The sequence below is a fragment of the Kitasatospora sp. NPDC001540 genome (assembly GCF_042894345.1).
In the GTDB taxonomy this organism is placed as follows: Bacteria; Actinomycetota; Actinomycetes; order Streptomycetales; family Streptomycetaceae; genus Kitasatospora; species Kitasatospora phosalacinea_C.
Map to the genome: position 1 here is coordinate 1 of NZ_JBIAVO010000036.1, position 56,458 is coordinate 56,458.

At 74.8% G+C, this 56,458-nt stretch carries 46 protein-coding genes, 3 tRNA genes and 1 pseudogene; 20 read left to right on the forward strand and 30 right to left on the reverse strand.

The features are described 5' to 3' along the window. Positions 1-161: 161 nt before the first annotated feature. Entirely contained in the window at positions 162-2,615 is a 2,454-nt protein-coding gene (locus ACFY00_RS30910) for a transglycosylase domain-containing protein (RefSeq protein ID WP_388035514.1), read from the reverse strand. A 350-nt stretch (positions 2,616-2,965) separates the two neighbouring features. Then, the gene (gene htpG, locus ACFY00_RS30915; protein WP_388035517.1) at positions 2,966-4,810 is read right to left on the reverse strand and encodes a molecular chaperone HtpG; all 1,845 of its coding nucleotides are present in this window, start codon (positions 4,808-4,810) and stop codon (positions 2,966-2,968) included. Between the two features lie 224 nt (positions 4,811-5,034). Between htpG and ACFY00_RS30920 the strand changes: the two genes are divergently transcribed. After that, on the forward strand, positions 5,035-5,469 hold the full coding sequence (locus ACFY00_RS30920; RefSeq protein ID WP_388035519.1) for a hypothetical protein: 435 nt from the start codon (positions 5,035-5,037) through the stop codon (positions 5,467-5,469). Between the two features lie 42 nt (positions 5,470-5,511). Here ACFY00_RS30920 and ACFY00_RS30925 read toward each other — a convergent pair whose 3' ends face one another. Both ACFY00_RS30925 and ACFY00_RS30930 read right to left on the reverse strand, forming a co-directional pair. After that, positions 5,512-6,234: a ribonuclease H gene (locus tag ACFY00_RS30925; RefSeq protein WP_388035521.1), complete on the reverse strand. Its 723-nt coding sequence runs from the start codon at positions 6,232-6,234 to the stop codon at positions 5,512-5,514. 90 nt (positions 6,235-6,324) lie between these two features. Further along, positions 6,325-7,749 carry an MFS transporter gene (locus ACFY00_RS30930; RefSeq protein WP_388035523.1) on the reverse strand — a complete coding sequence of 475 codons (1,425 nt, stop codon included), beginning with the start codon at positions 7,747-7,749 and terminating at the stop codon, positions 6,325-6,327. A 157-nt stretch (positions 7,750-7,906) separates the two neighbouring features. On the opposite strand from ACFY00_RS30930, the gene ACFY00_RS30935 reads away from it, so the two are divergent. Continuing rightward, positions 7,907-8,833, forward strand: a complete 927-nt coding sequence (locus ACFY00_RS30935) for a helix-turn-helix domain-containing protein (RefSeq protein WP_388035526.1) — start codon at positions 7,907-7,909, stop codon at positions 8,831-8,833. Positions 8,834-8,931: 98 nt separating this feature from the next. On the opposite strand, the gene ACFY00_RS30940 is transcribed toward ACFY00_RS30935, so the two are convergent. Beyond that, on the reverse strand, positions 8,932-9,339 hold the full coding sequence (locus tag ACFY00_RS30940) for a cold-shock protein (protein WP_388035528.1): 408 nt from the start codon (positions 9,337-9,339) through the stop codon (positions 8,932-8,934). A 487-nt stretch (positions 9,340-9,826) separates the two neighbouring features. Here ACFY00_RS30940 and ACFY00_RS30945 point away from each other — a divergent pair, with 487 nt between their 5' ends. The 7 genes from ACFY00_RS30945 (at position 9,827) to ACFY00_RS30975 (ending at position 19,762) form a co-directional block, all read left to right on the forward strand. Beyond that, positions 9,827-12,427 carry a cytochrome P450 gene (locus tag ACFY00_RS30945; RefSeq protein ID WP_388035531.1) on the forward strand — a complete coding sequence of 867 codons (2,601 nt, stop codon included), beginning with the start codon at positions 9,827-9,829 and terminating at the stop codon, positions 12,425-12,427. Continuing rightward, a complete protein-coding gene (locus tag ACFY00_RS30950) occupies positions 12,424-13,524 on the forward strand; it encodes a polyprenyl synthetase family protein (protein ID WP_388035534.1) in 1,101 nt (366 codons plus the stop codon). Before ACFY00_RS30945 ends, ACFY00_RS30950 begins: the two co-directional genes overlap by 4 nt. An 82-nt stretch (positions 13,525-13,606) precedes the next feature. Then, complete coding sequence (locus ACFY00_RS30955; RefSeq protein ID WP_388035536.1) at positions 13,607-15,220, forward strand: ABC transporter substrate-binding protein; 1,614 nt, start codon at positions 13,607-13,609, stop codon at positions 15,218-15,220. Between the two features lie 203 nt (positions 15,221-15,423). Continuing rightward, positions 15,424-16,308, forward strand: a complete 885-nt coding sequence (locus tag ACFY00_RS30960; RefSeq protein WP_388035538.1) for an IclR family transcriptional regulator — start codon at positions 15,424-15,426, stop codon at positions 16,306-16,308. Between the two features lie 7 nt (positions 16,309-16,315). Next, a complete protein-coding gene (locus tag ACFY00_RS30965; RefSeq protein WP_388035541.1) occupies positions 16,316-17,278 on the forward strand; it encodes an ABC transporter permease in 963 nt (320 codons plus the stop codon). Beyond that, positions 17,275-18,105 (forward strand): ABC transporter permease, encoded by an 831-nt coding sequence (locus ACFY00_RS30970; protein ID WP_388035542.1) that lies wholly within the window; start codon positions 17,275-17,277, stop codon positions 18,103-18,105. The genes ACFY00_RS30965 and ACFY00_RS30970 overlap by 4 nt, the downstream gene beginning before the upstream one ends. Positions 18,106-18,118: 13 nt before the next feature. Further along, positions 18,119-19,762, forward strand: a complete 1,644-nt coding sequence (locus ACFY00_RS30975; RefSeq protein WP_388035544.1) for a dipeptide ABC transporter ATP-binding protein — start codon at positions 18,119-18,121, stop codon at positions 19,760-19,762. A 48-nt stretch (positions 19,763-19,810) separates the two neighbouring features. On the opposite strand, the gene ACFY00_RS30980 is transcribed toward ACFY00_RS30975, so the two are convergent. The 5 genes from ACFY00_RS30980 to ispH are packed head-to-tail and all read right to left on the reverse strand — an operon-like array spanning position 19,811 to position 25,056. Further along, positions 19,811-20,746, reverse strand: coding sequence for a 4-(cytidine 5'-diphospho)-2-C-methyl-D-erythritol kinase (locus ACFY00_RS30980; RefSeq protein ID WP_388035547.1), 936 nt, complete (start codon positions 20,744-20,746; stop codon positions 19,811-19,813). Positions 20,747-20,748: 2 nt separating this feature from the next. Continuing rightward, positions 20,749-21,057, reverse strand: a complete 309-nt coding sequence (gene fdxA / locus ACFY00_RS30985) for a ferredoxin (protein ID WP_388035549.1) — start codon at positions 21,055-21,057, stop codon at positions 20,749-20,751. Next, complete coding sequence (gene ispG, locus ACFY00_RS30990; protein ID WP_388035552.1) at positions 21,054-22,253, reverse strand: flavodoxin-dependent (E)-4-hydroxy-3-methylbut-2-enyl-diphosphate synthase; 1,200 nt, start codon at positions 22,251-22,253, stop codon at positions 21,054-21,056. Before ispG ends, fdxA begins: the two co-directional genes overlap by 4 nt. After that, the gene (locus tag ACFY00_RS30995; RefSeq protein ID WP_388035555.1) at positions 22,250-24,097 is read right to left on the reverse strand and encodes a 1-deoxy-D-xylulose-5-phosphate synthase; all 1,848 of its coding nucleotides are present in this window, start codon (positions 24,095-24,097) and stop codon (positions 22,250-22,252) included. Before ACFY00_RS30995 ends, ispG begins: the two co-directional genes overlap by 4 nt. Continuing rightward, entirely contained in the window at positions 24,094-25,056 is a 963-nt protein-coding gene (gene ispH / locus ACFY00_RS31000) for a 4-hydroxy-3-methylbut-2-enyl diphosphate reductase (RefSeq protein ID WP_285738337.1), read from the reverse strand. The genes ACFY00_RS30995 and ispH overlap by 4 nt, the downstream gene beginning before the upstream one ends. Positions 25,057-25,295: 239 nt before the next feature. Between ispH and ACFY00_RS31005 the strand changes: the two genes are divergently transcribed. Beyond that, entirely contained in the window at positions 25,296-26,450 is a 1,155-nt protein-coding gene (locus tag ACFY00_RS31005; protein ID WP_388035558.1) for an NtaA/DmoA family FMN-dependent monooxygenase, read from the forward strand. 85 nt (positions 26,451-26,535) lie between these two features. On the opposite strand, the gene ACFY00_RS31010 is transcribed toward ACFY00_RS31005, so the two are convergent. The 3 genes from ACFY00_RS31010 to ACFY00_RS31020 all read right to left on the reverse strand — a co-directional run bounded on the left by ACFY00_RS31010 (position 26,536) and on the right by ACFY00_RS31020 (position 30,754). Beyond that, the gene (locus ACFY00_RS31010) at positions 26,536-27,810 is read right to left on the reverse strand and encodes a cytochrome P450 (protein WP_388035561.1); all 1,275 of its coding nucleotides are present in this window, start codon (positions 27,808-27,810) and stop codon (positions 26,536-26,538) included. A gap of 127 nt (positions 27,811-27,937) precedes the next feature. Beyond that, a complete protein-coding gene (locus ACFY00_RS31015; protein WP_388035563.1) occupies positions 27,938-29,407 on the reverse strand; it encodes an MFS transporter in 1,470 nt (489 codons plus the stop codon). Positions 29,408-29,503: 96 nt separating this feature from the next. Then, on the reverse strand, positions 29,504-30,754 hold the full coding sequence (locus tag ACFY00_RS31020) for a cytochrome P450 (protein WP_388035566.1): 1,251 nt from the start codon (positions 30,752-30,754) through the stop codon (positions 29,504-29,506). A 403-nt stretch (positions 30,755-31,157) separates the two neighbouring features. Between ACFY00_RS31020 and ACFY00_RS31025 the strand changes: the two genes are divergently transcribed. The 5 genes from ACFY00_RS31025 (at position 31,158) to ACFY00_RS31045 (ending at position 32,516) form a co-directional block, all read left to right on the forward strand. Then, positions 31,158-31,478, forward strand: a complete 321-nt coding sequence (locus ACFY00_RS31025; protein WP_388035568.1) for a helix-turn-helix transcriptional regulator — start codon at positions 31,158-31,160, stop codon at positions 31,476-31,478. Positions 31,479-31,562: 84 nt separating this feature from the next. Beyond that, positions 31,563-32,021 carry a hypothetical protein gene (locus ACFY00_RS31030; RefSeq protein ID WP_388035570.1) on the forward strand — a complete coding sequence of 153 codons (459 nt, stop codon included), beginning with the start codon at positions 31,563-31,565 and terminating at the stop codon, positions 32,019-32,021. A 243-nt stretch (positions 32,022-32,264) separates the two neighbouring features. Continuing rightward, a tRNA-Gln gene (locus tag ACFY00_RS31035) sits at positions 32,265-32,337 on the forward strand. A 10-nt stretch (positions 32,338-32,347) separates the two neighbouring features. Continuing rightward, positions 32,348-32,432, forward strand: a tRNA-Ser gene (locus tag ACFY00_RS31040). Between the two features lie 4 nt (positions 32,433-32,436). Further along, positions 32,437-32,516: transfer RNA gene (locus tag ACFY00_RS31045), tRNA-Tyr, on the forward strand. A gap of 28 nt (positions 32,517-32,544) precedes the next feature. On the opposite strand, the gene ACFY00_RS31050 is transcribed toward ACFY00_RS31045, so the two are convergent. The 15 genes and pseudogenes from ACFY00_RS31050 to ACFY00_RS31120 form a co-directional block, all read right to left on the reverse strand. Further along, complete coding sequence (locus ACFY00_RS31050) at positions 32,545-33,180, reverse strand: hypothetical protein (RefSeq protein WP_388035573.1); 636 nt, start codon at positions 33,178-33,180, stop codon at positions 32,545-32,547. A 45-nt stretch (positions 33,181-33,225) separates the two neighbouring features. After that, positions 33,226-33,582: a hypothetical protein gene (locus tag ACFY00_RS31055; RefSeq protein WP_388035575.1), complete on the reverse strand. Its 357-nt coding sequence runs from the start codon at positions 33,580-33,582 to the stop codon at positions 33,226-33,228. A gap of 28 nt (positions 33,583-33,610) precedes the next feature. Continuing rightward, entirely contained in the window at positions 33,611-34,525 is a 915-nt protein-coding gene (locus tag ACFY00_RS31060; RefSeq protein ID WP_388035577.1) for a carbohydrate kinase, read from the reverse strand. Between the two features lie 526 nt (positions 34,526-35,051). Then, a pseudogene (locus tag ACFY00_RS31065) lies at positions 35,052-36,646 on the reverse strand (glycoside hydrolase family 32 protein); the annotation flags it as partial. Positions 36,647-36,684: 38 nt separating this feature from the next. Next, on the reverse strand, positions 36,685-37,686 hold the full coding sequence (locus ACFY00_RS31070) for a glycosyl hydrolase family 32 (protein WP_388035580.1): 1,002 nt from the start codon (positions 37,684-37,686) through the stop codon (positions 36,685-36,687). Between the two features lie 81 nt (positions 37,687-37,767). After that, complete coding sequence (locus tag ACFY00_RS31075; RefSeq protein WP_388035582.1) at positions 37,768-38,691, reverse strand: carbohydrate ABC transporter permease; 924 nt, start codon at positions 38,689-38,691, stop codon at positions 37,768-37,770. Between the two features lie 3 nt (positions 38,692-38,694). Next, complete coding sequence (locus ACFY00_RS31080; RefSeq protein WP_388035585.1) at positions 38,695-39,696, reverse strand: carbohydrate ABC transporter permease; 1,002 nt, start codon at positions 39,694-39,696, stop codon at positions 38,695-38,697. Positions 39,697-39,760: 64 nt separating this feature from the next. Further along, on the reverse strand, positions 39,761-41,038 hold the full coding sequence (locus tag ACFY00_RS31085; RefSeq protein WP_388035587.1) for an extracellular solute-binding protein: 1,278 nt from the start codon (positions 41,036-41,038) through the stop codon (positions 39,761-39,763). Between the two features lie 153 nt (positions 41,039-41,191). After that, the gene (locus ACFY00_RS31090) at positions 41,192-42,211 is read right to left on the reverse strand and encodes a LacI family DNA-binding transcriptional regulator (protein WP_388035589.1); all 1,020 of its coding nucleotides are present in this window, start codon (positions 42,209-42,211) and stop codon (positions 41,192-41,194) included. A 159-nt stretch (positions 42,212-42,370) separates the two neighbouring features. Then, the gene (locus ACFY00_RS31095; protein ID WP_388035591.1) at positions 42,371-43,192 is read right to left on the reverse strand and encodes an ABC transporter permease; all 822 of its coding nucleotides are present in this window, start codon (positions 43,190-43,192) and stop codon (positions 42,371-42,373) included. Continuing rightward, a complete protein-coding gene (locus ACFY00_RS31100) occupies positions 43,192-44,793 on the reverse strand; it encodes a hypothetical protein (RefSeq protein ID WP_388035593.1) in 1,602 nt (533 codons plus the stop codon). The genes ACFY00_RS31095 and ACFY00_RS31100 overlap by 1 nt, the downstream gene beginning before the upstream one ends. 17 nt (positions 44,794-44,810) lie before the next feature. Then, positions 44,811-45,665: an ATP-binding cassette domain-containing protein gene (locus ACFY00_RS31105; protein WP_388035650.1), complete on the reverse strand. Its 855-nt coding sequence runs from the start codon at positions 45,663-45,665 to the stop codon at positions 44,811-44,813. Positions 45,666-45,925: 260 nt separating this feature from the next. After that, positions 45,926-46,546 (reverse strand): dihydrofolate reductase family protein, encoded by a 621-nt coding sequence (locus ACFY00_RS31110; RefSeq protein ID WP_388035595.1) that lies wholly within the window; start codon positions 46,544-46,546, stop codon positions 45,926-45,928. A 110-nt stretch (positions 46,547-46,656) separates the two neighbouring features. Then, positions 46,657-47,394, reverse strand: a complete 738-nt coding sequence (locus ACFY00_RS31115; protein WP_388035598.1) for a response regulator — start codon at positions 47,392-47,394, stop codon at positions 46,657-46,659. Then, a complete protein-coding gene (locus ACFY00_RS31120; RefSeq protein ID WP_388035601.1) occupies positions 47,391-48,641 on the reverse strand; it encodes a sensor histidine kinase in 1,251 nt (416 codons plus the stop codon). Before ACFY00_RS31120 ends, ACFY00_RS31115 begins: the two co-directional genes overlap by 4 nt. Positions 48,642-48,934: 293 nt before the next feature. Here ACFY00_RS31120 and ACFY00_RS31125 point away from each other — a divergent pair, with 293 nt between their 5' ends. The 5 genes from ACFY00_RS31125 to ACFY00_RS31145 all read left to right on the forward strand — a co-directional run bounded on the left by ACFY00_RS31125 (position 48,935) and on the right by ACFY00_RS31145 (position 54,533). Next, positions 48,935-49,213: a DUF3311 domain-containing protein gene (locus ACFY00_RS31125; RefSeq protein ID WP_388035604.1), complete on the forward strand. Its 279-nt coding sequence runs from the start codon at positions 48,935-48,937 to the stop codon at positions 49,211-49,213. 20 nt (positions 49,214-49,233) lie between these two features. Further along, positions 49,234-50,829 carry a monocarboxylate uptake permease MctP gene (gene mctP, locus ACFY00_RS31130; RefSeq protein WP_388035653.1) on the forward strand — a complete coding sequence of 532 codons (1,596 nt, stop codon included), beginning with the start codon at positions 49,234-49,236 and terminating at the stop codon, positions 50,827-50,829. 177 nt (positions 50,830-51,006) lie between these two features. Further along, positions 51,007-52,095: a branched-chain amino acid aminotransferase gene (locus tag ACFY00_RS31135; protein ID WP_388035607.1), complete on the forward strand. Its 1,089-nt coding sequence runs from the start codon at positions 51,007-51,009 to the stop codon at positions 52,093-52,095. Positions 52,096-52,811: 716 nt separating this feature from the next. Further along, a complete protein-coding gene (locus ACFY00_RS31140) occupies positions 52,812-53,768 on the forward strand; it encodes a GlxA family transcriptional regulator (RefSeq protein ID WP_388035608.1) in 957 nt (318 codons plus the stop codon). 171 nt (positions 53,769-53,939) lie between these two features. After that, the gene (locus tag ACFY00_RS31145) at positions 53,940-54,533 is read left to right on the forward strand and encodes an MBL fold metallo-hydrolase (protein ID WP_388035611.1); all 594 of its coding nucleotides are present in this window, start codon (positions 53,940-53,942) and stop codon (positions 54,531-54,533) included. A gap of 53 nt (positions 54,534-54,586) precedes the next feature. On the opposite strand, the gene ACFY00_RS31150 is transcribed toward ACFY00_RS31145, so the two are convergent. Both ACFY00_RS31150 and ACFY00_RS31155 read right to left on the reverse strand, forming a co-directional pair. Continuing rightward, complete coding sequence (locus ACFY00_RS31150; protein ID WP_388035613.1) at positions 54,587-55,474, reverse strand: LysR family transcriptional regulator; 888 nt, start codon at positions 55,472-55,474, stop codon at positions 54,587-54,589. A 187-nt stretch (positions 55,475-55,661) separates the two neighbouring features. After that, a complete protein-coding gene (locus ACFY00_RS31155; protein ID WP_388035615.1) occupies positions 55,662-56,321 on the reverse strand; it encodes a hemerythrin domain-containing protein in 660 nt (219 codons plus the stop codon). Positions 56,322-56,458: the final 137 nt, after the last annotated feature.

Here is a 56,458-nt window from a genome sequence, read left to right on the forward strand (position 1 = left end):
TGCTCGGCCCGGAACTCCTCCAGCACCACGTGCGCGTTGGTCCCGCTGATCCCGAACGAGGACACCCCCGCCCGGCGCACCCGCTCCCCGGCGGGGGGCGGCGCCCCCCCCCCCCCCCCCCCCCCCCCCCCCCCCCCCCCCCCCCCGTCGCCGTCGGCGGGTCAGTGCGCGGAGGCCTTCGCGTAGGCGGCCCATATCCCGGCCGGGATCGCCGAGTCGGGGGCGCTCTGCGCGGCGCCGCCGACGCCGGTCAGCGGGAGCAGCTGCAGGGTCTTCAGGTCGAGCCGGAAGACGGTGACCGCGGTGGCCACGTCGCCCCGGTAGCCGACGTACCAGCCCGCCTGGTGCTCCTGGGTGGTGCCGGGCTTCCCGGCGGAGTCGGGGGCGGACGGGCGGACGTCCTTGGCGGCGCCGTCCTTGACCGCGCCGCGCAGCGCGGCGTCCACCTGGGCGGCCACCTCGGGGCTGACGGCCTGGACGGCCTTGGGCTTCTCCACCGGGATGTCGACGGCGTTGCGGCTGACGCTGGTCACCGAGTACGGGTCGGTGCGCCTGCCCTTGGCGTCGAAGGCGGTGTACGCGTCGGCGAGCCGGATCGCGCTCGGGGTGGAGTTGCCGAGCGTGTAGGCGGGGGTCAGGTCGCCCATGCTCTCGGGCAGCAGCCCGAGGCCGATCGCGGTCTGGCGGACGTTGCCCAGGCCGACGTCCATGCCGAGCTGCTGCACGGGTCCGTTGACGGACTGCTCGATCGCCGTCCGCAGCGAGACGTTGCCCCAGTTCTTGCCGCCGTCGTTGGTGGTCTTGGCCTTCTTGCCGTCCCGCCCCCAGTAGGGCCCCTCGGGGGTCCGCAGTTCGACCCCGTTGTCGCCGTTGTACGTGGTGGTGGGCTGGACGGGCGTCCGGGGGGCGTCGCGTTCGCGCTGGACGCCCTGGGCCAGGCCCGCCGCGTACACGAACGGGGCGAAGGCCGAACCGGCGGGCACGTTGACCGTGTTGGCGTTGTTGAAGCCCTGCTTCAGGTAGTCGGGACCGCCGTAGACCGCCAGGATCCGGCCGTCGGCGGCCACCGAGGCGGCACCGAGGTGGACGTTCTGGTCGGCGGGGCGGTGATCGGGGTCGAGCTTCTTCTCGGCGGCCTGGACGGCCTCGGTGAGGGCGTCCTCGCGCGGCTTCTCGAAGGTGGTGTAGATCTGGTAGCCGCCGAGGTCGAACTGGGCCGGGGAGATGTCGGCGTGGCTCTGCGCGTAGCCCTTGGCGAGGTCCACCAGGTAGCCGGTCTGGCCGTTCAGGCCGACCAGCGGCGGCACCGGCTGCGGCTCCGGGAACTCGGTGTACTTGGCCCGCTCGGACGCCGAGAGCTTGCCGATCTTCACCATCCGGTCCAGGATCCACGACCAGCGCTCCACCGCCCGGGCGTGGTTCTCCGGCCCGCTCGCCGGGTCGTAGAGCGAGGCGCCCTTGAGCAGCGAGGCCAGGAACGCGCCCTCGCTGACGTTCAGCTCGGAGACGTCCTTGCCGTAGTACGCCTGCGCGGCCCGCTCGATGCCGTAGCTGCCGCGGCCGAACCAGCTGATGTTCAGGTAGCCGCTGAGGATCTCCTGCTTGCTGACCTGCTGGTCCAGCTTGAGCGCGATGAACATCTCGTCGAGCTTGCGGGAGAAGTCCTGGCGCTGGTTGAGGTAGGCGTTCTTCACGTACTGCTGGGTGATGGTCGAACCGCCCTGGGTGTCGCCGCCCGAACCCATCCGGTAGACCGCGCGGGCGATGCCCTGGAAGGAGATGCCCGGGTCGGAGTAGAAGGTCTCGTTCTCGGCGGCCAGCACCGCCCACTGCACCTGGGTGGGCACCTGCTCCAGCGGCACGTCCTGCCGGTTGACCAGGCCGGTGCGGGCCATCTCGCTGCCGTCCGCCCAGTAGAAGACGTTGTTCTGCTGGGTGGCGAACGCGTTGAGGTCGGTGGGGATGTCGGTGGTCGCGTACATCGTGCCCGCGGCCACGAAGAGCAGCCCGAAGCCGCCGCCCACCAGCAGCAGCCACTGCCGCCAGGACGGCAGCCAGCGCAGCGCGCCGCTGCGGGCGCTGCGCGGGTAGTCGATCCGGTGCCGCCAGTCCGGCACCCAGCGGCGCCAGCCCTCGCGGTCGGCCCGCGGGTAGTTCAGCCGCCGCGTCGACCACTGCAGCCACCCCGGCGCCTCGCGCTGCCGCCGCCGGGAGCCGCCTGCGGCGGGGGTGGGGGTGGAGGTGGGGGCGGGGGCGGTGGGGGCGTCGGGGGTGGCGGATTCGTCGGGGGCGCCGTAGCCGCCGGGCGGGCCGTAGGTGCCGGAGGGGCGGTAGGTGCCGGGAGCGCCGTAGTGGCCGGCGGTGCCGTAGTGACCGGGGGTGCCGTAGTGACCGGGGGTGCCGTAGTGACCGGGGGTGCCGTAGGCGCCGGGGCCGCCGGGGGTGCCGTAGGTGCCAGGGCCGCCGGGGGTGCCGTAGGCGCCGGAGTCGGGGCCGGCGCTCCAGCCCGCAGCGCCGGCAGCGCCCGCAGCGCCCGTGCCGCGGCCTGCGTCGCGGCCCGGAACCGGTTCCGGTGGCTCTCCCCCGGCCGTGTGTTCCGGCTGGCCAGACACCATCAGTACTCCGATCCCTCGCGGGGCTTTCCCTGTCCACTGCTCAGACGCCCCAACCTCATCACACGTTTCATCGGGCCCCTAGTGATCGGCGTCACTCGGAGGGCGCCGTTCCGGGCCCGGTTCGTCATGTCCACCGGCTCGGCGGGAGGGCAACCCGCCGCATGAAGTGGGCAGTTCACCGGGCGGTTCTTGACCGGGTGCCCCGGGCCGGGGGGCGGGAGGGCCGGGAAGGAGGAATCAGATCGTGATGATGGCGGTCGAAGTGCCCAGCACTCGGACGGCCGGGCGCTCCGCGCACCGAGCGGCCCCGCCCCGGAACGAGCGGGGGCGGGGCCGCGGCCGGAGCGGGGTCAGACCGTCCGGGCCAGCCGGTCGGCCAGCAGCTTGGCGAAGCGGGCCGGGTCGGCGAGGTCGCCGCCCTCGGCCAACAGGGCGGTGCCGTAGAGGAGTTCGGCGGTCTCGGTGAGGGCCGGGTCGTCGGCGCGCTCCTCGTGGGCGGTGCGCAGGGCGCCGACCAGCGGGTGCTCGGGGTTGAGCTCCAGGATGCGCCGGGCGGGCGGGACGTCCTGGCCCATCGCCCGGTACATCTTCTCCAGGGTCGGGGTGAGGCCGTCCGCGTCGCTGACCAGGCAGGCGGGCGAGTTGGTGAGGCGGCTGGTCAGGCGGACGTCCTTGACCTCGGCGAGCGTCTCCTTGAGCCAGCCCAGCAGCGGCGCGTACGAGCCGGTGCGCTCCTCGGAGACCTCCTCGGCGGGCAGGTCGACGGCGCCGCGGGCCACCGAGCTGAACTCCTTGCCCTCGTACTCGGGGACGCCCTCGACCCAGATCTCGTCCACCGGGTCGGTGAGCAGCAGGACCTCGTAGCCCTGGGCCCGGAACGCCTCCAGGTGCGGGGAGTTCTCGACCTGGGCGCGGCTCTCGCCGGTCATGTAGTAGATCTTGTCCTGGCCGTCCTTCATCCGGGCCAGGTAGTCGGCCAGCGAGGTCGGCTCCTCGCCCGCGGTGCTGGCGAAGGAGGCGATGTCGAGGATGGCCTTGCGGTCCTCGGCCGGGTCGAGCAGGCCCTCCTTGACGGCGGGGCCGAACTCGCGCCAGAAGGTGCGGTACTTGTCGGCGTCGCCGGTCATCATCTCCTTGATCGTGGCCATCACCTTCTTGGCGAGGCGGCGGCGGATCAGCTGGATGTGCCGGTCCTGCTGGAGGATCTCGCGGGAGATGTTCAGCGACAGGTCGGCGGCGTCGACCACGCCCTTGACGAAGCGCAGGTGGTCGGGGAGCAGCTCGCGGCTGTCCTCCAGGATGAACACCCGCTTCACGTACAGCTGGACGCCGTGGCGGCCGTCGCGCTGGAACAGGTCGTGCGGGCGGCGGGCCGGGATGAACAGCAGCGCCTCGTACTCGAAGGTGCCCTCGGCCCGCAGGCTGATGGTCTCCAGCGGGTCGGCCCAGTCGTGCGAGACGTGCCGGTAGAACTCGCGGTACTCCTCCTCGGCGACCTCGGCGCGCGGGCGGGCCCACAGCGCCTTCATCGAGTTGAGGGTCTGCTCCTCGGCGCCCGGCGCCGCGGTGGCGCGGATCGGGAAGGCGATGAAGTCGGAGTAGCGCTTGACGATCCGCCGGACGGTCGCCAGGTCGGTGTAGTCGTGCAGGCCGTCCTCGCCGTCCTCGGGGCGCAGGTGGACGGTGACCGAGGTGCCCTCGGGCGCGTCCGCGACCTCCTCGACGGTGTAGGTGCCCTCGCCGGCCGACTCCCAGCGGGTGCCGGTGGGCTCGCCGGCCTTGCGGGTCAGCAGGGTGACCCTGTCCGCGACCATGAAGGTGGAGTAGAAGCCGACGCCGAACTGGCCGATCAGCTCGGCGGGTTCCTTACTCTCGCGCAGGCGGCGCAGCGTCTCGGCGGTGCCGGAGCGGGCGATGGTGCCGATCAGGCCGACGACCTCGTCGCGGCTCATGCCGATGCCGTTGTCGCGGACGGTCAGGGTGCGGGCGTCCGGGTCGACGGCGAGGGCGATGTGCAGGTCGTCGGCGCGCAGCCGCTCGTCGGTCAGTCCGGCCAGGCGCCGCTTGTCCAGGGCGTCCGATGCGTTGGAGATCAGCTCGCGCAGGAAGACGTCCTTGTTCGAGTAGATCGAGTGGACCATCAGCTGCAGCAACTGCCGCGCCTCGGCCTGGAACTCCAGCGTCTCGGTGGTCATGGGGTCCTTCCTCGCTCAGGTTCGCTCGGGTTCGCTCGGGTGACGTCACGGGTACGGGAGCAGGCGCTCGGTGGCAATGTGACACACCGGCGGCGGCCCGGACAAACCCGTGGACGGTGGGTCCAGGCCCACCCGGTCGTACGGGCAGGCCCATGTCGGGGCGGCCGCGCGCTCCGTAGCGTCGAAGGCACCACGACACCGCGAGACACGGGGAGCCCGGGACCATGAACGCCACCACCACCACCGCCGCCACCACCGACGCCGACCGCCGCACCGAGGAGGCGCTCGACACCGTCCGGACCTGCCTCACGCTGTTCGGGGCGGTCGGGGCGATCGTCCTGGCGACCGTCGCCGTGATGGCCGCCACCGGGCACCCGACCAGCGCGTTCATGTGGGTGCGCGGCGCGGTCCTGTTCCTGGCGACCTTCCTGCTGCACCGCTACCTCGGGCGCGTCCGGGCCGGGGACGCCGGGGCGTTCGACCGGCTGCGCACGCTCTCGACCGTCGCCCCGGTCGCCGTGGTCGGCGTCGACCTCGTCCCCGGGCTGTGCCCGGCCTGGTACGCCGTCCTGCAGGGCCTGTCCGCGCTCGCGCTGGTCGGGGTCGCCGTCCTCACCCGCGGGGCCGCGCTGCGGGCCGCCTTCCCCGCCGCACGGTGACGGCCGCCGGGGCCGGGGCCCCGGCGGCCGTGGGGCGCGCCCTCAGGCGTGGACGGGCGCGCAGTCGGGGTGGCCCCAGCCGCTGCCCACCTTGGTGATCGTCTCGCCCTTGCCGTAGGAGCGCCCGCACGGGCACCGGCCGGGGAACTTGGCGGCCAGCGTCCGGCCGCCGCCGCCCGTCGAACCGCGCTTCGCCGCACCGCCGTTGCCGCCGGACGCGGCGGCGGAGGACGCGGCCGGGGCGGCCCGGCGGGCGCGCGGGGCGGGGGCGGTGACCGGGTCGGGCACCGGCAGGTCGGCGGCGGTGCCCGCGGCGGACTGCTGGGTGCGGGCCGCGTCGCTGGCGGCCTTGTCGGCGATGGCGTTCAGCCGGTCGCCGTCCACCTGGTGGGCGGGCACGTAGACGAACTCGACGTCGCGGCCGGTGAGCAGCGCGTCGATCCGCTGGATCAGCTCCTGGTTGGCGACGGGCTTGCCCGCCGCGGTCTTCCAGCCGTTGCGCTTCCAGCCGTGCAGCCACTTGGTGACCGCGTCCCGGGTGTAGGTGCTGTCCAGGCGCACCTCCAGCGGGGCCGCCGGGTCGGTGGCCTCCAGCAGGCGCAGCAGGGCGGTCAGCTCCCCGACGTTGTTGGTGTTGCGCCCCAGTGCGCCGGACTCCCAGCGCTGCGGCGCGCCGTTCCCGTCCGCGACCACGTAGGCCCACCCGGCGGGCCCCGGGTTGCCCTTGGCCGCTCCGTCGCAGGCGGCGATGACTCGTTCAACCATCCCTCGATCATGCCAGCCCGCGCCCACGTCCCCGTCCCGCCCGCCCCTCCCGCTGCGGGAGGGGCGGGCGGGACGGTGCAGCCCAGCCGGTCAGGAGGCGCGGCGGCGGAGGAGGCCGGTGCCCAGGACGCCGACCAGCACCAGGGCCGCGTTCACCAGCACGGCGAGCGTGACGCCGTCCAGGACCGCCGCGGCGGACGGGTGGGCGCCCGCCCGGGCCGCGACGACCGCGCTCATCACCGGGGTGCCCACGGTGATGCCGATCTGCTGGGTCATCGTCGCCAGGCCGGTGGCCAGACCCTGCTCGCGGTCGGGCAGGCCGGAGGTGGCGGTGACCATGAAGCCGACGATCACGTACATGTTGCCGACGCCGCCGACGAAGGTCGCCGCGAGCAGCAGCCCCAGCGAGGAGTGGCCCGGGCCCAGCAGCAGCAGCGCGGCCGTGGCGGCGGCCTGCACCAGGCCGCCGGCCACCAGGGCGGCGCGGGTGCCGGTGGCGGCGATCAGGCGGGCCGCGGTGGCGCCGCCCAGGACGGTGCCCAGGCCCAGGACGCCGAAGGACAGGCCCGCGGCCAGCGCGGAGAAGCCCAGCACCTCCTGCAGGTAGAGGGTCAGCAGGAAGACCAGCGAGGTCTCGGTCAGGAAGGCGATCAGCCCGGCCGCGTTGCCCCACACCACGCTGCGCCGCCGCAGGATCGCCACCGGCACCAGCGGCGCCGCGGCCCGCCGCTCCACCGCCAGGAACACCAGCAGCAGCGCCGCGCCCAGGGCCAGGCCGCCCAGCGCGAGCGGGTCGCCCCAGCCCGCCGCACCGGCCCGGGTCAGGCCGTACACCAGGGACAGCAGGCCCAGCGTGACGGAGAACGCGCCCGGCACGTCCAGCTTCGGGCGGGCGTCCGGACGGCTCTCCCGGATCACGCCCGGGGCGACCAGCAGCACCGCGAAGGCCACCGGCACGTTCACGAAGAACGCCCAGCGCCAGGACAGCAGGTCGGTCAGCACCCCGCCGAGCACCGCTCCGGTGGTGAACCCGGCCGACATCAGCGCCCCGTTCAGGCCCAGCGCCCGGTCGCGCAGCGGGCCCTCCGGGAACGAGGTGGTCAGCAGCGACAGCCCCGCCGGGGTGACCGCCGCCGTGGCCAGGCCCTGCGCCACCCGGGCCGCGACCAGCACCGCCGGTCCGGTCGCCAGTCCGCCCACCAGCGAGGACGCCCCGAGCACCGCCAGGCCCAGCAGGAACAGCCGCCGCCGCCCGAACAGGTCGGCGACCCGCCCGAACAGCAGGGTGAACCCGGCCGCGGACAGCGCGAACGCCGTCCCGATCCACTGCAGTTGGCCCAGCGGGAGGCCCAGGCCCCGGCCGATCGCCGGGAGGGCCACGTTCAGGATCGAGAAGTCCACCGCCAGCATGAACTGGGCGACCAGCAGGACCAGCAGGACGATGCGCTGACGCTTCGTCAATCTCGTTGTGCTGTTTGAGCGTTGGCGTTCTCCGGGCATTGTCTCCGTCGCCATGGCGGGCCTCCCTCTCGATGCTGCTCCGCGGTTGTGCGGTGACGAGGAGGAGACTGCACCGACCCGGGGGACCCACCCAGACCCCTGCGGAAGGTAGCACCGGCAGGGATACCCTGCCCCGGCCGCGCGGCCGCCCCGCACCGGCACACTGGACGGCATGGAGACCTCGACCGACCTCGGCGCGTTCCTGCGCAACCGCCGCGCCCGGCTGCGCCCCGAGGACGCCGGGCTGACCCCGTACCCGGGCCGCCGGCGGGTGCCCGGGCTGCGCCGCGAGGAGCTCGCCCTGCTCGCCGGGGTCAGCGTCACCTACTACACCCGGCTCGAACAGGGCCACAGCGCCAACGCCTCCGACGGCGTCCTGGACGCGCTCGCCCGCGCCCTGCGGCTCTCCCCCGACGAGCGCGCCCACCTCTACGACCTGGCCCGGCCCTCCCGCGTCCGGCGCGCCCCGCAGCACCGGCCCGCGAGGGTCCGGCCCGCGACCAAACACCTGATCGACGCGATGCCGCTGGTGCCCGCCGTCGTCCTGGACCGCGGCAACGACGTCCTCGCCTGGAACGCCCTCGGCCACGCCCTGCTCGCCGGGCACCTCGACCCGACCTCACCCGACCGGCCCGCCGACCGCCCCAACCTGACCAGGCTGCTCTTCCTCGACCCGCACACCCGCGAACTCCACAGCCGCTGGGACGAGGACGCCCGCACCGCCGTCGCCGCCCTCCGGCTCGCCGTCGGCCGCCACCCCGAGGACCACCGCCTGGCCCGACTCGTCGGCGAACTCGCCATCCAGAGCCCCGAGTTCGCCGCCCTCTGGGCCCGCCACCCGGTCCGCGACTGCACCGTCGGCACCAAGTCCTTCCACCACCCCCTGGTCGGCCCGCTGGAGCTCGACTTCGAGAGCCTCCCCCTCTCCGACGGCACCACCCACCGCCTCCTCCTCCACACCCCCGCCCCCGCCACCCCGTCCGCCGCCGCCCTCGCCCTCCTCGCCACCACCCTCACCGCTCCGACGGGGGAACCCGGACGGGTACGGGCGGCGGGGGCGGGGACGGCGGCAGGGCGCGAGGACGGCGACGGCGGCTGAGGGCGGACCGGAGAGCGGGGCCCCGCACGTGGAACCGCCCCCGACACCCGGCCCCGGGGAGGCCGGGGCGGGAGCGGGGGCGGGGTGCGCGGGCTGGGTCAGCCGATCCAGCCGTGGCTCTTGGCGAGCTGGAGCATGGCGGCGCGGACCTGGAGGATCTGGGTGCCGGTCAGGGACGGGGCGGCCTCCAGGAGGGCCTCGGTGACGTCGTCGAGGTAGTCGTCGGAGGCGAGCTGCTCGTCGTCGTCGACGGGGCGGACGGCGCGTTCGGCGAGGGGAGCGGCGGGGGCCTTGGGGTCGACGCCGGGGGCGAGCTGGACGGAGGAGGCCTTGGGCCCGCGGTCGCCCTCCTCGATGTCGAAGACCACGGCGAGGCCGGTGCGGATGTAGGACTCGGGGATCAGCAGGTCGTTGACGTGCAGGAAGACGTCCTCCCCGCCCTGGTCGGGGGCGATGAACCCGTAGCCCCGAGAACCGTCGAACCGCACCACGCGACCGGCGACCATGCCAACCCCCAGACACCTTCCGGGCCCCTTGCCCGCAACCTGGGCCCGAGGATAGTCGGGCCGCGGCGGCGTGGCGAACCCGGCCGTTCGGGGAGTGGTGGGCCGGGCGTCACCGGGCGGTCGCCGGGGCGGGGCGGCGGGGGCCCGGGCGAGCGTTCCGCACGGCGGAACGGTCGGTGTACAACGGCGAATCGGCCCTCGTAGCATCCCGGTCAACGGAACGCTCTCCGAGGGGAAGACCCGCATCATGAAGCCCTGTGCCCGGACGGTGAAGGCCCTGCGCGCTGCCGCGTGCCGCCGCTGTCCGCGCCGCCGCTGTCCGCGCTGACCACGCGCGCCGGACATCCCCGCTTCGCCCTCCCCGCCCCGCTCCCCGCTCCCCGCCCTCTCTCCGTCCCCCTTTTCCGGTGCCGCCGGCCGCCCGCCGTGGCCGTGCCGCCCTCGTCGCCGTTCCCGCGACTCACCCCTGCCCGAGGATTGGATTCGCATGCCGGTGCACTCCCGTGTGGAAACCGTCGAGTTCTTCCTGCCGGAACTCCCCCGCCTCCTCCCCTACGCCTACCACCCGCAGGCCGCGCAGATCGAGATCGCCTCGAACGGCTGGATCCGCCGCCTGCTCGCCGACACCTTCGCGGACGAGGACGCCCTGCTGTTCTTCCTCCGCCAGCGCAACGGGATCTACGGGCCGCTGACCGTCCCGCACGCCACGTACCAGCGCGCCCTGGACATCGCCGACTGGTACCAGTACGTCACCGTCATCGACAGCTTCGTCTCCGACCGCACCGCGCTGGGCTCCAGCGCGCGGGCCGCCCGCGAGGTGTTCGCCCGGATCCTCGGCGACTTCGAGGGCGACGTGGAACCGGACCCGCAGTTCCCGTACGGGCGGGCCGGGCAGGACCTGTGGCGGCGGATCAGCCCGGGGCTGAGCGAGAGCCAGGTCAAGCGGTTCGCGGCCAGCCTGGAGGCGTTCCTGCGCGGCTGCGCCACCGAGATCCAGGCGAAGGTCGACGACGCGGTGCCCGACTACGAGACCTGCATGGCGGTGCGGCTGGACAGCTTCGGCTGCGACTTCATCGAGCTGATGACCGAGTACGGCACCGAGACCGACATGAGCGAGCTGCTTCCCCGACTGGACGAGGTGCACCTGCACTGCCGGCGGCAGATGATCATCATCAACGACCTGCTGTCCTGGCGGAAGGAGCACGCCCAGGACGACAAGATGACCGTGGTGCGCGTCCTGACCGAGGGCCAGGGCCTCGGCCTGCAGGACGCCGTGGACCGGCTCTGCGCCCTGGTCGAGGAGCACGAGCGGGCCTACATCGCCGCCCGCGACGAACTCCTCGCCGGGCCGCTGGGCGAGCGCGAGGACGTGCGGCGCTACCTGCGCGGCCTCGATCACCTGATGGGCGGCAGCCAGGAGTTCGAGTACCTGACGCCGCGCTACTTCGGCGACGGCTCGGCCTGGGACGGCACCACCTCCGGCTGGGTCGACCTCAACGCGCCGGTCACCCGCTTCCGGCCCGAGCCCTACCCGGCGGCCGCGGCGGAACCCCCGGCGGGGCCCGTGGAGCCCGCCGAGCCCGCGGAGCCCGCGGGGCTCCCGGCGGCGGAGGCGGCCGCGGCCCGGCGGCTCGCCGCCGCCGGGGAGCGGGTGCCGGAGCGGCCCGCGGCCCGGACGGCGGGGCGGGACGGCAAGGACGGCAAGGGCGGGTGGAAGGTGGTGGCGGCCCGGGGGGCGGTGCCGGTGCTGGGGCACGCGCTGCCGCTGTGGCGGCGCCCGCTCCGGTTCCTGGCCGAACTGCCGGGCGACGCCGACCTGGTGGAGATACGGCTGGGCCCGAGGCGGGCGTACCTGGCGCACAGCCAGGAGCTGGCGCAGCAGGTGCTGACCGATTCGCGGACCTTCGACAAGGGCGGCCCGCTGTTCGAGAAGGCCCGGCTGCTGGTGGGCAACGGGCTGGTGAGTTCGGAGTGGGAGCCGCACCGGCGGCAGCGCCGGCTGCTGCAGCCCGCGTTCCACCCGTCCCGGGTGCCGGGGTACATCGCGCTGATGGGCGAGGAGATCGAGGAGGAGCTGGCGTCCTGGCGGCCGGGGAAGGCGCTGGACGTCAGCGAGGTGATGCACGGCCTGACGCTGAAGATCACCGCGCGGACGATGTTCGCGACCACCGCGGACCGGCGGGCGATCGACGAGGTCGCGTACTGCATGCCGGTGATCATGCGGGGCGTCTACAAGCGGATGATCGCACCGCTGGGCCTGCAGGAGCGGCTGCCGACCGCGCACAACCGGGACTTCGAGCAGGTCCGGGTCCGGATGCGGACGCTGATCCGGGAGACCCTGGAGAGGTACCGGGCCCAGGGCTCCGAGGACACCGGCGACCTGATGTCGATCCTGGTCAACGCGCGCGACGAGCAGACCGGGGCCGGACTCAGCGACGAGGAGATCCACGACCAGGTGATGACCCTGCTGATCGGCGGCACCGAGACCACCGGCAACACCATGGCCTGGGCCTTCCACCTGCTCGCCACCCACCCCGAGGTGGAGGAGAGGCTGCACGCCGAACTGGACACCGTCCTGCAGGGCCGCACCCCCGGCTTCGCCGACCTGCACAGCCTGCCCTACACCGGCCGGGTGCTGACCGAGACGCTCCGGCTCTACCCGCCCGCCTGGCTGCTCACCCGCACCGTCACCCGCGACACCGAACTCGCCGGACGCCCGCTCGCCAAGGGCTCGATCGTCCTGTACAGCCCGTACGCGCTGGGGCACAACCGCTCGGTCTACCGGGACCCGGAGCGCTTCGACCCGGACCGCTGGCTGCCCGAACGCGCCGCCGAACTGCCGCGCAACGTCAACCTGCCGTTCGGCGGCGGCAGCCGCAAGTGCATCGGGGACAGCCTCGGCCTGGCCGAGACCACCATCACGCTGGCCGGCATCGCCTCCCGCTGGCGGCTGCGCGCGGTGCCCGGCGTCCGGGCCGGGACGGCGGTGCCCCGGGCCTCGTTGGGCACCGGCCCGCTGCCGATGCTCCCCGAGCCGCGCGGCGCGGCCGCCCGCACCGACGCCCTCGCCGGGGCGGTGGCGCAGTGAACGACATCCGCATCGGGCCGACCGCCCGCCCCGACGCCCTCGACCTGCTGCCGCTGGACGGCGCCGACGTCCTGCGGACCCTGGAACTCTGCCGCGACCTGGTCACCCCCGCGCTGCGCGAGGCCGTCTCCGGGCTGCCCCCGGACATCGGCCGGGCCGTCGAGTACACCCTCGGCTGGCGCAGCGTCGAGGGCCTCCCGCAGCAGGCCGGCGGCAAGGCGCTGCGCCCGGCGCTGGCCCTGCTCGCCGCGCAGGCCGTCGGCGCGCCGCCGCGCAGCGCGGTGCCCGCCGCCGTCGCGGTCGAACTGGTGCACGTCTTCTCGCTGGTGCACGACGACATCATGGACGGCGACGAGCAGCGGCGGCACCGGCCCTCGGTCTGGAAGGCGTACGGGGTCGGCCCGGCCGTGCTGGTCGGCGACGCGCTGCTGGCGCTGGCGCTGAACTCGCTGGCCCGGGCCACCAGCGGCCGGATCGGCGCCGCGGCGCTCACCTTCCTCTCCTCCTCGCTGGTCGAACTCGTCGCCGGACAGGCCGAGGACATCTCCTTCGAGGACCGGCCGTGGACCGGGCAGCGGGCGGTGACCGTCGCCGAGTACAACGCCATGGCCGACCGCAAGACCGCCTCCCTGCTGGGCTGCGCCTCCGGGCTCGGCGCCCTGCTGGGCGGCGCCGACGCCACCCAGGTCGCCGAACTCACCCTGATGGGGCGCCACTTGGGGCGCGCCTTCCAGGCCTCCGACGACCTGCTCGGCATCTGGGGCGACCCGGACGTCACCGGCAAGCCCGTCTTCAACGACCTCCGGCAGGGCAAGAAGACCCTCCCGGTGATCGCCGCGCTCGGCTCCGCCGCCCCCGCGGCCCGGCTGCTCGCCGCCCTGCTCGGCACCGGCGAGGGGCCCGGCGTCAGCGACGAGCAGGACCTGCGGGACGCGGCCGAGCTGATCGCCGCCGCGGGCGGCCGCTCCTTCGCCGCCGAGGCCGCCGCCCGGCACCTGGAGCAGGCCACCCGGATCATCACCGGCACCGCCGTGGAGAGCGGCGCCGCGCACGCGCTGGCCGCGATCGGCCGGTTCGCCGTCCACCGCAGCCACTAGGCCCTGTCCGGCCGCCCCGCACCTCCGCCCCCCGTACATCCGCACCCCAGAGAACGGCTCGACCCTGATGAGAAGCAGAACCATGCCCGGCGCCTCCCGGCGCGCCCTCCCCGCCGTGCTGTCCGTCGGCGTGCTGGCCCTGGCCGCGTGCGGCTCGCCGGGCGCCGGTGGCGGCGGCGGGGCGGGGGCCGCCGGCACCCCCCGCAGCGGCGGCACGCTGACCTACGCGGTCGGCACCGACGTGCTGTGCGCGGACCCGCAGCAGGCCGGGAACGGCGACGAACTCGCCGCGGCCCGCGGCCTGGTGGACTCGCTCACCGCCCACGACCCGGACAGCGGCAAGCAGGTCCCGTGGCTGGCGAGCTCCTGGGAGGTCGGCGAGGGGGCCCGCAGCTTCACCTTCCACCTGCGCACCGGGGTGACCTTCAGCGACGGGACGCCGCTGGACGCGCAGGTGGTGAAGGGCAACTTCGACAACGTCGCCAAGCTGGGCGCGCACGCCGTCCAGGCCACCAGCTACCTGGCCGGGTACCGGAGCACCACCGTGGTCGACCCGCAGACCGTGCGGATCGACTTCGACCAGCCCAACGCCAAGTTCCTGGAAGGGACGTCCTCCCCGAGCCTGGGCCTGGTCGCGGCCGCGACGCTGGCGAAGTCGGCCGCCGACCGGTGCAGCGAGGGCGTGATCGGCTCCGGCCCGTTCACCCTGGAGCGCTTCACCCGCAACCAGCAGGTGGTGGAGACCCCGCGCAAGGACTACGCCTGGGCCGCCGCCAACGCCGCGCACCAGGGCCCGGCGTACCTGTCCTCGCTGGTGTTCAAGGTGGTGCCGCAGGACGGGGTGCGCTCCGGCGGCCTGCGCTCGGGCCAGTTCGACGCGATCGGCGCGGTCGGCCCGCAGGACCGGCAGCCGCTGCGCGCCGCGGGCTACCAGTTGCTCACCCGCGCGGTGCCCGGCCTGGTGTACAGCCTGAACGTCAACGTCGCGCGGCCCGCGACCGCCGACCCGGCGGTGCGCACGGCGCTGCGACTGGCCCTGGACCGGCAGCAGATCGTCGACACCGTGCTGGGCGACGGCAGCAAGGCCGCCACCAGCGTCCTGGCCTCGACCACCCCCGGCTACACCGACCTGGGGCCGAAGCTGGCCGCCGACCCCGCGGGCGCCGCCCGGCTGCTGGACGGCGCGGGCTGGACGAAGGGCCCCGACGGCATCCGCGCCAAGGACGGGGCCCGGCTGACGCTGGTCGCCGTCTGGTTCGGCGGGGCCGGGCCGGTGCAGACCAGCCTGGAGCTGGCCCAGCAGCAACTGAAGGCCGTCGGCGTGGAGTTGACCCTCCGCCCGATCGCCATCGCGCAGGCGATAGCGACCTTCAAGGCCGGGGACTACGACCTGATCGACGGCCAGGGCTCCAACGCCGACCCGGACATCCTGCGCACCTACTACAACCCGCAGGGCCTCAACGTGGTCCGGCTGCCCGCCGGTCCGCTGCAGGACCTGCTCAACTCCCAGGCCACCGAGGCGGATCCGGCGGTGCGCGCGCAGCAGGTCGGCAAGGCCCAGCAGCAGCTGGTCGACGACGGCTACGCGATCCCGCTGTACGAGGCGACCGGCGTGGTCGGGCTGGCCCCGCGCGTCCACGGCGTGAGCTTCGACGCCGCCTCCCGGCCGCAGTTCCACGACGCCTGGCTCTCCTGAACCACCCCGCGCCCGGACCGGGCACACCCGAACCACCCGGAACACGCGCACCGTCCGCACCCGGCGCCCCGGAAGTACACAACTGGATTGCTACACACCGCAGTTCGAACATATCAGCGATGTGAACAGTTCATTGAACCGCCTCCCGCCCGCGCCCGGCGTGGTGACCTGGCCCGACCCGCTACCGACACGGAGTGTGACCCATGAACGCCACGGTGAAGTCCGCGGTCCGCGCGGCGGCCACCGCCGAGGGGATCGGCCCGGAGCCGCACGGCGCCGTGGCCAAGTCCGTCCTGGTCCTGGACACCCTGCCCGGCGACGGCAACTCGATCGGCCTGGCCGAGATCGCCCGGCGCACCGGACTGCCCAAGACCACCGTCCACCGCATCCTCGGCATCCTGACCGGCCTCGGCCTGGCCGGGCGCCACCCGACCGGCTACCGCCTCGGCGACCACATACCCGACCTGGTCAAGGAGACGCCGTGCGTGCGCACCACCGAACTGCGCGAACGGATGCTCCCCTACCTGCTGGACCTGCACCGGCTGACCGACGAGGCGGTGCACTTCGGGGTCCTGCGCGACCAGGGCGTGCTCTGCCTGGAGCGGCTGCACGGGCACCGCAGCGCCCCGCTGCCGGTCCGGGTCGGCCGGGTGCTGCCCGCGCACGCCACCGCGCTGGGCAAGGTGCTGCTGGCCTTCACCGACGAACCGGCGCACGCGCACACGTCCGCGCCCGCGCCCGCGCCCGCGTCGGCGTCGGCTTCGGCGTCCGCGTCCGCGTCCGCGCAAGGGAGCCGCCAGGGGCCCGAGTTGGCGCCCTTCACCGCCCGCACCCTGACCCGCACGGCGGCGCTGGCCCGCGAGCTGGCGACCGTCCGCACCCGCGGGATCGCCCTGGACCACGGGGAGTTCCGCCCCGAGGTGCACTGCCTGGCCGCGCCCGTGTGGGGGCCGGGCCGGGTGCTGGTCGGCGCGGTGTCGACCAGTTGGCCCGCGAACCGGCTCTGCGTGGAGGAGGCCGGTCGGCACGTCCGGCTGGTCGCGCACGCCGCCTCGCGCGCCCTCGGCTCGCTCTCCGAGGCGGCCTGACCCCGCCATGACCCGCTACCTGCTGCGCCGCCTGGCGCACACCGCCTTCGTCCTGTGGGCGGCCTTCACCGCCTCCTTCGTGCTGCTGTTCCTGCTGCCCGGCGACCCGGTCGCGACCATGGTGCTCGGCGGCGGCGGATCGGCCGCCCTCGACGCCGCCCAGGTCGCCGCGCTGCGGCACGCGTACGGCTTCGACCGGCCGGTGCCCGCCCAGTACCTGGACCGGCTGCTGCACGCCCTGCACGGCGACTTCGGCAGCTCGGTGCAGAGCGGCGAACGGGTCGGCGCGCTGATCGCCGACGCGCTCCCGCAGACCGCCCAGCTCACCGGCGCGGCCCTGCTGCTGGCCCTGCTCGGCGGCGGCGCGCTGGCCCTCGCCGGGGCGTGGACCCGCAGCCGCCGGCTGGCCCGGCTGCTCGACGCGGCGCCCGCCCTCGGGGTGTCCGCGCCGACCTTCTGGACCGGTCTGATGCTGATCCAGTTCGTCTCCTTCCGGCTCGGCCTGTTCCCGTCCGTCGGCGCGGCCGGACCGGCCGGGCTGGTGCTGCCCGCGCTCACCCTGGCCCTGCCGGCCGGCGCGGTGCTGGCCCGGGTGTTCACCGGCAGCCTGCGGGCCGCCCTCGGCGAGCCGTACGTCACCACCGCGCGGGCCAAGGGCGCCACCCGGGCCCGGGTGTACTTCGGGCACGCCCTGCGCAACGCGGCGGGCGCCCCGCTGGCCCTGCTCGGGCTGCTGGTCGGCGAGCTGCTCGCGGGCTCGGTGGTCACCGAGACGGTGTTCTCGCGCGGCGGCCTGGGCCGGGTGACCGCCTCGGCCGTCGCCACCCAGGACATCCCGGTCGTCCAGGGCCTGGTGGTGCTCGGGGCCGCGGTCTTCGCCCTCGCCAACCTGGCCGTCGACCTGGCCCAGCCGCTGGTCGACCCGCGGCTGCTCGTCCGCGCCGCCGCCCCGCGGAGCGTGACCGCGTGAGCCTGCTGACCGCCACCTCGGTCCGGGTGCGCTCCGCCGGTGCGGGCGCCCTGACGGCCGCCGGGTACCTGCTGCTGGTGCTGGCCGCGGCCGTCGCCCCCGGCCTGTTCACCGACCGCGACCCGCTCGCCGCCCGCCCCGCCGACCGGCTGCTGCCGCCCGGCTCCGGGCACCCGTTCGGCACCGACGAGCTGGGCCGCGACCTGTTCGCCCGGGTCGTGCACGGCACCGCGCTGTCGCTGGAGGCCGCCGCGATCGCCTGCGCGATCGCCCTGGTGCTGGGCACCGCGCTGGGCCTGCTGTCCGGGGCGCTCGGCGGCCGGGTCGACGAGCTGCTGATGCGCGCCACCGACGTGCTGCTGGCGATCCCCTCGCTGCTGCTGTCGCTGGCCCTGGTCACCGCGCTGGGCTTCGGCACCGTCAAGGCCGCGGTCGCGGTCGGCGTGACCTCGGTGGCCGGGTTCGCCCGGATCATGCGGGCCCAGGTGCTGCGGGTGCGGGCCGCCCCGTACGTGGAGGCGGCCCGGGCGGCCGGGTCCCGGTGGCCCGCCGTCCTGCTGGGGCACGTCCTGCCGAACGCCTGGGGGCCCGTCCGCGGCTTCGCCGCCCTGCAGTTCGCGACCAGCCTGCTGTCGGTCTCCTCGCTGGGCTTCCTCGGCTACGGCGCCGCGCCGCCCGCCCCGGAGTGGGGCTCGCTGGTGGCCGCCGGACAGAACTGGTTCGCCTCCGCCTGGTGGCTGAGCACCCTGCCCGGGCTGACCGTCGCCGCGACCGTGCTGGCCGTCAACCGGCTCGCCGCCGCCCTGCCGGACGCGGAGAGACCTTGAACGAGGAGAGAGCGTGACCGACCACCCGCCCGCCCTGCTGTCCGTCCGCGCGCTGACGGTCTCCTACCGCGTCCGCGGCGGACCGCCGGTCACCGCCGTCCGGGACGCCTCGCTGGACGTCGCCCCCGGCGAGGTGGTCGCCCTGGTCGGCGGCTCCGGCTCCGGCAAGTCGACCCTCGCGCACGCCCTGGTCGGCCTGCTGCCCGCCGGGGGCCGCCGCGAGTCCGGGCAGGTGCTGTTCGACGGCACCGACCTCGCCGCGCTGCCCGAACCGCAGCTGCGCGCCCGGCGCGGACGGGACCTCGCGCTCGTCCCGCAGGACCCGCTGACCTCGCTCAACCCCGTCCAGCGGGTCGGCCGCCAGGTCGCCGAGGTGCTGCTGCTGCACGGGCTCGCCGACCGCGAGCGGGCCCCCGCCCGCGCCGTCGAACTCCTCGACCTGGCCGGGGTGCCCGAACCGGAGCGCCGCGCCCGGCAGTACCCGCACGAACTCTCCGGCGGCCTGTGCCAGCGCGTCCTGATCGCGATCGCGATGGCCGGCGGGCCGCGGCTGATCGTCGCCGACGAACCCACCAGCTCGCTGGACGCCCTCGTGCAGCGCCGCGTCCTGGACGAGCTCGGCGAGCTCACCCGGCGCTCCGGCACCGCCCTGCTGCTGGTCACCCACGACCTCGGCAGCGCCGCCGAACGCGCCGGGCGGCTGGTCGTGATGTCCGGCGGCACCGTCGTGGAGAGCGGCCCCACCGAGCAGTTGCTCGAACGCCCCGCCCACCCGTACACCCGCGAACTCCTCGCCGCCGCGCCGGGTCTGACGCCCCGCCGGTACGCCCCGCCGCGGCCGGTGCCGACCGTGCCGCTGCTGGCCGCCCGCAACCTGGTGCACGTCTTCCCCGGCGCGCCCGCGCCCGCCGTCGACGGGGTCGGCTTCGAGATCGGGCGCGGCGAGACCTTCGCCCTGGTCGGCGAGTCCGGCTCCGGCAAGTCCACCACCGCCCGGCTGGTCGCCCGGCTCGCCCGCCCCACCGGCGGCGAACTCCACTTCGACGGGCGCGAGTTGACCACCCTGCGCGGCGCCCCGCTGCGCGGGCTGCGGCGCCGGATCCAACTCGTCCAGCAGAGCCCGTACGGCTCCCTCGACCCGCGGCACAGCGTCGCCCGGATCATCGGCGAACCCCTGCGCGCCTTCCGCACCGGCGGCCCCGGCGCCGCCGGGCGCCGCGCCCGGGCCGCCCTGGTCGCCGAGATGCTGGAGCGGGTCGCGCTGCCCGCCGACACCGCCCACCGGCGCCCCGCCGAACTCTCCGGCGGCCAGCGTCAACGGGTCGCCATCGCCCGCGCCCTGGTGCTCCGCCCCGACCTGGTCGTCTGCGACGAGCCGGTCTCCGCGCTCGACGTCACCGTGCAGGGCCAGATCCTGCAACTGCTCGCCGACCTGCAGGCCGAACTCGGCGTCGCCTACCTGTTCATCACCCACGACCTCGCCGTGGTCCGCCAGATCGCCCACCGCGTCGGCGTCCTGCGCTCCGGCCGCCTGGTCGAGACCGGCGACGTCGACACCGTCCTCACCGCCCCCACCCACCCCTACACCCGCGAACTCCTCGCCGCCGTTCCCGGCCCACCGAAACCCACCGCCACCGCCCGGCGGACCACTGCCTGAGCCCCGGCCTCCACGAGCACGCACCTGAGGAATGGATGTTCCGTCAACTCACTTGGCAGCAAAGGAGGTGCGCACGACGCTCGCGCCCGGCACCGGCCCCGTGGCCGTCCAGGCGCGGTGGCAGGTGCCGGAGGTGGTGAGGGCGGCGGCGATGCGGGCGGCGGCGGGGGCGTCCGCGGCGAGGAAGGCGCAGGTGGGGCCGGAGCCGGAGACCGTCGCGCCGAGGGCGCCCGCCGCGGTGCCGGTGCGGAGGGTGGCGGCCAGGGCGGGGCGCAGGTGGAGGGCGGCGGGCTGGAGGTCGTTGCCGAGGGCGGCGCCGAGCGCGGCAGGGTCGCCGGTGCGCAGGGCGGCCAGGACGGCGGGGTCGGCGCCGAGGGTGCGGGGGTGGCGGGGGCGGAGGCGGTCGTGGGCGGCGTAGACGGCGGGGGTGGGGAGCGGGCCGTCGGCGGTGGCGAGGACCCAGTGGAAGGGGCCGGCGGCCGGGAGCGGGGTGAGGCGGTCGCCGCGGCCGAGTCCGAGGGCGGCGCCGCCGAGCAGGGCGAAGGGCACGTCGCTGCCCAACCGGGCGGCCAGGCGGTGGAGTTCGTGGGACGTGCTGCGGGTGTCCCAGAGCGTGGCGCAGGCCAGCAGCGCGGCGGCGGCGTCCGCGCTGCCGCCCGCCATGCCGCCCGCGACCGGGATGCGCTTGTCGATGTGCAGGTGGACGTCCGGGCGGAGGCCGTGCCGCGCGGCGAGCGCGGTGGCGGCGCGGGCGGCGAGGTTGTCGCGGTCGAGCGGGACGCCGGCGCCCTCGCCCGCGACGCTGAGGGTGAGGCCCTCGCCGGGGGCGGCGGTGACCAGGTCGTGGCGGTCGACGGCGAGGAAGACCGAGGCCAGCGGGTGGTAGCCGTCGGCGCGCCGGGCGCCGACGGCCAGTTGCAGGTTGACCTTGGCGGGCGCCCGGACGGTGACGGTGCCCAGGACGGCGGTGGCGGCGGTCTCCACCGTCAGCCGGTCCGGTCGAGCTGCGGGTGGTCGGCGGCGAGCGGGGGGACGTTGCGGGCGCCGCCGGGCGAGCCGAGCGGGGCGAGGACCTCGGTGGCGGCGGGGCGGAAGCCGGTCCACTCGGGCGGGAGGTCGTCCTCGTAGAAGATCGCCTCGACCGGGCAGACGGGTTCGCAGGCGCCGCAGTCGACGCACTCCTCGGGGTGGATGTAGAGCATCCGCGGGCCCTGGTAGATGCAGTCGACGGGGCACTCGTCCACGCAGGCGCGGTCCCGGACGTCGACGCAGGGCTGGGCGATCACGTAGGTCATGCGTCCGCCTCCTGGTCCCGGCCGCCCTCGGCATCGGCGAGGCCCTCCGCCTCGGCGAGTTTGAGGGCCTCCTCGAGCAGGGTCTCGACGATCCGCGACTCGGGGACGGTCTTGAGCACCTCGCCGCGGACGAAGATCTGGCCCTTGCCGTTGCCGCTGGAGACGCCGAGGTCGGCCTCCCGGGACTCGCCGGGCCCGTTGACCACGCAGCCCATCACGGCGACCCGCAGCGGGTGCGGGAAGCCCTCGAAGGCGGCCTCGACCCGGGCGGCGAGCGAGTGGATGTCGACCTGGAGGCGTCCGCAGCCGGGGCAGGAGACGATCTCCAGCTTGCGCGGGCGCAGGCCGAGCGCGGCCAGCACGTGGCAGCCGGCCTTGACCTGTTCGGCGGGCGGGGCGGAGAGCGAGACCCGGATGGTGTCGCCGATGCCCTCGTTCAGCAGGATGCCCATCGCGACGGCCGACTTGATGGAGCCCTGGAAGGCCGGTCCGGCCTCGGTGACGCCCAGGTGCAGCGGGTAGTCGCGGGCGGCGGAGAGCTGCCGGTAGGCGGCGATCATGGTCTGCGGGTCGTGGTGCTTGACGGCGATCTTGAGGTCGGTGAAGCCGTGCTCCTCGAACAGCGAGCACTCCCACAGCGCGGACTCCACCAGCGCCTCCGGGGTGGCCTTCCCGTACTTGGCGAGCAGCCGCGGGTCGAGCGAGCCCGCGTTGACGCCGATCCGGATCGGGACCTTCGCGGCGGTGGCGGCGGCGGCGATCTCCTTGACCTTGTCGTCGAACCGGCGGATGTTGCCGGGGTTGACCCGGACGGCGGCGCAGCCCGCGTCGATCGCGGCGAACACGTAGCGGGGCTGGAAGTGGATGTCGGCGATCACCGGGATCGGCGACTTGGCGACGATCGCGGGCAGCGCGGCGACGTCGTCCTGGGAGGGCACGGCGACCCGGACGAGGTCGCAGCCCGCGGCGGTGACCTCGGCGATCTGCTGGAGGGTGGCGTCGACGTCGGCGGTGACGGTGGTGGTCATGGTCTGGACGGAGATCGGCGCGCCGCCGCCGACCGGGACGCTGCCGACCTGGATCCGCCGGGTGGGCCGGCGCTGCGGGACGGCGGGTTCGGCGGCGGGAGCGGCGGGTCCGGCTGGTCCGGCGGGCCCGTCGCGGCGGGTCAGCAGGGTCAGGTCGACGGCGGTCATGACGTCCTCCCGGGGTTGGGGTGCGCGGGGTGGGACAGGTCGTGCGGTGTGGCGGGAACAGCGGCGGCAGCACCGGTGGTGGCCCGGGCCAGCAGGGCGCGGGCGGTGTCGGCCAGCGCGGGGCCGCTGAGGCCCGCGGCGGCGAGGAGTTCGGCGCGTTCGCCGTGGGCGAGGAAGCGGGTGGGCAGGCCCACCGGGTGGACGGGGGTGGTGCCGTGGTCGGCGCTGTGCTGGGCGATCAGGGCCCCGGCACCGCCCTCGCGGACGCCGTCCTCGATGCTGAGGGCGATCTGGTGGCGGTCGGCCAGGTGGGCGAGCGCGGGGTTGACCGGAACGACCCAGCGGGGGTCGGCGACGGTGACGCCGAGACCGTGGTGCTCCAGGATCCGGGCGGCGTCGAGGGCGGCCGGGGCGGTGGCGCCGATCGCGATCAGCAGGACGTCCAGGGCCGCCCGGGGGGTGCGGTGCAGCAGGTCGATGCCGTCCATCGCGGCGAGGGCCGGGAGGTCGGGGCCCGCGGTGGCCTTGGGGAAGCGGACGGCGGTGGGGCCGTCGGTGGTGTCGACGGCCTCGCGCAGCAGTTCGCGCAGCCGGGCGGGGTCGCGCGGGGCGGCGATCCGCAGGCCGGGGACGCGGGAGAGCAGGGCGAGGTCCCACAGGCCGTGGTGGGAGGCGCCGTCGGGCCCGGTGACCCCGGCCCGGTCGAGCACCAGGGTGACCGGGAGGCGGTGCAGGGCGACGTCCATCAGGAGCTGGTCGACGGCCCGGTTGAGGAAGGTCGCGTAGAGGCAGACCACGGGGTGCAGGCCCCCGGCGGCCAGTCCGGCCGCGGAGGTGACGGCGTGCTGCTCGGCGATGCCGGAGTCGAAGGTGCGGTCGGGGTGGCGGGCGGAGAACGGCCCGAGGCCGACCGGCAGGCGCATCGCGGCGGTGAGCGCGACCAGGTCGGGGCGGTCCTCGGCGAGGGCGGTGAGCTCCTCGCCGAACACCGAGGTCCAGCTGGGCGCGGCGGGGGCGAGCGGGCGGCCGGTGCGCGGGTCGATGACGCCGCAGGCGTGCATCCGGTCGTCGGTGTCGGCCTCGGCGGGGGCGTAGCCGCGGCCCTTGGCGGTGACGGCGTGCACCAGGACGGGGCGGCCCAGGGCGGCGGCCTCGCGCAGGGCGTCCTGGGTGGCGGTGAGGTCGTGGCCGTCGACCGGTCCGAGGTAGTGGAACCCGAGGTCGGTGAAGAGGTTGCGTCCGGCCGGGGCCTCGCCGTCGCGCAGCCGGGCCAGGTGGGCGGCGAGGGCGCCCGCGGTGGGGTCGTAGGAGCGGGTGTTGTCGTTGAGGACGACCACGACGGGGGTGGCGTGCGCGCCGATGCTGTTGAGCGCCTCGAAGGCGGCGCCGCCGGTCAGCGCGCCGTCGCCGACCACGGCGACCACCCGGCGCTCGGGGGCGCCGGTGCGGCGGAAGGCCCGGGCCAGGCCGTCGGCGTAGGCCAGCGCGGTGGAGGCGTGCGAGCTCTCGGTCCAGTCGTGCGCGGACTCGGCCCGGGAGGGGTAGCCGGAGAGGCCGCCGCGGCGGCGCAGGGTGTCGAAGTCGGCGGCCCGGCCGGTCAGGATCTTGTGCGGGTAGGTCTGGTGGCCGGTGTCGAAGACCAGGGCGTCGCGCGGCGAGTCGAAGACCCGGTGCAGGGCGATGGTGAGCTCCACCACGCCGAGCGAGGCGCCCAGGTGGCCGCCGCTGCGGCTGACCGTACGGACCATCAACTCGCGTATGTCGGAGGCGAGTTCGGGAAGGTCGCGGTCGTCCAGGGTGCGCAGTCCGGCCGGGGTGGCGGCCCGCGCGAGCAGGTCCGTCATGCGGAACGCACCTTCTTCGGCAGGGCGAAGCGCACCGACTCGGTGGTGACGGTGCGCTCCTCGACGCTGATCGGGCCGCGGGCGGCGATCGCGGCGACCACGCCCTCGACCAGGACGGCCGGGGCGGAGGCTCCGGCGGTGACGGCGACCGTCCGGGCCGGGTCGATCCACGCCGGGTCGACCTGCTCGGGGCCGTCGACCAGGTGCGCCTCGGTGCCGTGCCGGTGGGCGAGTTCGACCAGGCGCACCGAGTTGGAGGAGTTCGGCGAGCCGACCACCAGCAGCAGGTCGGCCTCCGGCAGCAGCGCCCGGACGGCGTTCTGCCGGTTGGTGGTGGCGTAGCAGATGTCCGCAGAGGGCGGCTCCTGGACCAGCGGGAAGCGCTCGCGCAGTGCCGCGACCACCTCCTCGGTGTCGGCGAGCGCCAGCGTGGTCTGGGTGACGTAGGACAGCCGGGACGGGTCGGGGACGCTCAACCCGGCGACGTCCTCGGCGTCCTGGACCAGCACGGTGGCGTGCGGGGCCTGCCCGAGGGTGCCCTCCACCTCCTCGTGCCCGGCGTGGCCGATCAGCACCACGGTGTCGCCGCGGGCCGCGGCGCGCTGCGCCTCGGCGTGCACCTTCGACACCAGCGGACAGGTCGCGTCGATGACGTCCAGGTTCCGTTCGGCGGCCTGCGCGCGCACCGCCGGGGAGACGCCGTGGGCGGAGAAGACGACCGTCGCCCCGGACGGCACCTCGTCCAGCTCCTCGACGAACACCGCGCCGCGGGACCGCAGTTCGGAGACCACGTAGGCGTTGTGCACGATCTGCTTGCGCACGTACACCGGGCCGGGGGCGTCCGCGAGGGCGGCGGCGACCACGTCGATCGCGCGCTCCACGCCGGCACAGAAGGAGCGGGGGGAAGCCAGCAGCACCGTACGGACGGGGGCGGACTCGGGGAACGACCGGTCGGACATGACATCTCCTCGGATGAGCGTTCCGTCGTCCGCGATGCTAGGAGCGGGAATTCCTCCCTGTACACCGGCCGTTCCGCCCGGCGGAACGGAATACGGGGATTCAACACGCCCGTCACGTGCGTTAACTGTCGCGCAGTCGGCACTATTTACCGCGCCCGCCCCGACGTATGGTGACGCCGGAAGAAAAGCGGGCGGTCCGGCCCGCGGAATCCATTGTTCCGGGAGAGACGAGGAACTCCGTGACGCGCGAACTCCACCTCAACATCAACCTGTTGTCGACCGGCGCCCACCACGGCGCCTGGCGGTGGCCCGGGGTCGACCCGCTCTCCTTCGTCCACGTGGAGAACTACGTGGCGTCCGCGCAGGTCGCCGAACGCGGCCTGTTCGACGCGGTGTTCCTCGGCGACGTGCCCGGCATCGCCGAGAACATCAACTACCGCCCGCAGTTCAACGGCCTCGAACCGACCCTGGTGCTCACCGCCATCGCCCTGGCCACCGAGCGGATCGGCCTGATCGGCACCGCCTCCACCAGCTACAACGAGCCCTACAACCTGGCCCGGCGGCTCCAGGCCCTCGACCTGATCAGCCACGGCCGGGCCGGCTGGAACGCCGTCACCACCTCGATACCGGCGATCTCGCACAACTTCACCGCCACCCTGCCCGACCGGGAGGAACGCTACGCCCGCGCCCGGGAGTTCGTGGACGTGGTGCGCACCCTGTGGCTCAGCTGGGAGCCCGACGCGCTGCCCGCCGACACCGCCGCCGGACGCTTCGCCGACCTCGACCGGATCCCCGCGATCGACCACCACGGCGAGCACTTCGACGTCCGCGGCCCGTTCTGCCTGCCCCGCTCCGAGCAGGGCCACCCGGTGATCGTCCAGGCCGGCGGCTCCGGCCACGGCCGCGACCTGGCCGGGCGCACCGCCGACGCGGTCTTCGCCAGCGGCACCGACCTCGCCTCCTCCCGCGCGTACGTCGCCGACCTGCGCCGCCACGTCGCCTCGTACGGCCGCGACCCGGAGGCGATCGTGGTGCTGCCCGGCCTGGTCACCCACATCGGCGACACCGAGCGCGAGGCGTGGAGGCGCCGCCGCGCCCTCGACGAGCTCGACCTGGAGCACCGCGGCACCAGCAACGGCCACCTCACCGCCACCGGCACGCCCGAGCAGGTCGCCGACCTGATCCAGCTGTGGTTCGAGGAGGGCGCCGCGGACGGCTTCAACCTGATGCCGGACGTCCTCGCCGACGGCCTGCCGGTCTTCGTCGACGAGGTGGTGCCGATCCTGCAGCGCCGCGGCCTGTTCCGCACCGAGTACCGCGGCAGCACCCTGCGCGAGCACTACGGCGCGGCGCAGCCGGTGCGGCCGGATGGGGCCGCGACCGCCGTCCGCTGACGGCCGCCGTACGCGCCGCGGCCCCCGCACCGTCCGGACGGTGCGGGGGCCGCGGCGCTGCCGCCCGGCGGCTCACCGGGCGGGCTCACCAGGTGACCGGCAGCGCCCGCACGCCGTAGGTGAGCATGTCGTGCCGGAAGGACAGCTCCTCCAGCGGCACCGCCAGCCGCAGCCCCGGCAGCCGCCGCACCAGCGCCTCCAGCACCACCTCCAGTTCCAGCACCGCCAGCGGCACGCCCAGGCAGCGGTGGATGCCCGCGCCGAAGGCCAGGTGCTGCGGGGCCGAGCGGGAGAGGTCCAGCTCGTCGGGGCGCTCGAAGACGGCCGCGTCCCGGTTCGCCGAGTTGAGCGAGAGCAGCACCCCCTCCCCCGCCCGGACCAGCTGTCCGCCGATCTCCACGTCCGCGGTGGCGATCCGGGACAGGCCGTGGTTGCCCACGCTGTGGTAGCGCAGCAGCTCCTCCACCGCGCCCGGCACCAGCGTCGGGTCGGCGCGCAGCCGGGCCGCCTGCTCCGGGTGCTGCGCCAGGCTCAGCCCGGTCAGGCCGACCATGTTGGCCGTGGTGTCGTGCCCGGCGATCAGCAGCAGGCGGGCGATCCCCAGCAGGTCCTCGTGGCTCAGCGCGCCGGGGCGCACCTGGTCGACCACCAGCCGCCCGAGCAGGTCGTCGGTCGGCCGCGCCTCCTTCTCCCGCACCAGCGCGTCCAGGTACGCCAGCAGTTCGCCGAACGCCCGGCCGACCTCCTCCGGCGAGGCGTTCGCCGACATCGCGGTGTACGTCTTGTCCTGGAAGAACTCCCGGTCCTCCGCCGGGACGCCGAGGATCAGGCAGATCACCGTCGCGGGCAGCGGCAGGCCCAGCGCGGTCAGCAGGTCCGCCGAGCGCTCCGGGCGGGCCAGCAGCTCGTCCAGCAGCTCTTGGGTGATCCGCTCCACCATCGGCCGCATCGCCGCCACCCGGCCCGCCGTGAACTCCTTCCCGATCATCCGCCGGATCACCGTGTGGTCCGGCGGGTCCATCCGCACCAGCCAGCGCGTCCCGCCGCCCCCGGCCGCCAGCGCGGCGGCCGCGGCCGTCGCCTTCGGGAAGCCCTCCCGGCTGGTGTCCGAGCTGAAGTGCGGGCTGTGCAGCACCGCCCGGACGTCGGCGTGCCGGGTGGCCAGCCAGCTGGTGCTGCCGTCCCACAGCCGCACCCGGGTCAACGCCTGCCCGCTGCGCCGCAGTTCGGCCAGTGCGGGCGGCGGGTCCAGCGGGTCGGTGCGGGGCATCGGGAAGGCGGGCAGCGGGGCGGACGCGGGGCCCTCGGGGCTGCTCTCGGTGCTGCTCTCGACAGTGCTCGCGGTCGTGCCGGCGGTCATCGCGTGTCTCCTGGAGGGGTGCGGAGGAACGGGACGGGCGGCGCTGCGGGCCGTGGGGACGGCCCGGGCAGCGCCGCCCGGTGCTCAGCTCGGTGGTGCGGGTGCGGTGGTGCGGGTGCGGAGGTGCTCAGTTGGCGCCGGACCCCTGGGCGGCCCCCGCCCCGGCCCCCGCGGCGCGGCGCAGCGGGAGGGCGGTGAGGGCGATCAGCAGCAGGGCCAGCAGCAGGAAGGCGGTGGCCCCGGTGAAGGCCGCGCCGATGCCGTGCGCGGTGGCCGCGGCCCGCGGGGTGTCCGGGGCGGCGTGGCGCAGGGAGGAGCCGTAGACGGTGATCAGGACGGCGATGCCGAGGGCGCCGCCGCTCTGCTGGAAGGTCTGCAGCACGCCGGAGGCGGCCCCGGCGTCCTGCGGGGGGACGCCGCCGAGGATCAGGCCGGTGAGCGGCATCAGGAAGGTGCCGATGCCCAGGCCCAGCAGGAACAGCGGGACGAGGACGCCGCCCGCGTAGCTGCTGCCGCCGTCCAGTCGGCTGAGCCAGCCGATGCCGACCGCGCACAGCGCCAGCCCGCCGAGGATGAGCGGCCGCGGGCCCCACAGCGGCAGCAGCCTGCGGGTGGAGCGGGAGACCACGAACACGGTCAGGGCCATCGGCAGGAACGCCAGTCCGGCGCTGAGCGCGCTGTAGTGCAGCACGTCCTGGAGGAACATCGGGACGAACAGCGAGATGGTGAAGTTGCTGGCCATCGCGAAGGCCATCGCCAGGTAGCCGCTGGTGCGGTTGCGGTCGGCGAGCAGCCGCAGCGGCATCAGCGGCTGGGCGGCGCGCGACTGGCGCAGCACGAACAGGGCCAGCAGGACGACCGCGGCGACCAGCGCGACGGGCGTCGCCCCGCTCCAGCCGTGGGCGGAGGCGTTGATGAACGCCCAGGCCAGGACGGACAGTCCGGCGGTCGCGGCGAGCGCGCCCGGCACGTCGAGGCGGCCGGGGTTGCGCGGGGGCTCGGCGACCAGGCGGGGGGTGAGCACCACGATGGCCAGCCCGATCGGGACGTTGACCAGCAGCACCCAGCGCCAGGAGGCGACGTCGGTCAGCACGCCGCTGGCGATCATGCCGATCGCCATGCCCAGGCCCGCGACGGTCGAGTACCCGGCCAGCGCCCGGTTCCGGGCCGGCCCCTCGGCGAAGTTCGCCATCAGCAGCGACATCGCGCCCGGCGCGGCGAACGCCGCCCCGACCCCCTGCAGCGCCCGGGCCGCCAGCAGCCACCCCGGCGAGGGGGCCAGCCCGCCGAGCAGCGAACTGGCGGTGAACAGGGCCACCCCGGCGACGAAGGTGCGGCGGCGGCCGAAGACGTCACCGGTGCGGCCGCCGAGCAGCAGCAGCCCGGCGTACGGGAGGATGTACGCGTTCAGCACCCAGGCCAGGCCGGTCGAGGAGAAGTGCAGGCCGGACTGGATCTCGGGCAGGGCCACCGCCATCGCGGTGGCGTCGACGACGACCATCATCTGACAGGCCACGATGACGGCCAGGACGACGCCGGGGTACTGCCCGGCCCGCCCCTCGCTGGTCGCGGGCCGGGTGGTGGAGGAGAGGGACATGACGGGTTCTCACTTCTGAATTCTGTCGGCCGTTCCGTCGGCCGTTTCGTTGGCCGGACGGCCGACTGCCGGGGCACCGGTCACCGGGTCACCGGGTCACCAGGTCACCGGCAGGCTCTCGAGGGCGTGGAAGATGAAACCGCCCGGCAGGTGGCGCGGCCGGAAGCCGTCCGCCAGGCGCAGGTGCGGGAAGGCCTCGGCCAGCGTCTCCAGGGCGGCCCTGGTCTCCAGCCGGGCCAGCGGGGCGCCGACGCAGAAGTGGACGCCGAAGCCGAAGCCGAGGTGGTTCGGGGGACCGGTGCGGTCGAGCCGGAACTCCTCGGCGTCGGGGACGACCTCGGGGTCGCGCCCGGCCGCGGCGAACATCACCCGGACCCGGGAGCCCGCGGGCACCAGGGTGTCGCCGATCCGGACGTCCTCGGTGGCGACCCGCAGCGCGCCCTGCACCGAGGAGTCGTGGCGCAGGGTCTCCTCCACCGCGGCGGCGGCCAGCGCCGGGTCGGCCACCACCGCGGCCCACCGCTCCGGGACGGTCAGCAACTGGTGGACGGCGTTGGCGATCAGGTTGGTGGTGGTCTCGTGCCCGGCCGCGATCATGAAGCGCAGCGCGACCACGGCCTGGTCCAGGGTGCACAGCGGGTCCTCGCCCAGGGTGGCCCGGTACAGCCCGCCGATCAGGTCCTCGTCCGCCTCCGGCGCGCCGTCCGCCCGGGCCAGCAGCAGCTCCCGCAGGTACTCCTCGTACGCGGCCAACTGCCCGGCGAACGCGAGCTGCTGGTCGGGGGTCAGCGGGGCGACCTGGAGCAGCAGCCAGGCGTTGTTCCACTCCTTCACGGCGGCCCGGTCGGCGACCGGCACGCCGATCACCTCGCTGATCACCGTGTACGGCAGCGGGTAGGCGAACCGGGCCAGCAGGTCCACGCCCTCGGCGGTGCCGCCTCCCCCGGCCAGTTCGGCGGCCAGTTCGCGGGCCACCTCGCGGATCCGGGGTTCCAGCACCCGCAGCTTGCGGGGCGTGAAGTACTCGTTGATGAACGCCCGGAAGCGGGTGTGCGCCGGGCCCGCCAGGTTGTACAGGGCGGGCTGGTAGAACAGCGTCCCCTCCAGCACCTCCTTGGCCTGGGGGGCGATCGGCACGTGCCCGTCCAGGTTGTGGCGGCTGGTCAGGCCGGTGCTGTCGCGCAGGGCGGAGTGCAGCTCCGCGCGGCCCGTGACGATGTACTCGTCGAACCCGCGGTGGTGGGCGACCGGGACCGTGCCGCGGGCCTTCGCGTAGGCCGCGTACGGGCACGCCATGAATTGCTCGGACAGCGGGTCGAATACCTCCTCGATTTCCCAGTCCGCCACCGAAGGAACAGATTCCGGCATGGCCCGAATACCTCCCCGCTCATTGATTTCCGCCCCGAACGGCGCACCGGGTCCAGGAAAGCCGCCAGCCGATCTGTTGTCAAGGACACTGTTCGCCAAGGCAGTTCGGATAAATCCGTCCCGCGCGCGGGACAATTTCCTTTTCCGGAAATTGTCACACCCGCGAGACAATTCCCGGCCCGCCCGGGGCCCCGAACCCCGCCCCGACCGGCGCCCGCCTTGCTACGATGGACGGGCCCGGTTCCGTCCTGCCTGGGGGTGCGCACGTGGAGCGATGTCCGGCCGCGCCGGGGGAGGCGCGGTAGCCGCGGGCCCCGCCCGCCGCCGCACGCCCCCACCGCCCGAGCGCACCCACGCCCGCCGGCCCCCTGGGGATGAAACGATGGACCTGCAAGCACCCGGCCCCGCCGACCCGGACCGCACCCCGCCCGCGGCCCCCGCCGCCACCCCGCCCGAGACGCCCCCCGCCGCCCCGTCCGGCTCCCCCAGCGCCAAGCTGGTCAGCGCCCGCGGCGCCGCGGAGATCCTCGGCGTCACCGACGGCGCGGTCCGCAAGATGATCGCCCGCGGCACCTTCCCCGACCCCGACGTCCTCCTCGACGCCCGCCGCCTGTGGTGCCGCACCACCATCGAGGCCTACTCCAGCACCGGCCGCCGCCGCCCCGGCCGCCCCCGCAAGGACGCCGACCCGCGCACGGCCTGACACCACGTCACCCCCCTCCCGGACACCGCACTCGGGTGGCACGGCGGTACGCTGCCGTGCCACCCGATCCAGCGAGGGACCCCTGTGACCACTCCCCCCGTCTCCGGCCCCGCCGGAACCACCGCTCCCGCCGAACCGGCCGAGGCCGCCGAGGCCGCCGCGCCCCTGGCCGAACCCGGACCGGAGGCGACCGGGACCGCCGAGACCCTCGAGACCTCCAAGGCCCGCCGTGGGATACCCGGCGCGCTGAAGATCGCGGGCATGGTCGTGGTGATCGTGGCGGCCCTCTTCACCGCCGCCTACCTCTCCCGCGACACCCCGGCCGCCGCCAAGGCGGGCGACTGCGCCGTCAACTCGGGCACCGACGACAAGCCCGACGTCAGCCTGGTCGACTGCCACTCGGCCGACGCCCAGTTCACCGTCCTCAAGGTCGTCCACGGCGCCGACGAACAGGACTGCCAGACCGAACCGGGCCTCGTGGCCACCTACGTGGAGACCCGCCGCAGCTCCGTCCTCGTCCTCTGCCTGGGCGTGCACGGCTGACCCACCGCCCCGCCCCACCGGCTGCCGGGAAAACCCGTTGCCCACGGCCGCGGCCCCGGCGCAGAGTAGGGGTGTCAGCCCGGCACCGAGGCAGTGGAGGGGAGCACGAGATGAGCAGCAGCCAGTCGTATCCCCAGCAGAGCCAGGGGTGTTCCTCCTCGCGGTAGCCGGCTTCGACAGTGCCCGGCCGTCCGAGGGGGAGTCCCCGTCCGGGCGGCCCTTCTGCTTGCCGCCCGCCCGCAGTGCCGGATGGTGCAACTGGCAGCACGCCTGACTCTGGATCAGGAAGTTCGGGGTTCGAATCCTCGTCCGGCAGCGCAGCACAAGGAGAGTCGGCCGAGTGGTGAGGCAGCGGCTTGCTGAGCCGTGGTCGGGCAGAAGCCCGCGCGCGTCCGATCCGCGAACTCTCCGTCGAGGGCGAGCTGGGCAGTGGAGAGCCCAAGGGCCTGTAAAGCCCCCGCTTCGGCTGTGCCGGTTCGACTCCGGCCCCGCCCACCGACAGCAGTGACCGCTTCCCGCGGGCTCAGGGGGCGGCGTCCTCGCGGTCCTCGCGGACGGGGAGGCCGTCCGGGCCGCGGACCTCGATGCGGAGGGCGAACTCGTCGCGCAGCAGGGCGGCGTGCTCCGGGGTGGCGAGGAGGTAGTGGTCGTCCGCGCAGGCGTCGAGGCCGGGGAGGCAGTGGAAGACCCGCGGGTCGAGGGAGCGGTCGGGCAGCAGGTCGGCGACGTTCTCGTGGACGGCGCCCTGGTCGAGGTAGTCGTCGGACTCCTGCTCGATCCACCAGGACTTCTCGGCGTCGTTCACCCGGAACCGCAGTTCCCGGGAGCCGCCGGGCTCGCCGAGCAGCTCGACGTCGGTGATGCCGGTGCCGGGGCCGAGCACCGCGGCGGCCTCGTCGAGGATCCAGGCGTACGCGGACCCGGCGTCGTCGACGTCCTCGCCGTGCACCGAGAACGCCAGCCCGCACTGCAGGAAGGTCTCCACCAGCTCCTCGGTGCGCCGGGCCCGGCCCGGCTCGGGGAAGTCGGCGAGGTACGCGCACGCCTCGGCGTACCGCTCGGCGTCGACCGTGCCGAGCTCGTGCAGGCGGGCGGCCAGCCGCAGGTAGGTGTTCGGGGCGGTGACGACGGTGGTGTCGGTGGTGTCGGTGGTGACCATGGGGGAATCCTGACAGGGCGTCATGACACCTCGGCCGGCCCCGGATCAGTCCTCCCGGGCCTGCCGCTCCTGCTCGGCCTTCCAGGCGAAGGCGTCCGCGGTCCGGCGGGTCAGCGAGTCGTCGTGCCAGTCGTCCGTGGCGTCGGTCCACTTGCCGATGCGGGCGTGGGCGGCGCCGTCCTCCGCCTGCTGGTCGTAGTACAGGTGGAACCGGTGGACCCGGCCCTCGGCGGAGATGATCTGGCCCTCCTCGTGGTGGAGGCTCTCCTGCAGGAGGTCGACGACGACCGTCTCCGCGGGGTCGAGCCCCCGCTCCCGCAGGAGTTCCCGCGACCTGACCCAGAGGTCGATGTCGCTGGTCCGCAGGAGGCGGGTGTACTGGACGACGATGTCGGAGACCATCGGCCGATGATGCCCGACGCGCCTCCCGCTACGCCGGCTCCGCCCGGCGGGCGGCGAGCTCGGCGGCGGTGGGCGGGTTGGCTCCGGCGCGGGAGACGGTGACGGCGGCGGCCGCGGCGGCGGTCCGCAGGGCGGCGGTCAGGGCGTCGAGGGCGGGGCGGGGGGTGTCGAGGGCGGCGAGGAGGGCGGACATGAAGGAGTCCCCGGCGCCGACGGTGTCGACGACGGTGGTGGGCGGGGCGTCGGTGCGGGTCTCGCCCTCGGGGGTGAGGGCGAAGGCGCCCTCACCGCCCCGGGTGACGACGACGGTGCCGGGGCCGAGGGTGAGCCAGCGGGCGGCGCTGTCGCGGACGGGAACGCCGGGGTAGAGGAAGGCGAGGTCCTCGTCGCTGGCCTTGACCAGGTCGCTGAGCGCCACGCAGTGCTCGACCGCGGCGACGGCCGCCGACCGCTCGCCGAACAGGTCGGGGCGGACGTTGGGGTCGTACGAGACGGTGGCACCGGCGGCGCGGGCGCCGCGGAGCAGGCGGCGGGCGACCGCCGCACCGGGTTCCTGCACGGAGGCCAGCGAGCCGAGGTGGACGTGCCGGGCCCGGGGGGCCGCGGCCGTGGGGGCGAGGGTCCAGTCGATCGCGAAGCGGTAGGAGGCGCTGCCGGACGGGTCGAGGGTGACGATCGCGCTGGGCGTCGGGACGTCCCGGCCGTCCGTCAGGACGGTGGTGCCGCCCGCCTCCAGGTGGGTGCGGATCAGTTCGCCGTGCGGGTCGGCGCCGAGCTGGGTGAGCAGGGCGGTGCGCCGGCCGAGCCGGGCGAGGCCGTGGGCGACGTTGGCGGGGCTGCCGCCGGGGTGCGGCCGGTCGGGCCGGCCGGGGGTGCGGACGATGTCGGCGACGCACTCGCCGATCACCAGGAAGTCGAAGTCGGCGGGGGTGGGTTCGGGCATGGTGGTGGGCTGCTCCCGGTAGGGGGTGGGTGCCCGGGCGGCGCGCGCGGGCGCGCCGCCCGGGCGTCGGTCAGTCGCTCAGGACGACCTGATCGACCATCAGGTGTCCCCAGGCGCCGGTGGCGTCGTCGAGGACCTGGAGCTGCGCGGTGCGCCCCTGGAGGTCGGTCAGGTCCCAGTCGACGGGTCGCATGCTGCCGCTGTCCGCGCCGGTGGCGGTGCGCACGGGCCGCCCGTCGACCAGCAGGTTGACGCTGGTCGCGCCGGGAGTGCCGAGCGGGTGGTCGCCGCCGGCGAGGAGGAGGTGCAGGTGGTCGCGGTCGACGGTGAAGGCGGGTGAGGTGAGGGTGCCGGTGGCGCCGTCGCGGCCGGCGAAGGTGTCGAGGACGGCGTTCCCGACCGAGCCGGGGAGCCGTTCGGTGGTCGGCGCGGTCCCGGCCAGGTCGCCGGTGCCGGTCCAGCCGGGGGCGTACGCGCCGCCCTCGAAGTCGGCGAGCGGCCGGGCGGGGCGCTGGGCGAGGTCGGCGTACTCGGTGACGGTGAGGTGGGCGAAGGTGGCGGGGCCGCCGCTGGTGAACAGTTTCAGCCCGTCGTCGGCGGGGTCGGCGAACACCTCGTCGGAGTGGACGTGGCGGCCGTCGTCGACGAAGTACTCGACGCTGGTGCGGTCGACCAGGACGGTCAGGTGGGCGGTGGTCCGCGCCGGGTCCCAGGGGGCGCGGGACTCCAGGTGGGTCCCGTCCGCCGAGGGGTTCCCCGTCCCGCCGCGGTTCAGGTAGCTGTGGTCGCGGTAGATCCCGGCGTCGGCGTGCCGGGTGCCGTCGGCGGAGACCCGCAGTTGGACGCCGAGGTTGTCCAGGGCGCTCCAGCTGACGTCGGCGTCCAGCCGGTAGGCGGTGCCGCGGTAGGGCAGGGTGGTCAGCCCGTCCACCTGGACGGTGCCCAGGTCGGTGGTCCGCGCGGCGTGCCGGTCGAGGGCGGGGGCGGGCCGGGAGGCCAGCGCGTAGCCGTCGGCGTAGTGCTTCAGGCTGAGCTGCCGGGTGATCGCGTCGGTGCCGTTGAAGCCGTCGGACGCCCAGGTCGGGGTGGTGTACGGGTAGGTCCAGTTGTTGAGCCAGGCGGTGGCGTAGCGGTGGTCGAGCGGGGCGGCCGGGTCCTCCCAGGTGACGCCCGCGTACCAGTCGAAGCCGTGGTCGAGCCACTGCGGGGCGGCGGTGTCGGGGGTGAACGCGGTGCCGTCGAAGCCGCCGGTCCAGTAGGCGTAGGTGTTGGGGTCGCCGGTGAGGTAGCCGTTGGCGCTGGCGCCGAGCACCCAGTGCACGGTGCCGTCGTCGGCGCGCATCCGGAACAGGTCGGGGCACTCCAGGGTGCCCAGGCCGGGGTGGGGGGAGTCGGACGCCCAGGTCCAGGCTTCAGGTCGGGCGAGGTCCAGAGGCTGATCCTGGTGCCCTCGGCGAGCAGTGCGACCCAGCGGTTCCGGTCGGCGTCCCAGACCAGCTTGGGGTCGCGGAAGTCCTTACGGCCGCCGTTGGGGAGGACGGGGGTGTCGCCGTAGGGGCGGAAGTTGCGGCCGCCGTCGGTGGAGTACCAGAGGAACTGGGCCTGCGGGCCGGAGGCGTCGGCGATCTGGGCGGGAGTGGGGTGGTCCATCTGGGTCACCAGCACGACCACGGCCCCGGCGCCGAACCCGGCGGTGTTGCCGGTGTCGACGACCGCGGAGCCGGACCACAGGTCGTAGTTGGCGTTGGTCTGCTTGGGCGCGGCCACGCCCTGGTCGTGGAAGGCCACCCCATCGGTGCTGGTGGCCTGCCGCCAGGCGGTGCCGACGGCCTGCCCGTAGTCGGCGTTGTAGAGGTAGTAGTAGTGGAACGCGCCGTCGGACCAGACCGGCCGCTGCGGGTCGTTCTTCCAGTGGTCGGGCACGGTGAAGTGGTAGACGGCGCGGTTGCTGTCGGCGGCCCGGGCCGCGGTGGGGGCGGCCGGGCCGGGGGCGGCCACCGCGGCCGCGGTCAGGACGAGGCCGAGCAGGGCGGCCAGGCCGAATCGCAGGGTGCGGCCGGGCCGGGGCCGGCGCGGCGCGGTGGCCGCGCCGGCCCGGTGGAGCAAGGAGCGTGGGGTCATGCTCGACTCCTGGGTGGGGAGGTGGGGAGGACGGGAGGTCAGCCGACCGCGGCGGGCAGGGCATCCACGGGCGGCCCTTCGGCGGTCAGTCCTTCGACAGTCAGCCGGCGCCCGTCCCAGGACACCGGCATCGGGTCGCTGATGCCGCCGGTGAACGCCCCGTCGGGGCCGGTGTGGTGGAAGCCCATCAGGGCCCAGGACCCGTCGCGGCGGCGGACCAGCTTGCCGCTGTAGTAGCGGTCGTCGGTGACCTGCCGGGCGGCGTCCACGTCGAACGGGCCGAGCAGGCTCTCGGCTGGGGCGGCCCAGATGCCGCCGCGGGTGCCGGTGGCGCGGCGGCTGTCGGAGGCGTGCTCGGCGAGGCAGGAGAAGAGCAGCAGGGGCTTGCCGTCGACGACCTCGGTCTGGGTGACCTCCAGCTGCCCGAAGCCGTGGGCGGCGGGGGCGGAGAGCGGGGGCCGCAGTTCCCAGGTCCGCAGGTCGGCGGAGACGGCGTGGCCGACCACGCCGCGTTCGAAGGCCGGTCCGGTGGTGGCCCGGGCGGTGATCAGCATGTGCCAGCCGTCGCCGTCCGGGTCGGGGAAGACCCACGGGTCGCGGAACGCCTCGTCGTGCCACTGCCCGGTGTCGAGCGTCTCGTAGAGGGCGGGGTCGGCGCTCAGCACCGGGCCGGGGCCGGCCTTGTGCCAGGTGGTCAGGTCGGTGGAGGTGGCGTAGCCGATCCGCTGGACGTTCTTGCCGCCGGGAGCGCGGGTGGAGCCGGTGTAGAACAGGAACCAGGTGCCGTCGGGGTGGCGGACCACCGAGCCGGTCCAGGTGGCGAGGTCGTCGAAGGCGGGGGCGTCGGCGCGGACCAGGGCGTCGGGGACGCGGGTCCACTCGACCAGGTCGGTGGAGACGGCGTGGCCGATGGAGGCGCGGTAGTGCCGGTCCTCGGGGTCGTGCAGGGCGCGCGAGGCGTACAGGAAGAACAGGTGGTGGCGCTCGCCGTCGTCGGCGAACCAGAAGTCCCAGACCCAGCAGTCGGGCGGAGCGAACATGACGGCCTTTCGGGCGTGCCCCGCGGACCCTCGGCCGCGGTGGGCGGCGGGGTCTGCGGAGGGAGGGGGCAGGAGGGGGCGTCAGCCCTTGACGCCGCTCGCGGCGACGCTGCTGACGAAGGAGCGCTGGAAGGCGAGGAAGACCACCAGCACCGGCAGGGTGATCATCGAGGTGTAGGCCATGACCTCGCCCCAGGCCGGGTTGTCCTGGAAGAAGTACTGCATGCCGACCATGACGGGGCGCAGCTTCTCGTCCTGGACCACCATGGTCGGCCACAGGTACTGGTTCCAGGCGGGCAGGAAGGTCAGGATCGCCACGGTGGCGAAGGCCGGTCCGGACAGCGGGACGACGATCCTGCGGTAGATGGTGAACCAGCCCGCGCCGTCGATCCGGGCGGCCTCGTCGAGCGAGGTCGGGATGGTGGAGAAGTACTGGCTGAACAGGAAGATCGAGAAGGCGTTCGCGACGAACGGGACGATCTGCACCTGGTAGCCGTCGAGCCAGCCGGTGTCCCACACCAGGGTGCCGTCCTGGAGGAACAGGATCGGCAGGTGCGCGACCCAGTACACCAGCGACACCGCGATGGTCTCGAACGGGACGATCAGGGTCGCGATGACGACGCTCATGACCAGGCCGCGGCCGCGCCAGCGCATCCGGGACAGGGCGAAGCCCGCCATCGAGTTGACGACCAGTCCGAGGCCGACGATCGCCACCGTCACGAACAGCGAGTTCAGCAGGAACCGACCGACCGGCACCCGGTCGAAGACCGCGCCGTAGTTGTGCAGGCTGATGTCGCCGACCGGGAGGAAGGCCCGCCAGCCGCCGATGTCGGAGAGCAGCTGCCCGTCCGGCTTGAGGCTGGAGACGAACATGAACACCAGCGGGAACAGGAAGAACACCGACAGCCCGACCAGCACCAGGTAGGACCACGCCCGGCGGCGCCGGCGCAGCTGCTGCTCGCTCGTCTCGGTGCGCGCCCGCGGGGCGCGTGCGGTCTCGGCCATGGGTCAGTCCTTGTCGCGGGTGAGGTGGCGCTGGACCAGCGCGATGACGAGCACGATCACGAAGAAGACCAGCGACAGGGCCGAGCCGTACCCGATCTGCTGCTGGCGGTAGCCGGTGAGCACCGCGTGGTAGACCAGCGTCGAGGTGGAGTCGACCGGGCCGCCCTGGGTCATCACGTCGATCTGCACGAACAGGCCGAGCGCGGCGATGGTGATGGTGATCAGGACGAAGATCCTGGTCGGGCGCAGGCACGGCCAGGTGACGTCCTTGAACTGGCGCCAGGCACCGGCGCCGTCCATCCGGGCGGCCTCGTAGAGCTCCTCCGGGATGGTCTGCAGGCCGGAGAGCCAGATCAGCATGTGGAAGCCGACGGCCTGCCAGACGGACAGCACGATGATCGCGAACAGCGCGGTGCTCGGGTTGTTCAGCCAGGCGGTGCCCTGCCAGGCGCCGAGGGTGACCGAGTCGATGAAGGAGTTGATCACGCCGCTCGGCTGGTACATGAACTTCCACAGGATCGAGACCACGACGATCGAGGTCACGACCGGGATGAAGAAGATCACCCGGAACGCGGTGACGCCGCGGATCCTCTGGTTGACCAGCAGCGCGAGGAGCAGGCCGAACCCGGCCTGCACCGGTACCACCACCGCCGCGAAGGCGAAGGTGTTGACCATCGACCGGAAGAAGGTCGGGTCGACGGTGAACGCGCGGACGAAGTTGTCGAGGCCGACGAAGCGCAGCGGCTCCGGGGAGACCAGCCGGGCGTTGGTGAAGGACAGGACGAAGCCCAGCAGCACCGGCACGATCAGGAAGGCCAGCAGCAGCAGGATCGCCGGGGAGGCCATCGCCAGACCGGCCCGGGCCTCGCTGCGGCGGGCCGAGCGGGGGCGGGCCTCGCTGCGGCGGGCGGCGGGACGGGCCTCGGTGGCCGCGGGGGCGGGCCGGGGTTCGTCGGGGCCGGGGCCGGGGTCGGCCGGGGGGTCGAGGCGGAAGGTCGCCGTCATGGGGTCACACCTTTCCGGCGGCCGGGCGGTGGCACGCCCCGCCCGGTCGCCGTTCGCCGCTGCGTCAGTTGCCGTAGCCGTTGTTCGACTTGATGTCGCTGTCGATCGCCTGCACGGCGGCGTCCAGCGCGGGCTTGACGTCGGCGCCGTTCATGATGTCCTTGGCGGCCTTCTCGAAGCTGGTGGAGACCACCGGGTAGCCGGGGGTGGCGGGCCGGGCCAGCGCGAACTTCTGCGACAGCACGGCGAACTGGCGCAGCGCGCCGTCCGGGCCGAAGTACTTGGAGGCGGCGGTGGCGCCCGCGGTGGCGGGGATGACCACCTGGCTGTCGGAGAACGCGGTGAGGTACTTGTCCTGGAAGCTGAACTCCAGGTACTTGCGGGCGCCCTCGGACTGCGCCTTGCCGCAGCCCGCCGAGATGCCCCACTGCCAGGAGCCGCCGCCGATCTTCGGGCCCTTGCCGAAGTCCACCGGCGGGAGGATCAGCAGGTCGGAGCCGACCTTGTCCAGGGCGTCCTTGGCGTTCCACACGCCGGTGTAGCTGAGCGCGACCTTGTCGTCGATGAAGTTCTGGTTGCCGACCGGGCCGTCGCTGTTCGCCCAGCCCTCCTTGAACGCCTTCTGGAACCAGCTGAAGAAGGCCACCGCGTCCGGCCCGTTCAGGGCGCCCTGGGCGGTCCTCATGCCGCTGCGGTCGATCTCGTCGCCCCCGGCGCTCTGCAGCATCGGAGAGTAGGCGTAGGACCACCACTCGCCCTTGTCGGCCGCGCCCAGGTCCAGCGGGGTCTTGTAGCCGGAGTCATTCAGCTTGCCCACCGCGGCGTCGAACTCGGCCAGGGTCCACGGGTGTTCGACGGTCGGGATGCGGATGCCGTTCTTCTCCAGCACCGACTTGCGGGCGAAGAGCGACAGCGCCGCGTCCCAGTAGCCCGCCGAGTGGACCTTCCCCCGGTACGTCCCGACGGCGGTCGGCAGCAGCAAGTCGGTGAGGCTCGCGGGCAGGTCGAGCGGCTGCAGGTAGCCGGCCCACGCCCAGTTGGGCATGATCGGGCCGTCCATGTCGATCAGGCAGGGCAGCTTGCGGGCGGCGGCGGCCGCGGTGACCGCGTCGTTGTACGAGCCCTGCGGGAAGTTCTGCTGGACGATCTGGTACTCGCCCTGCGAGGCGTTGAAGTCGTCGATGATCCGCCGGTAGACGGCCAGTTCGCCGGGGTTGCCCGCGGAGTGGGTCCACATGGTGATCTTGGTCGGGCCGCCGCCGTCGGCGGAGGCGCCGTCGTGGCTGGCCTTGGCACAGCCGGTCAGCGCGACCGTACCGAGCAGGCTCGCCGCTGCTACCATCGCGAGGGGATTGCGCACAGGGGGTCCCTTTCCGGGGGCCGACCGCCAAGTCGGCCCCGAGTGAACGGCAGCGCCAACTGCCGTGTGGTTGCACCGGCCGGACGGCAGCGCCAACTGCCGCGACCGGACGTACGGACGAGGAGTCCGCCGCCGTTACCGGCTCGCCCGCGCGGGCGGCGGCGGACCCACGGATTCCCGGCGGATGACCGGGCACGGCATCCGGTGCGGTTCGGCCGGGTCGGCCGTCCGCTCCCCGAGCGCCACCTCCATCGCCCAGCGCCCCATCTCGTAGTGCGGCAGGGCGACGGTGGTCAGCGGCGGGTCGAGTTCGGCGGCGATCAGCTGCTGGTCGTCGTAGCCGACCACCGACAGGTCCTCCGGGATGCGCAGGCCCCGGCGGTGGGCCGCGGTGTAGGCGCCCATCGCCATCCGGTCGTTGAAGCAGAACAGGGCGGTCGGACGCCGGTCGGCGGGCAGGTCGAGCAGCTCCTCGGCGGCGGCCCTCCCCCCGCCCGCGTCGGTCTCGCCGCGCACGTGCAGCGCCGGGTCGGGGGCGATGCCCGCCTCGTCCAGCACCTGCCGGTAGCCCTCGTACCGCAGGGCCGAGGCCACCACGCCGCCCGCCGGGGCGTCCAGGTAGGCGATCCGCCGGTGCCCGGCGGCGGTCAGCTCCCGGGTCGCCGCCACCCCGCCCTCCCGGTCGTCCGGCACCACGGCGGGCCAACTGCCGTGCGCGGGGCGGCAGTCCAGGAAGACGCTGCCCTCGGCGAGGCCCGCCGGGGCGTCCACCACCTGGTGCCACATCCGGGCGTAGACCATCGCGTCGACCCGCTGCCCGGTCAGCGCCTCGACCGCCTGCCGCTCCTGCGCCGGGTCGCCGTCGGTGTCCACCAGCACCACCAGGTGGCCGTGCTCGCGGGCCGCGTCGTTGGCGCCCGCCAGCATCCGGCCCGCGAAGGGGGTGGTGGCGATGCTGTCGGAGATCAGGCCGATCATCCGGGTGCGCTGCGTCCGCAGGCTACGGGCCACCGAGTTGGGCGCGTAGCCGATCGCCTCGGCCGCCTCCCGCACCTTCGCCTGGGTCGCGGCCGAGATCCGGTCGCCGCCCGCTCCGCTGAGCACCATCGACACCGTCGCCGTCGACACCCCCGCCGCGGCGGCGACATCGGACATCCGCACCCGGGCCATGGCCGTCCGCACCTCGCATCGTTTCCGTTTAATCGATTAACCGCTGGGAAGCGAGTATGCAATCGGGCCGACATCCGGTCAAGGGGAGTCCGCGGCAGCGTTACCTCACCGCAACGCTGCCGCGGTCTGGCGGGCGCGGCGCCGTCAGGCGTCCCGCGCGTGCAGGACGGCGCGGCCGAGGGCGAGGGCGGCGGCGGCCCACAGCGCGAGGACGCCCAGGCCCGCCCAGGGGCCGATCGGGAGGCGGGCGGTGTCGAGGGTGGCCTGGACGGCGAGCCCGGCGGGCATCGGGGCGACCTGCTGGAGGTGGCGCTGCCAGTCCGGGTCGGCGACCACCCTGGCCAGCGCGGGCAGCACGAACAGCAGGCCGAGGACGGCGCCGGTGGCGGCCGCGGAGCTGCGGGTCGCGGTGACGGCGCCGAGGCCCAGCAGCGCGACCAGCAGCAGGTAGAGCACCGAGCCGACGGCGGCCCGCAGGGTGGGGCCGTCGGCGAGGGAGAGCGCGGGGTGGCCGTTGGCGGGGGTCAGCCCGTTGCCGGGCAGCAGCAGCCGGGCGGCGAACAGCGAACCGGCCACCGCGACCGCCCCCGCGACGAGGACCGCGCCGGACAGCACCAGGGCCTTGGCCGCCAGCACCGCGGAGCGGCTCGGCACCGCGGCCAGGGTCGTCCGGATCATGCCGGTGTGGTACTCGCTCCCGGCGGTCAGCACGCCCAGCACGACCGCCGCGACCTGGCCGACCAGGACGCCGGTCAGCGCGGTGCGGGGCGCGTCGACGCCGCAGCCGGGGTCGGGGCAGGTGGTGGTGGCGGCGGTGGCCGCGCCGACCGCGACGGTCAGCAGGACCAGGCCGAGCAGCAGCCGGGCGTGGGTGGCGTCGGTGCGGAACTTGGTCCACTCCGCGGCCAGGGCGAGGCGCGCGGCGCGGCGCGGGGTACGGGCGGGCGGGGTGGCGGGCGGGTGCATCAGGCGTCCCTCCGGCGGATCAGGACGACGGCCGCGAGCAGGGCCACCGCCGCCCAGGCGGTCAGGACGGCGAGCCCGGCCCACGGGGAGAGCGGGTAGTAGCCGGAGGCGGGCGTGTAGAGGGTGAACACCTGCGGGAGGCGGGGCAGGCTCTGCTGGATCGCGAACCCGGCCGCCGGGGTGACCCGCAGCAGCCACTCGGACGCCCCGACGGGCAGCGCGCCGGAGGTGGCCAGCAGGTAGGGCAGCACCAGGCCCCCGACGGCCGCGGCGATCGCCGGGGCGGCGCGCCGCAGCAGCAGGCCGAGCGCGAGGGCGAGCACGCTGGACGCCGCGAGCAGCAGGCCGGTGCCGAGCACCACCCGCAGTTCGACGGCGCCGGGGACGGCGGCCACCGGGAAGCCGTGCGCGGTGGACCAGGCGGTGCCGAGCGGGACGGCGACCGCCGCGGCGGCCGTGCCGACCAGCAGGGCGAGGGCGGCGAGCAGCAGCGCCTTGGCGACCGGGAGCAGGCCGCGGCGGGGGCTCGCGGCCAGGGTGAGGGCGATCAGGCCGCGCCGGTACTCGGCGGTGGCGCAGCCGGTGGCGACCACGGCCAGGGCGGCCAGCCCGGCGAAGGTGCCGACCAGGGCGTTCTCCACCGTCCGTCCCCCGGCCAGCGCGGGGCCGCCGACCACCGCGGCGATGTCGCCCGCGCCGGTGACGGTGAACCCGGCGGCGCCCTCCCGGGTGTAGCCGCCCGCGACGCCCGGCAGGTAGCTGCCGGAGGTGCCCGCGTCGGCGCCGACCAGGCTGCCGGTCCACCCGCCCGTACCGTCCGGGCCGCCGCCCGGGCCGCCGCCGTCCGAACCACTGCCGTCCGAAGCGTCGCCGACCGAACCGCCGTCGGCCCCGGCCGGTGCGGCCCAGCCGCCGGAGAGCACCGCCGGGCCGAACCGGCCGGTGGCGACGGCGGGGGCAAGGCCGGTGCCGGTGCCGGTGTCCTCGGCGCGTTCCGGGGAGGTGGCGAACAGGCCGACCTGCGCGGTGCGGGGCAGGCCGGGGAGCCGGGCGGTGCCGATCCGGGTCCAGTGCTCGCCGTCGGCGGAGTCGTAGCCGGTCACGGTGTCCCCGGTGCGGGTCAGCCGCAGCCACTGCGGGGCGGTCGCGGTGGGGCGGCCGGGGCGGCCCGCCGCGTCGTGGGTGTAGTCGTACTGCCACCGCACGCCGTGGTCCCCGGTGGCGGTGACCGCCGCGTACGTCGAGCCCTGGTCGAGCCCGGCCTTGACGATGATCCCGGCCTTCGCCCACTCGGCCGTCGGGCCGGGCGAACTCCCCTGCGGGCCCTGGGCGTTGACGCTGGTGAGGCCGAGCACCGGGACGGTCAGGGTGCCGTCGCCGGAGAGGGCGCGGTGGACGAAGGAGAAGCTGTCGTTGACGGCCTCCCCACCGGGGCCGACCGGCAGTTCGGTGCGGCCGGGGTTCGGGTTGGTCGCGGCGGTGCCGACCAGGCCGACGGCGAGGACCGCCAGCAGGGCGCCCGCCACGGTGGCGACCCAGCCGGGGACAGTGCGCAGCTTGGTCCACTCGGCGCGCAGCATCCGCCCGAACTCGCTTGCCACGTAAGGCAGTCGGGGCCTCATCCGGCACCTCCGCCGTGGTACTGGACGGCGTCCCGGGTCAGTTCGAGGTACGCCTCCTCCAGCGAGGCGCGGTGCGCGGAGACCTCCGCGAACGGGACGCCCGCGGCGGCGAGCAGCGCGACGATCCGCTCGGGCTCCAGGCCGTGGACGGTGACGGCGTCCGGGCCGGTGGCGCTGACGGTGGCGCCGTCGGCCGCCAGGGCCCGCACCGCCCGGTCGGGGGCGGCGGTGCGCAGGGCGACCCGGCCGTGCGAGGCGGTGGCCAGCAGGGCGGCGACGGTGGTGTCGGCGATCACCCGGCCGCGGCCGACGACGACCAAGTGGTCGGCGGTGTCCTGGAGTTCGCCCATCAGGTGGCTGGATACCAGGACCGCCCGGCCGCGGGCGGCCTGCTCGGCGAGCAGGGCGCGGATCCACCGGAAGCCCTCGGGGTCGAGTCCGTTGAAGGGCTCGTCCAGCATCAGCGCGGGCGGGTCTCCGAGCAGGGCCGCGGCGATGCCCAGGCGCTGGCGCATGCCGAGCGAGAACTGTCCGGCCTTGCGCCCGGCCACCTCCCGCAGGCCCGCCGCGGCCAGCACCCGGTCGACCCGCCGGGCGTCGATGCCCTGCGAACGGGCCAGCCACAGCAGGTGGTTGCGGGCGGTGCGGCCGGGTTGCAGGGCGCCCGCGTCGAGCAGCGCGCCGAGGTGGGTGAAGGGGCGCCGCAGGCTGCGGTAGGGGCGGCCACCGACCAGGGCGGTGCCCGCGTCGGGGGTGTCGAGGCCGAGGACCACCCGCATGGTGGTGGACTTCCCGGCGCCGTTGGGGCCGACGAAGCCGGTGATCCGGCCGGGGCGGACGGTGAAGGTCATGCCGTCCAGGGCCGGGTTCGCCCCGAAGCGCTTGTGCAGGCCGGTGACGCGGATCGTCCCGGCCGGGTCGGCGCCGGGCCGTTCCGGGGGGTGCTGCTCGCTGGTGTGCCGCTCGGCGGTGGTCGGGTCCATGGTGGTCGAGCGTAGGAATCCGGCCCCCGCCGGGTCGTCACGGCCGGGAGCGATCCCGCGGGCGGGCGCCGTCCCCCGCAGGAGCTACGGCGGCCCGTAGGAGCTACGGCGTCCCGCCCGCGGGGGTCTCAGTCCTGGAGCTCGCTCATGTCGCCGGTCTGCGGGACGCCCTCGACCAGGCCGTAGCGCAGCAGGACGGTGCCGCGCGGGCTGGCGGCGGGCGGTTCGAGCAGCGCGAGGCTGGTGGGGACGGCCCCCTCGGCGAACACCTTCTTGCCGGTGCCGAGGACGATCGGGTGCACCCACAGGTCGAGCCGGTCGAACAGCTTCTCCCGCAGCAGGGTCTGCACCAGGTCCAGGCTGCCGACCACCTTGACCCGCTGGTGCCGCTCGCGCACCTCCCGCACCGCGGCGGGCAGGTCCGGCCCGAGCAGCTCGGACCCGGCCCAGGTCAGCTCGGGCTTCCCGCGCGAGGCGACGTACTTCGGGAGGCGGTTGAACAGCTCGGCGAAGGGGTTGTCCCCGGCGTTCGGCCAGTAGGCGGCGAAGATGTCGTACGTCCGCCGCCCCAGCAGCAACGCGTCGGTGCCCTCGTACGCGGCGTCGACCTGCGCCCCGGAGACCTCGTCGATCAGCGGGGCCTGCCAGCCGCCGAAGGCGAAGTCGTCCGCCGGGTCCTCCTCGGGGCCGCCGGGCGCCTGCCCGACCAGGTCGAGGGTGGTGAACAGCTCGATGTCGATGAAGCCCATGGTGTGCTCCCGGGGAGGGGGTGGGTGGTCCTGTCCCAGGTGCAGACGGACCGGGGCGGGCGAACTCATCGGTCCGCTCCCGTCCAGTCTGCTCCCCGGGGCCGTCCCCGCTACCGGTCCCGGCCGCCGGGCACCACCAGCCCGCTCTCGTAGGCCGTCACCACGGCCTGGGTGCGGTCGCGCAGGCCGAGTTTGGCCAGGATCCGGCTGACGTGGGTCTTCACCGTCTCCTCGGTGACGGTGAGGCGGGCGGCGACCTCCGGGTTGGACAGGCCCTCGGCGACCAGCAGCAGCACCTCGGTCTCGCGCGGGGTGAGCGTCCGCAGCCGCTCGGCGGCGGGGTGCGGGCGCGGGCCGGTGCGCGGGTCCGCCCCCGGGCCGGTGCGCGGCGGGGTGGCGGCGAACTCGGCGATCAGCCGGCGGGTCACGCCGGGGGCGAGCAGGGCGTCGCCCGCGGCCACCACCCGGACCGCCTCGAAGAGCCGCTCGGCGGTGGACTCCTTGAGCAGGAAGCCGCTGGCCCCGGCGCGCAGCGCGTCGTAGACGTACTCGTCGAGGTCGAAGGTGGTGAGGATGAGCACCCGGGGCGGGTTCGGGCCCTCGGCGGTGACCTGGCGGGTCGCCTCGATGCCGTCGGTGCCGGGCATCCGGATGTCCATCAGGACGAGGTCGGGCCGCTCCTCCCGGCAGGCCAGCACCGCCTCGGTGCCGTCGCCCGCGGTGCGGACGACCGTGAAGTCGGGCTGGGCGTCCAGCAGGGTGGCGAACGCGGAGCGGACCACGGGGTGGTCGTCGGCGACCACGATCCGGATCGGCCGGGACGGCCCGGGCCCGGTCCCCGGGTTCACCGCGCCGCCCCGCGCGGGAGGTGCGCCGTGACCGCGAAGCCGCCGCCCGGGCCGGTGCCGGTGCGCAGCGTGCCGCCGACCGCGGCGGCCCGCTCGCGCATGCCGGTCAGGCCGTGCCCGTCGGGCGGTCCGCCGCCCGGGCCGGGGCCGTGGTCGCGCACCCGCAGCTCCAGGGCGGTGGCGGTGTGGTGCAGTTCGACCTCGACGGCGGCGCCGGGGGCGTGGCGGCGGGCGTTGGTCAGCGCCTCCTGGACGATCCGGTAGGCGGCGAGTTCCGTGCCGGGGTCGAGCGGGGCGGGCGTGCCGCGCACCACCAGGCGGACGGTGCCGCCCCCGGCCGCCCGGCGGGCCTGCGCCAGCAGTTCGCCCAGGTCGGCCAGCCCCGGCTGCGGGACGCGGGCGGGCGCGGCCCGGCCGTCCTCGCGCAGCACGCCGAGCAGGCGGCGCATCTCGGCGAGCGCGTCGCGGGCCGCGTCGCCGATCTCCAGCAGCCGTTCGGCGCCCTGCGCGGGCAGGTCGGGGGTGGCCAGCCGGGCGGTCTCGGCCCGGACCGCGATCATCGACACGTGGTGCGCCACCACGTCGTGCAGCTCCCGGGCGATCCTGGCCCGTTCGGCCCGGACGGCGTTCTCCGCGACGGCGCCGAGGGCGAGCGTCCGGGTCCGCTCGTGCGCGGCGCGCTGCTCGCGGGAGCGGCGGTGCAGGCCCGCCGCCGCGGCGACGGGGGCGAGCGCGGCGAGCAGCCAGAGGCGCACCCGCAGGTCGGTGCCGGCGTCCGCGCCCGCGGCGAGCGCGAGGGCCGGGAAGGGCAGCGCGAGTGCGAGCGCGAGCGGGGTGCGGCCGGCGCGGCCCAGCCGGTACTGGGCGAGCAGGAGGGCGGCGATCCCGACGGCGGTGGCGGTGTGGAAGGCCCCGAGCGTGCCGAGGACGGCGGCGGTGACCGCCGGTCCGGCCGCGGCGGGGCGCAGGTGGAGCAGCGGCAGCGCGGTGGCCGCGCCGAACAGGCCGAGCAGGAAGAGCAGTTGCACGCCCAGGAGGCCGCTCCCGGCCGTCTGCTGGGCCCGCTCGGCGGCGAGCCGCGGCAGCGAGCCGTCGGCGGCGACCAGTTCGGCGAACGAGGCGACGGCCGCGAGCACCGCGAGCAGGACCGGCACCGCCCCGCCGACCGGCCCGCCCCGCGCGCTCCCCCGGCCGCCGCCCGCCGCCGCCCACCACGCCGTCACCGGCCGCACCGCCGTCCGTCCCATGCCGGTCATTATGCCCACGGCCGCGCTCCCGCCCCGGGCGGTCGACCGGGCCGTCGACCGGCCGGAGGGGTCCGTCCCGGCCGGGGCGTCCGGTGATCGCTGGGTGAACAGGGTAGTGACAGGGGTCACTGACCTGTCCTAACCTCGCGGGGTCCTCCCGATCACCGAGGGCACTGCTCGGCGGACGCACGGCCTCGTGCGTTGCGGTGCCACTGAGGTGACACCCCGTCATCCTCCGGAGCCGCCCCGTGCCGTCCCCGTCCCCCCAAGTCCCCGTCCCGGGCGCACCGCCCGTGGCCTCCGCCGCCCGGGTGCTGGCCGGGCTGTGCCTGCTGGTGCCGATCGTGGTGATGATGTGGGTGCCGTCCTACAGCAAGGTCACCCCGAAGCTCGGCGGGATGCCGTTCTTCTACTGGTACCAGCTGCTGTGGGTGCTGCTGTCGGCGCTGTTCACCAGCGCCGCCTACCTGCTGATCCGGCGGGACGAGGCGGCCCGCCGGGCCGCCGCCTCCGCCCCCACCACCGCGGCCGCGCCCGTCGTGCCCGCCCCGAAGGACGGTGGCCGGGCGTGAAGCACGTCGACTGGACCGCGATGACGGTCTTCCTGCTGTTCTTCGCGCTGGTGACGGTGATGGGCTTCCTGGCCTCCCGCTGGCGCCGCGCCGACGACGCCGCGCACCTGCACGAGTGGGGCCTGGGCGGCCGGAGCTTCGGCACCTGGATCACCTGGTTCCTGCTCGGCGGCGACCTGTACACCGCGTACACCTTCATCGCGGTGCCCGCCGCCGTCTACGCGGGCGGTGCCATGGGCTTCTTCGCGGTGCCGTACACGATCATCGCGTACCCGCTGGTGTTCCTGTTCCTGCCCCGGCTGTGGTCGGTCTCCCGGGTGCACGGCTACGTCACCCCGGCCGACTTCATCCGCGGGCGGTACGGCTCGCGCGGCCTGTCGGTGGCGGTGGCGCTGACCGGCATCCTGGCCACCATGCCGTACATCGCCCTGCAACTGGTCGGCATCCAGGCCGTGCTGGACGTGCTGGGCGTCGGCGGCAGCGGCAACTGGTTCGTCCAGGACCTGCCGCTGTTCATCGCCTTCGGCGTGCTGGCCGCGTACACCTACTCGGCGGGGCTGCGGGCCCCGGCGCTGATCGCGTTCGTCAAGGACGCGCTGATCTACATCGTGATCGCGGTCGCGGTCATCTACATCCCGATGCGGCTGGGCGGCTACGGCCACATCTTCGACGCCGCGCAGCACAAGTTCGCCACCCCCGGCGCGGACGGCAAGCCCAGCGGCTCGCTGGTGGTCGGGCCGAGCGGCCAGTGGGCGTACGCGACGCTGGCGTTCGGTTCGGCGCTGGCGCTGTTCATGTACCCGCACTCGGTGACCGGCGTGCTGGCCTCCAAGTCGCGCAACACGGTGCGCCGCAACATGGCGATCATGCCCGCGTACTCGCTGATGCTGGGCCTGCTGGCGCTGCTGGGCTTCATGGCGATCGCGGCCGGGGTCAGCAAGGGCGCCAAGGGCTACAACAGCCAGCTGGCGGTGCCGCAGCTGTTCGCCGACATGTTCCCGTCCTGGTTCACCGGCGTCGCGTTCGCGGCGATCGGGATCGGCGCGCTCGTCCCGGCGGCGATCATGTCGATCGCGGCGGCGAACCTGTTCACCCGCAACGTCTACAAGGAGTTCCTGAAGCCGGACGCCACCGCCGCAGAGGAGACCAAGGTCGCCAAGATCGCCTCGCTGCTGGTGAAGGTCGGCGCGCTGGTGTTCGTGCTGACGATGGACAAGCAGGCCGCGATCAACATGCAGCTGCTGGGCGGGCTGTGGATCCTGCAGACCGCGGTCGCCCTGGTCGCGGGCCTGTTCACCCGCTGGTTCCACCGCTGGGCGCTGCTGGCGGGCTGGGCGGTCGGCATGGTCTACGGGACGTGGGCGGCCTGGGGCATCTCCTCCAAGGCCACCAAGCACTTCGGCGGCAACACCAAGGTGATCCCCGGCATCGGCGAGACCGGCTACATCGGCCTGACCGCGTTCGCGCTGAACCTGCTCGTCGCCGTGGTCCTGACCCTGGTGCTGCGGGCCCTGAAGGCGCCCGAGGGTGCCGACGAGACCAGCCGCGCCGACTACTCGGCGGAGGCGGGCGACGAGGCCGTCGAGCGCGCCCCGCAGCCCGCGGCGGCACACTGACCCTCCGCCCACGGTCACTTCCGGTGGGCAACTCCCGTCCTGTGCAAGGGAGTTGCCCACCGGGTAGCCCGCCCCGGCCCGGCCCGTCTGACGCGGCGTTAGCATGTCCGCAGTCCCGGTGAGCGGTGGCCGCCTCCGGATGGGCGCCCGGCTCGCGCTGACCCGAAGGAGTTGACCGTGAGTCTCGACTTTGCCCTGCAGCCCAGTGCGCACCCCGCCTCGGAGGCCGAGCGGGCGGCGATCCTGGCCGCCCCGGCGTTCGGCCGGTACTTCACCGACCACATGGCGTCGGCGGTGTGGACCCCCGAGGCGGGCTGGCACGGGGCCCGGGTCGGGGCGCTGGAGCCGTTCTCGCTGCACCCCAGCGCCGCCGTGCTGCACTACGCGCAGGAGATCTTCGAGGGCCTGAAGGCGTACCGGCACGCGGACGGCAGCGTCTGGCTGTTCCGCCCGGAGGCCAACGCCCGCCGCTTCCAGCGCTCCGCCGCCCGGCTGGCCCTGCCCGTGCTGGACGAGGCGGACTTCCTGGCCGGCGTCGAGGCGCTGGTCCGGGCGGACGAGGCGTGGGTGCCGGTGCCGACCACCGAGGAGAGCCTGTACCTGCGCCCGTTCATGTTCGCCGCCGAGGCCTTCCTCGGGGTGCGCCCCGCCGAGCGGTGCGTCTTCTCGGTGATCGCCAGCCCGGCCGGCCCCTACTTCGCCTCCGGCGTCGCCGGGGTCACCCTGTGGGTCAGCAGCACCTACACCCGGGCGGCGCCCGGCGGCACCGGCGACGCCAAGTGCGGCGGCAACTACGCGGCCAGCCTGGCCGCGCAGTTGGAGGCCCGGGAGCACGGCTGCGACCAGGTGCTCTACCTGGACCGGACGGGCGGCGAGGGCCGCCTGGAGGAGTCCGGCACGATGAACCTGTGCCTGGTCACCTCCTCCGGCGAACTGCTCACCCCCGGCCTCGGCACGATCCTGGAGGGCGTCACCCGCGACACCGTGCTGACCCTGGCCGGGAAGTTCGGACTGACCCCGGTCGAGCGTCCGGTCACCTTCGAGGAGCTGCGCACGGGCGCCGCCGACGGCACGATCACCGAGGTGTTCGCCGCCGGGACGGCCGCGGTCGTCACCCCGATCGTCGCCCTCAAGAGCCCCGAACACTCCTTCACGGTCGGCGACGGCCAGCCCGGCAAGCACACCCTGGCCCTGCGCGAGCACCTGCTGGACATCCAGTTCGGCCGCGTTCCCGACACCCACGGCTGGATGCGCCGGGTGCGGTGACCCGCCCCGGGACGACCCGGGGGCCCGGTCGGCGCGGTGCTGTGCGCCGCCCCGGGCCCACCGGCAACCGGCGACCGGACGCGGAGCCCTCCCCACAGAGGACCCCGCTCCGCACCGCCGGTCGGGCTGCTCGACGGGCGCACCGACCGGAGGGACCGGTGGGTCCGCGGTCGGCGCGCCCGAGGATGAGCGGCACTGCCGGGAACGACGGCTCCTCCGGCCGGGCCCCGCAGCACTTGCCCCGGACTCTAGGCAGCGGGTGTTACTGCCGCGTTACCGGCGCAACCGCAGGTCAGCGGGGTCGGCGGGAGCAGCGGGGTCGGCCGGGGAACGCGGCCGGTCGGCGCGGCCCGCCGGAGCCGTCCGGCTCAGCCGACCCGTCGCCCAGGGCGAAGCCGGGGAACGCGGCGGTGAACACCGCATCACCGGACGGGTCGTCAGCCGCGTGCACCGGCGCGACCGGCCGGTACGGGGACGGGGCGGGCGACGGCAAGGAGCAGCAACACGCCCGGGACGATGCCGGCGACGGTGGCGGTGACCGCGTAGGGCGCGTTCGCCGGCGCCAGGGCCGTGCCGAGGGCGCCGCAGGCACTGGGCGCCTCCGTACGCCGGCCGTCGCCGAAAGGCCGACGGCTCCCTGTCGCCCGGGGTCCTGATGATCCGTCGGCGCGGCAGCGCCGCTCCAGCGGGCGGTCGGCGTGTGCGAGACTGCGCGGATGCCCGCGTTCACGACCGTCGCCGCGTACGTCCCGCCCGGTGCCGGCATGCTCGCCGTCGGCATCGTCGTCGAAGTGTTCGGCCCGCACGGAGCGGCGCTGCCGGGGTTCGACTTCTCGCTGTGCGCGCAGCGGCCCGGGCCGGTGCGCACCGACTGCGGTGTGCCGCTGTCGGTCGCGCACGGCCTGGACCGGCTGGCCGCCGCCGACCTGGTGATCGCCCTGCCGGGCGCCGGGTTCCGCACGCCCCCCGCCCCGGTCGTCCTGGACGCGCTGCGCTCCGCGCACCGGCGCGGCGCGGTGGTCGCGGCGCACTGCGTCGGCACGTTCGCGCTGGCGGCCGCCGGGCTGCTCGACGGGCGGCGGGCGACCACGCACTGGCGGTTCGCCGACCTGCTCGCCGAGCGCCACCCCGAGGTGGCCGTGGAGTCGGACGCGCTCTACGTCGACGAGGGGAGCGTCGTGACCGGCGCGGGCGCCGCCGCCGGCTTCGACCTGTGCCTGCACCTGATCCGGCGCGAGCACGGCGCCGCGATGGCCAACGCCGTCGCCCGGGACATGGTGCTGCCCTCCCACCGCGAAGGCGGCCAGGCCCAGTACCTGGCCGCGCCCGTCGCCGAGGACGGCCGCGACGAAGGTCTGGCCGACGTCCTGGCCTGGGCCCGCGAACACCTCCACGAGCCGCTGCCGGTCGCCGAGTTGGCCCGTCGCGCCCTGATGAGCAAGCGCTCCTTCGCCCGCCGCTTCACCACCGCGACCGGCACCACCCCGCACGCCTGGCTGCGCAACCTGCGGCTGAGCCGGGCCGAGGAACTGCTGGAGACCACCGACCTGCCCATCGAGGAGGTCGCCCGTCGGGTCGGGTACGCCGGCGCGGCCGTGCTGCGCGAGCAGTTCGTACGCCGCCGCGGCGTCCCGCCCCGCTCCTACCGCCGCGCCTTCGCGGGCACGCCGTAACGGCCGACCCGCACGTCGACCCCCGCACCGGCCCGCGCCGACTCGCGCGGGCCGGGCCACCCCGCCACCGGAGCGTCGTTCCCGCCGCCGGGTCCGTGTTGGCACGGAACCTGCGATCGACGGCAGCGCTGCCACTCGTGAACGGTCCCGCCGATCAGCAGGATTGAGGCCATGACAGACGCACCGCTCCGCCGCAGCGCCACCTTCACCGTCCTGACCACCGGCTACGTGGGCTCCACCGGTCCCGGCGTCGCCGCCACCGTCTCCTACGTCACCGACGCCGACCGGCATGTGATCTTCGACCCGGGCATGGTCGCCGACCGCGACGACATCCTCCGCCCGCTCGCCGAACTCGGCCTCACCCCCGACGACATCACCGACGTCGTCCTCAGCCACCACCACCCCGACAACACCGTGAACGCCGGCCTCTTCCCCCGCGCCCGCGTCCACGACCACAAGGTGGAGTACCAGGGCGACCAGTGGACCAACCGCGACGCCGAGGGCCACGAACTCACCCCGTCGCTCCGCCTCATCCGCACCCCCGGCCACAGCCCCGAGGACATCACCCTCCTCGCCGGCACCCCCACCGGCGTCGTCGCCTTCGCCGGCGACCTCTGGTGGCACGCCGACGGCCCGGCCGACGACCCGGTGGCCCCCGACCGCGACCTCCTGCGGACCTCCCGCGAACGCGTCCTCGCCACCGCCGCCCTCATCGTCCCCGGCCACGGCGCCCCCTTCACCCCCACCCCCACCACCCCCCGGTGACCGCCGGGCCCGCGAGGCCCGCAACCCGGACACCACCGGTGCGGCCGAGCCGCTCAGAAGCGGTACGCGCCGAGGTCGCGGACCGTCGCGGCGAGGGCCCGGATGGGTTCGTTCTCGGCATCGGTCCGCCAGACGAGGACGTAGGTGAGGCTCGCGAGGTCGGGAACGGGGATCCACTTGATGTTGGACATGCCCCAGTGGCGGGTGACGTGGCTGGGGAAGCCGTGGATGATGTCGCCCATGCCGATCCGGTTGATCAGGTCCTCGGCGTTGGTCACGTGGATGCACCGCTCGATGGCCCGGCCGCGGGGGGTGTGGAAGGGCAGGTAGCGCTCTTCCCAGTACTCGGGGATGGAGGGCGGCATGGTGTGCTGGAAGTCCGCGAACACCTCCAGCTTCACCGAGCTCCGGCCGGCCAGTTCGTGGTCGGCGGAGACGGCGAGGATCCGGCCGTCGGTCAGCAGGGCGGGGCCGACGGTGAGGTCGGGCTCCTCCACGGGGAGCCAGACGACGAGGACGTCCAGCTCACCGCTGCGCAGCCGGCCGAACGGGTCCGGGTAGGCCAGTTGACGGACCTCCAGCTCCCACTGCGGGTTCCGCGAGCGGAACTCCTTCCAGTACACGTGCAGGTCGACGAGGTTGAACGGCATCATGCCGACCCGCAGCCGACCGGTGATGCCGCGGCTGGCGAGGCGGGCCCGTTCCAGGGACTCGTGCAGCCCCGCGTAGACCGGTTGGAGGTCGTCGCGCAGCTGGCGGCCGACCTCGGTCAGTCGCACGGTGCGGCTGGTGCGGTCGAACAGTGCGGCGCCCAGGCGGCGCTCCTGCTTCCTGATGGCCTGGCTGACCCGCGCCTGGGACACGCGGAGCCGTTCCGCGGTCCGGCCGAAGTGCAGTTCCTCGGCCAGGGCCAGGAAGATCTCGATGTCCCGCAGTTCCATGCCGCCCCCGTGTTCTCTTCGACTGCCTGTGGCCGTCGAGCCGCAGAAGTATATGCAGGCGGCGCTGCCCGGAAGAGGGTCCCGGAGGGTGAGGCAGCCGACAGCGGGACGGCGGAGAACGGTGCGGGGTCCCGAGTTGACGGCGCGACACCTGCCCTCGACAGTCGGCTGGTTGTGGGGATGCGTCTCACCCCAGGAGGGCGCAGGCCTCCCCGCGGCTGTCCCAGACGTCCAGCTCCGCGTACGCGGGCCGCCAGCGGTGGGTGAAGCCGTGCCACGCCGACCGCGGCAGGAGTCCGGACAGGACCGCGGTGACGGTCCGTTCGTCGGCCTCGTCCAGCAGCCAGGGCAGCAGCAGCGGCGAGGCCGGGGCGATCCGGCGGGCGTGGACGCGGGTGAAGTCGTCCCACTGGTCCTGGCTCAGGAACGCCTGGACCAGGGGGAGGACAGCGCTCTCCTCGTGGTCGAGGTGCCGTTCAAGGCCGGTGACGAAGGAGGTGATGAGGTCGAGGAGGCTGCCGGGACCGTCGTCGGGGTCGGCCGGTGCCCCGGCGATCGAGTCGACCAGGGCGGTGAGCGCGCAGTGCTCGACCTCGATCGCCTCGACCCTGGCCAGGTCGAGCGGGCGCCCGGCCAAGGCACGGCGAAGAGGCGGCCACAGCGCCTCCTCCTCGGCGCCCTGGTGGATGACCAGGGCGGTGACGAGCAGGTGCCAGCCGACGGTCTCCCGCGGGTCGGCGCGGCAGACGGAGCACCGGTGGGCGGCGGCATGGGCGAGGTGGGGGAGCTCCCGTCGCAGCGCGTCGTGCACGGTGCGGGTCACGGTCATGTCGAGCCTGTCGTTCACCTGGGTCCTGTCCTGGCGCCGATGGCCGCGCGGGCCCACGACTGACGGCGAACGGCGCGCGCCGTTCGGGCACCGACCAGCGTGCGCCGCGTCGGCCGGGGTGATCAACGGCGTAATGGCGACCGAGCCATAACCCA

Coding starts and splice junctions, on each gene's coding strand:
- ACFY00_RS30910 (WP_388035514.1), bottom strand. CDS start 2,615: ATGGTGTCTGGCCAGCCGGAACACACGGCCGGGGGAGAGCCACCGGAA.
- htpG (WP_388035517.1), bottom strand. CDS start 4,810: ATGACCACCGAGACGCTGGAGTTCCAGGCCGAGGCGCGGCAGTTGCTG.
- ACFY00_RS30920 (WP_388035519.1), top strand. CDS start 5,035: ATGAACGCCACCACCACCACCGCCGCCACCACCGACGCCGACCGCCGC.
- ACFY00_RS30925 (WP_388035521.1), bottom strand. CDS start 6,234: ATGGTTGAACGAGTCATCGCCGCCTGCGACGGAGCGGCCAAGGGCAAC.
- ACFY00_RS30930 (WP_388035523.1), bottom strand. CDS start 7,749: ATGGCGACGGAGACAATGCCCGGAGAACGCCAACGCTCAAACAGCACA.
- ACFY00_RS30935 (WP_388035526.1), top strand. CDS start 7,907: ATGGAGACCTCGACCGACCTCGGCGCGTTCCTGCGCAACCGCCGCGCC.
- ACFY00_RS30940 (WP_388035528.1), bottom strand. CDS start 9,339: ATGGTCGCCGGTCGCGTGGTGCGGTTCGACGGTTCTCGGGGCTACGGG.
- ACFY00_RS30945 (WP_388035531.1), top strand. CDS start 9,827: ATGCCGGTGCACTCCCGTGTGGAAACCGTCGAGTTCTTCCTGCCGGAA.
- ACFY00_RS30955 (WP_388035536.1), top strand. CDS start 13,607: ATGCCCGGCGCCTCCCGGCGCGCCCTCCCCGCCGTGCTGTCCGTCGGC.
- ACFY00_RS30960 (WP_388035538.1), top strand. CDS start 15,424: ATGAACGCCACGGTGAAGTCCGCGGTCCGCGCGGCGGCCACCGCCGAG.
- ACFY00_RS30965 (WP_388035541.1), top strand. CDS start 16,316: ATGACCCGCTACCTGCTGCGCCGCCTGGCGCACACCGCCTTCGTCCTG.
- fdxA (WP_388035549.1), bottom strand. CDS start 21,057: ATGACCTACGTGATCGCCCAGCCCTGCGTCGACGTCCGGGACCGCGCC.
- ispG (WP_388035552.1), bottom strand. CDS start 22,253: ATGACCGCCGTCGACCTGACCCTGCTGACCCGCCGCGACGGGCCCGCC.
- ACFY00_RS30995 (WP_388035555.1), bottom strand. CDS start 24,097: ATGACGGACCTGCTCGCGCGGGCCGCCACCCCGGCCGGACTGCGCACC.
- ispH (WP_285738337.1), bottom strand. CDS start 25,056: ATGTCCGACCGGTCGTTCCCCGAGTCCGCCCCCGTCCGTACGGTGCTG.
- ACFY00_RS31010 (WP_388035561.1), bottom strand. CDS start 27,810: ATGACCGCCGGCACGACCGCGAGCACTGTCGAGAGCAGCACCGAGAGC.
- ACFY00_RS31015 (WP_388035563.1), bottom strand. CDS start 29,407: ATGTCCCTCTCCTCCACCACCCGGCCCGCGACCAGCGAGGGGCGGGCC.
- ACFY00_RS31025 (WP_388035568.1), top strand. CDS start 31,158: ATGGACCTGCAAGCACCCGGCCCCGCCGACCCGGACCGCACCCCGCCC.
- ACFY00_RS31050 (WP_388035573.1), bottom strand. CDS start 33,180: ATGGTCACCACCGACACCACCGACACCACCGTCGTCACCGCCCCGAAC.
- ACFY00_RS31055 (WP_388035575.1), bottom strand. CDS start 33,582: ATGGTCTCCGACATCGTCGTCCAGTACACCCGCCTCCTGCGGACCAGC.
- ACFY00_RS31060 (WP_388035577.1), bottom strand. CDS start 34,525: ATGCCCGAACCCACCCCCGCCGACTTCGACTTCCTGGTGATCGGCGAG.
- ACFY00_RS31070 (WP_388035580.1), bottom strand. CDS start 37,686: ATGTTCGCTCCGCCCGACTGCTGGGTCTGGGACTTCTGGTTCGCCGAC.
- ACFY00_RS31075 (WP_388035582.1), bottom strand. CDS start 38,691: ATGGCCGAGACCGCACGCGCCCCGCGGGCGCGCACCGAGACGAGCGAG.
- ACFY00_RS31080 (WP_388035585.1), bottom strand. CDS start 39,696: ATGACGGCGACCTTCCGCCTCGACCCCCCGGCCGACCCCGGCCCCGGC.
- ACFY00_RS31085 (WP_388035587.1), bottom strand. CDS start 41,038: ATGGTAGCAGCGGCGAGCCTGCTCGGTACGGTCGCGCTGACCGGCTGT.
- ACFY00_RS31090 (WP_388035589.1), bottom strand. CDS start 42,211: ATGTCCGATGTCGCCGCCGCGGCGGGGGTGTCGACGGCGACGGTGTCG.
- ACFY00_RS31095 (WP_388035591.1), bottom strand. CDS start 43,192: ATGCACCCGCCCGCCACCCCGCCCGCCCGTACCCCGCGCCGCGCCGCG.
- ACFY00_RS31105 (WP_388035650.1), bottom strand. CDS start 45,665: ATGACCTTCACCGTCCGCCCCGGCCGGATCACCGGCTTCGTCGGCCCC.
- ACFY00_RS31110 (WP_388035595.1), bottom strand. CDS start 46,546: ATGGGCTTCATCGACATCGAGCTGTTCACCACCCTCGACCTGGTCGGG.
- ACFY00_RS31120 (WP_388035601.1), bottom strand. CDS start 48,641: ATGGGACGGACGGCGGTGCGGCCGGTGACGGCGTGGTGGGCGGCGGCG.
- mctP (WP_388035653.1), top strand. CDS start 49,234: ATGACGGTCTTCCTGCTGTTCTTCGCGCTGGTGACGGTGATGGGCTTC.
- ACFY00_RS31140 (WP_388035608.1), top strand. CDS start 52,812: ATGCCCGCGTTCACGACCGTCGCCGCGTACGTCCCGCCCGGTGCCGGC.
- ACFY00_RS31145 (WP_388035611.1), top strand. CDS start 53,940: ATGACAGACGCACCGCTCCGCCGCAGCGCCACCTTCACCGTCCTGACC.
- ACFY00_RS31150 (WP_388035613.1), bottom strand. CDS start 55,474: ATGGAACTGCGGGACATCGAGATCTTCCTGGCCCTGGCCGAGGAACTG.